The organism is Lonsdalea quercina subsp. quercina (genome assembly GCF_000688695.1).
GTDB lineage: Bacteria > Pseudomonadota > Gammaproteobacteria > Enterobacterales > Enterobacteriaceae > Lonsdalea > Lonsdalea quercina_D.
Map to the genome: position 1 here is coordinate 1 of NZ_JIBQ01000003.1, position 57,671 is coordinate 57,671.

Annotated in this window: 54 protein-coding genes, 1 other RNA gene, 2 pseudogenes and 1 riboswitch (1 of these 58 running past the window's edge); of the genes and pseudogenes, 23 read left to right on the top strand and 34 right to left on the bottom strand. The window is 54.1% G+C overall.

The annotated features are described in order from the left end of the window. Positions 1–120 precede the first annotated feature (120 nt). From SB13_RS16985 to smpB, 4 genes and pseudogenes are all read right to left on the bottom strand, one after another. A protein-coding gene (locus SB13_RS16985; protein ID WP_152545921.1) for an IS3 family transposase occupies positions 121–1,220 on the bottom strand; the annotation gives its coding sequence in 2 pieces (ribosomal slippage) (positions 121–965 and positions 965–1,220; 1,101 coding nt in all). A 136-nt stretch (positions 1,221–1,356) separates the two neighbouring features. Further along, positions 1,357–2,507, bottom strand: a pseudogene (locus SB13_RS01345) (integrase domain-containing protein). 192 nt (positions 2,508–2,699) lie between these two features. Beyond that, positions 2,700–3,063: a transfer-messenger RNA gene (ssrA, locus tag SB13_RS17110) on the bottom strand. Between the two features lie 49 nt (positions 3,064–3,112). After that, positions 3,113–3,595, bottom strand: coding sequence for an SsrA-binding protein SmpB (gene smpB, locus SB13_RS01350; RefSeq protein ID WP_026738632.1), 483 nt, complete (start codon positions 3,593–3,595; stop codon positions 3,113–3,115). Positions 3,596–3,749: 154 nt separating this feature from the next. Here smpB and SB13_RS01355 point away from each other — a divergent pair, with 154 nt between their 5' ends. Then, positions 3,750–4,184 (top strand): type II toxin-antitoxin system RatA family toxin, encoded by a 435-nt coding sequence (locus SB13_RS01355; RefSeq protein ID WP_026738633.1) that lies wholly within the window; start codon positions 3,750–3,752, stop codon positions 4,182–4,184. Between the two features lies 1 nt (position 4,185). Next, positions 4,186–4,467 carry an RnfH family protein gene (locus tag SB13_RS01360; RefSeq protein ID WP_394296360.1) on the top strand — a complete coding sequence of 94 codons (282 nt, stop codon included), beginning with the start codon at positions 4,186–4,188 and terminating at the stop codon, positions 4,465–4,467. A gap of 319 nt (positions 4,468–4,786) precedes the next feature. On the opposite strand, the gene bamE is transcribed toward SB13_RS01360, so the two are convergent. The 3 genes from bamE to nadK all read right to left on the bottom strand — a co-directional run bounded on the left by bamE (position 4,787) and on the right by nadK (position 7,862). After that, positions 4,787–5,125 carry an outer membrane protein assembly factor BamE gene (bamE, locus tag SB13_RS01365; RefSeq protein ID WP_026738635.1) on the bottom strand — a complete coding sequence of 113 codons (339 nt, stop codon included), beginning with the start codon at positions 5,123–5,125 and terminating at the stop codon, positions 4,787–4,789. 111 nt (positions 5,126–5,236) lie between these two features. Continuing rightward, on the bottom strand, positions 5,237–6,898 hold the full coding sequence (gene recN, locus SB13_RS01370; RefSeq protein ID WP_026738636.1) for a DNA repair protein RecN: 1,662 nt from the start codon (positions 6,896–6,898) through the stop codon (positions 5,237–5,239). Positions 6,899–6,983: 85 nt separating this feature from the next. Then, positions 6,984–7,862, bottom strand: coding sequence for an NAD(+) kinase (gene nadK, locus SB13_RS01375; protein ID WP_026738637.1), 879 nt, complete (start codon positions 7,860–7,862; stop codon positions 6,984–6,986). A 137-nt stretch (positions 7,863–7,999) separates the two neighbouring features. Between nadK and grpE the strand changes: the two genes are divergently transcribed. Further along, positions 8,000–8,572: a nucleotide exchange factor GrpE gene (grpE, locus tag SB13_RS01380; RefSeq protein WP_026738638.1), complete on the top strand. Its 573-nt coding sequence runs from the start codon at positions 8,000–8,002 to the stop codon at positions 8,570–8,572. Between the two features lie 329 nt (positions 8,573–8,901). Beyond that, entirely contained in the window at positions 8,902–10,140 is a 1,239-nt protein-coding gene (locus SB13_RS01385) for an Nramp family divalent metal transporter (protein ID WP_026738639.1), read from the top strand. Positions 10,141–10,181: 41 nt separating this feature from the next. Here the strand turns inward: SB13_RS01385 and SB13_RS01390 are convergent, their stop codons facing one another. Genes SB13_RS01390 through SB13_RS01400 form a run of 3 tightly spaced genes read right to left on the bottom strand, consistent with a single transcriptional unit; the run spans position 10,182 to position 13,455 of the window. Continuing rightward, positions 10,182–10,382 (bottom strand): tautomerase family protein, encoded by a 201-nt coding sequence (locus SB13_RS01390; RefSeq protein ID WP_026738640.1) that lies wholly within the window; start codon positions 10,380–10,382, stop codon positions 10,182–10,184. A gap of 43 nt (positions 10,383–10,425) precedes the next feature. Next, positions 10,426–12,261, bottom strand: a complete 1,836-nt coding sequence (locus SB13_RS01395; RefSeq protein ID WP_026738641.1) for an FAD/NAD(P)-binding protein — start codon at positions 12,259–12,261, stop codon at positions 10,426–10,428. A 3-nt stretch (positions 12,262–12,264) separates the two neighbouring features. Then, positions 12,265–13,455, bottom strand: a complete 1,191-nt coding sequence (locus tag SB13_RS01400) for an MFS transporter (protein WP_051616268.1) — start codon at positions 13,453–13,455, stop codon at positions 12,265–12,267. 112 nt (positions 13,456–13,567) lie between these two features. Between SB13_RS01400 and SB13_RS01405 the strand changes: the two genes are divergently transcribed. Both SB13_RS01405 and nudK read left to right on the top strand, forming a co-directional pair. Next, complete coding sequence (locus tag SB13_RS01405) at positions 13,568–14,452, top strand: LysR family transcriptional regulator (RefSeq protein WP_026738643.1); 885 nt, start codon at positions 13,568–13,570, stop codon at positions 14,450–14,452. A gap of 90 nt (positions 14,453–14,542) precedes the next feature. Beyond that, positions 14,543–15,124, top strand: a complete 582-nt coding sequence (gene nudK, locus SB13_RS01410) for a GDP-mannose pyrophosphatase NudK (RefSeq protein ID WP_026738644.1) — start codon at positions 14,543–14,545, stop codon at positions 15,122–15,124. 56 nt (positions 15,125–15,180) lie between these two features. On the opposite strand, the gene tal is transcribed toward nudK, so the two are convergent. From tal to hemF, 3 genes are all read right to left on the bottom strand, one after another. Continuing rightward, positions 15,181–16,131 (bottom strand): transaldolase, encoded by a 951-nt coding sequence (gene tal / locus SB13_RS01415; protein WP_026738645.1) that lies wholly within the window; start codon positions 16,129–16,131, stop codon positions 15,181–15,183. A gap of 172 nt (positions 16,132–16,303) precedes the next feature. Further along, entirely contained in the window at positions 16,304–16,756 is a 453-nt protein-coding gene (locus SB13_RS01420) for a YaiI/YqxD family protein (protein ID WP_026738646.1), read from the bottom strand. Beyond that, positions 16,756–17,691, bottom strand: coding sequence for an oxygen-dependent coproporphyrinogen oxidase (gene hemF / locus SB13_RS01425; RefSeq protein WP_026738647.1), 936 nt, complete (start codon positions 17,689–17,691; stop codon positions 16,756–16,758). The genes SB13_RS01420 and hemF overlap by 1 nt, the downstream gene beginning before the upstream one ends. A gap of 169 nt (positions 17,692–17,860) precedes the next feature. Between hemF and SB13_RS01430 the strand changes: the two genes are divergently transcribed. The 4 genes from SB13_RS01430 (at position 17,861) to cysM (ending at position 21,103) form a co-directional block, all read left to right on the top strand. After that, on the top strand, positions 17,861–18,286 hold the full coding sequence (locus SB13_RS01430; protein WP_026738648.1) for a GNAT family acetyltransferase: 426 nt from the start codon (positions 17,861–17,863) through the stop codon (positions 18,284–18,286). Between the two features lie 157 nt (positions 18,287–18,443). Then, positions 18,444–19,034 carry an RpoE-regulated lipoprotein gene (locus SB13_RS01435; RefSeq protein WP_152545772.1) on the top strand — a complete coding sequence of 197 codons (591 nt, stop codon included), beginning with the start codon at positions 18,444–18,446 and terminating at the stop codon, positions 19,032–19,034. A gap of 236 nt (positions 19,035–19,270) precedes the next feature. Continuing rightward, positions 19,271–20,170: a Dyp-type peroxidase gene (locus SB13_RS01440; protein ID WP_026738650.1), complete on the top strand. Its 900-nt coding sequence runs from the start codon at positions 19,271–19,273 to the stop codon at positions 20,168–20,170. A gap of 45 nt (positions 20,171–20,215) precedes the next feature. Continuing rightward, a complete protein-coding gene (cysM, locus tag SB13_RS01445; RefSeq protein WP_026738651.1) occupies positions 20,216–21,103 on the top strand; it encodes a cysteine synthase CysM in 888 nt (295 codons plus the stop codon). 18 nt (positions 21,104–21,121) lie between these two features. Here the strand turns inward: cysM and SB13_RS01450 are convergent, their stop codons facing one another. Continuing rightward, on the bottom strand, positions 21,122–23,098 hold the full coding sequence (locus tag SB13_RS01450) for a MacB family efflux pump subunit (protein WP_026738652.1): 1,977 nt from the start codon (positions 23,096–23,098) through the stop codon (positions 21,122–21,124). A 3-nt stretch (positions 23,099–23,101) separates the two neighbouring features. Next, on the bottom strand, positions 23,102–24,304 hold the full coding sequence (locus SB13_RS01455; protein WP_026738653.1) for an efflux RND transporter periplasmic adaptor subunit: 1,203 nt from the start codon (positions 24,302–24,304) through the stop codon (positions 23,102–23,104). Between the two features lie 184 nt (positions 24,305–24,488). On the opposite strand from SB13_RS01455, the gene SB13_RS01460 reads away from it, so the two are divergent. Both SB13_RS01460 and SB13_RS01465 read left to right on the top strand, forming a co-directional pair. Then, on the top strand, positions 24,489–25,169 hold the full coding sequence (locus tag SB13_RS01460) for a response regulator transcription factor (protein ID WP_026738654.1): 681 nt from the start codon (positions 24,489–24,491) through the stop codon (positions 25,167–25,169). Further along, positions 25,169–26,533, top strand: coding sequence for an ATP-binding protein (locus tag SB13_RS01465; RefSeq protein ID WP_200872283.1), 1,365 nt, complete (start codon positions 25,169–25,171; stop codon positions 26,531–26,533). Before SB13_RS01460 ends, SB13_RS01465 begins: the two co-directional genes overlap by 1 nt. 347 nt (positions 26,534–26,880) lie before the next feature. Here the strand turns inward: SB13_RS01465 and crr are convergent, their stop codons facing one another. From crr to cysZ, 5 genes are all read right to left on the bottom strand, one after another. After that, on the bottom strand, positions 26,881–27,390 hold the full coding sequence (crr, locus tag SB13_RS01470) for a PTS glucose transporter subunit IIA (protein ID WP_026738656.1): 510 nt from the start codon (positions 27,388–27,390) through the stop codon (positions 26,881–26,883). A 40-nt stretch (positions 27,391–27,430) separates the two neighbouring features. Further along, a complete protein-coding gene (ptsI, locus tag SB13_RS01475; RefSeq protein ID WP_026738657.1) occupies positions 27,431–29,158 on the bottom strand; it encodes a phosphoenolpyruvate-protein phosphotransferase PtsI in 1,728 nt (575 codons plus the stop codon). A 48-nt stretch (positions 29,159–29,206) separates the two neighbouring features. Beyond that, positions 29,207–29,464 (bottom strand): phosphocarrier protein Hpr, encoded by a 258-nt coding sequence (ptsH, locus tag SB13_RS01480; RefSeq protein ID WP_026738658.1) that lies wholly within the window; start codon positions 29,462–29,464, stop codon positions 29,207–29,209. A 425-nt stretch (positions 29,465–29,889) separates the two neighbouring features. Beyond that, positions 29,890–30,858, bottom strand: coding sequence for a cysteine synthase A (gene cysK, locus SB13_RS01485; RefSeq protein ID WP_026738659.1), 969 nt, complete (start codon positions 30,856–30,858; stop codon positions 29,890–29,892). A gap of 146 nt (positions 30,859–31,004) precedes the next feature. Next, positions 31,005–31,775, bottom strand: a complete 771-nt coding sequence (gene cysZ, locus SB13_RS01490) for a sulfate transporter CysZ (protein ID WP_026738660.1) — start codon at positions 31,773–31,775, stop codon at positions 31,005–31,007. Between the two features lie 223 nt (positions 31,776–31,998). On the opposite strand from cysZ, the gene zipA reads away from it, so the two are divergent. Next, positions 31,999–32,901, top strand: a complete 903-nt coding sequence (gene zipA, locus SB13_RS01495) for a cell division protein ZipA (RefSeq protein ID WP_152545786.1) — start codon at positions 31,999–32,001, stop codon at positions 32,899–32,901. 165 nt (positions 32,902–33,066) lie between these two features. Here the strand turns inward: zipA and ubiK are convergent, their stop codons facing one another. Then, a complete protein-coding gene (ubiK, locus tag SB13_RS01500) occupies positions 33,067–33,360 on the bottom strand; it encodes a ubiquinone biosynthesis accessory factor UbiK (RefSeq protein ID WP_026738662.1) in 294 nt (97 codons plus the stop codon). Between the two features lie 162 nt (positions 33,361–33,522). Beyond that, positions 33,523–33,689, top strand: a riboswitch (FMN riboswitch). Between the two features lie 128 nt (positions 33,690–33,817). On the opposite strand from ubiK, the gene ribB reads away from it, so the two are divergent. Beyond that, positions 33,818–34,471, top strand: coding sequence for a 3,4-dihydroxy-2-butanone-4-phosphate synthase (gene ribB / locus SB13_RS01505; RefSeq protein ID WP_026738663.1), 654 nt, complete (start codon positions 33,818–33,820; stop codon positions 34,469–34,471). A 49-nt stretch (positions 34,472–34,520) separates the two neighbouring features. Here the strand turns inward: ribB and tehB are convergent. Continuing rightward, a pseudogene (gene tehB, locus SB13_RS01510) lies at positions 34,521–35,384 on the bottom strand (SAM-dependent methyltransferase TehB). A gap of 249 nt (positions 35,385–35,633) precedes the next feature. Continuing rightward, positions 35,634–37,277 carry a class I fumarate hydratase FumA gene (gene fumA, locus SB13_RS01515; protein WP_026738664.1) on the bottom strand — a complete coding sequence of 548 codons (1,644 nt, stop codon included), beginning with the start codon at positions 37,275–37,277 and terminating at the stop codon, positions 35,634–35,636. Positions 37,278–37,813: 536 nt separating this feature from the next. On the opposite strand from fumA, the gene alkB reads away from it, so the two are divergent. After that, positions 37,814–38,470 carry a DNA oxidative demethylase AlkB gene (alkB, locus tag SB13_RS01520; protein WP_026738665.1) on the top strand — a complete coding sequence of 219 codons (657 nt, stop codon included), beginning with the start codon at positions 37,814–37,816 and terminating at the stop codon, positions 38,468–38,470. Between the two features lie 72 nt (positions 38,471–38,542). On the opposite strand, the gene ydfZ is transcribed toward alkB, so the two are convergent. From ydfZ to SB13_RS01545, 5 genes are all read right to left on the bottom strand, one after another. Then, positions 38,543–38,749, bottom strand: coding sequence for a putative selenium delivery protein YdfZ (ydfZ, locus tag SB13_RS01525; protein WP_026738666.1), 207 nt, complete (start codon positions 38,747–38,749; stop codon positions 38,543–38,545). Between the two features lie 178 nt (positions 38,750–38,927). Beyond that, on the bottom strand, positions 38,928–40,127 hold the full coding sequence (locus SB13_RS01530; protein ID WP_026738667.1) for a multidrug efflux MFS transporter: 1,200 nt from the start codon (positions 40,125–40,127) through the stop codon (positions 38,928–38,930). A 177-nt stretch (positions 40,128–40,304) separates the two neighbouring features. Continuing rightward, positions 40,305–41,147 carry an NADPH-dependent 7-cyano-7-deazaguanine reductase QueF gene (queF, locus tag SB13_RS01535; RefSeq protein ID WP_026738668.1) on the bottom strand — a complete coding sequence of 281 codons (843 nt, stop codon included), beginning with the start codon at positions 41,145–41,147 and terminating at the stop codon, positions 40,305–40,307. 4 nt (positions 41,148–41,151) lie between these two features. Beyond that, entirely contained in the window at positions 41,152–42,021 is an 870-nt protein-coding gene (locus SB13_RS01540; RefSeq protein WP_026738669.1) for a queuosine precursor transporter, read from the bottom strand. Continuing rightward, entirely contained in the window at positions 42,022–42,636 is a 615-nt protein-coding gene (locus tag SB13_RS01545) for a helix-turn-helix domain-containing protein (RefSeq protein WP_026738670.1), read from the bottom strand. It abuts the gene before it with no gap. A 685-nt stretch (positions 42,637–43,321) separates the two neighbouring features. On the opposite strand from SB13_RS01545, the gene SB13_RS01550 reads away from it, so the two are divergent. The 7 genes from SB13_RS01550 (at position 43,322) to def (ending at position 50,012) form a co-directional block, all read left to right on the top strand. Beyond that, positions 43,322–43,822, top strand: a complete 501-nt coding sequence (locus SB13_RS01550; RefSeq protein ID WP_026738671.1) for a TIGR00645 family protein — start codon at positions 43,322–43,324, stop codon at positions 43,820–43,822. Positions 43,823–44,036: 214 nt separating this feature from the next. After that, a complete protein-coding gene (locus SB13_RS01555) occupies positions 44,037–44,558 on the top strand; it encodes a gluconokinase (protein ID WP_026738672.1) in 522 nt (173 codons plus the stop codon). Between the two features lie 12 nt (positions 44,559–44,570). Continuing rightward, complete coding sequence (gene edd, locus SB13_RS01560) at positions 44,571–46,373, top strand: phosphogluconate dehydratase (protein ID WP_026738673.1); 1,803 nt, start codon at positions 44,571–44,573, stop codon at positions 46,371–46,373. Between the two features lie 135 nt (positions 46,374–46,508). Beyond that, on the top strand, positions 46,509–46,856 hold the full coding sequence (locus SB13_RS01565; protein WP_081821809.1) for an MliC family protein: 348 nt from the start codon (positions 46,509–46,511) through the stop codon (positions 46,854–46,856). Positions 46,857–47,060: 204 nt separating this feature from the next. Then, entirely contained in the window at positions 47,061–48,047 is a 987-nt protein-coding gene (locus SB13_RS01570; RefSeq protein ID WP_026738674.1) for a nickel/cobalt transporter, read from the top strand. 206 nt (positions 48,048–48,253) lie between these two features. Continuing rightward, on the top strand, positions 48,254–49,501 hold the full coding sequence (locus SB13_RS01575) for a DUF2075 domain-containing protein (RefSeq protein WP_036150011.1): 1,248 nt from the start codon (positions 48,254–48,256) through the stop codon (positions 49,499–49,501). Continuing rightward, positions 49,488–50,012 carry a peptide deformylase gene (gene def, locus SB13_RS01580; protein WP_026738675.1) on the top strand — a complete coding sequence of 175 codons (525 nt, stop codon included), beginning with the start codon at positions 49,488–49,490 and terminating at the stop codon, positions 50,010–50,012. Before SB13_RS01575 ends, def begins: the two co-directional genes overlap by 14 nt. Before the next feature lie 93 nt (positions 50,013–50,105). On the opposite strand, the gene SB13_RS01585 is transcribed toward def, so the two are convergent. The 6 genes from SB13_RS01585 to SB13_RS01610 form a co-directional block, all read right to left on the bottom strand. Next, entirely contained in the window at positions 50,106–51,383 is a 1,278-nt protein-coding gene (locus SB13_RS01585) for a histidine-type phosphatase (RefSeq protein WP_051616271.1), read from the bottom strand. Positions 51,384–51,404: 21 nt separating this feature from the next. Next, positions 51,405–52,088 carry an oligogalacturonate-specific porin KdgM family protein gene (locus tag SB13_RS01590; protein ID WP_026738676.1) on the bottom strand — a complete coding sequence of 228 codons (684 nt, stop codon included), beginning with the start codon at positions 52,086–52,088 and terminating at the stop codon, positions 51,405–51,407. 228 nt (positions 52,089–52,316) lie between these two features. Continuing rightward, complete coding sequence (locus SB13_RS01595; RefSeq protein WP_026738677.1) at positions 52,317–53,591, bottom strand: cytosine permease; 1,275 nt, start codon at positions 53,589–53,591, stop codon at positions 52,317–52,319. Between the two features lie 176 nt (positions 53,592–53,767). Then, complete coding sequence (locus tag SB13_RS01600; RefSeq protein WP_026738678.1) at positions 53,768–54,457, bottom strand: helix-turn-helix transcriptional regulator; 690 nt, start codon at positions 54,455–54,457, stop codon at positions 53,768–53,770. Between the two features lie 29 nt (positions 54,458–54,486). Then, on the bottom strand, positions 54,487–54,900 hold the full coding sequence (locus tag SB13_RS01605) for a GNAT family N-acetyltransferase (RefSeq protein ID WP_026738679.1): 414 nt from the start codon (positions 54,898–54,900) through the stop codon (positions 54,487–54,489). Between the two features lie 383 nt (positions 54,901–55,283). After that, positions 55,284–56,108 carry an alpha/beta fold hydrolase gene (locus SB13_RS01610; protein ID WP_026738680.1) on the bottom strand — a complete coding sequence of 275 codons (825 nt, stop codon included), beginning with the start codon at positions 56,106–56,108 and terminating at the stop codon, positions 55,284–55,286. Positions 56,109–56,395: 287 nt separating this feature from the next. Here SB13_RS01610 and SB13_RS01615 point away from each other — a divergent pair, with 287 nt between their 5' ends. Continuing rightward, positions 56,396–57,671: the 5' portion of an alpha-keto acid decarboxylase family protein gene (locus SB13_RS01615; protein ID WP_026738681.1), read on the top strand. The gene runs 386 nt beyond the window's last position; the window shows 1,276 of its 1,662 coding nt (coding positions 1–1,276); the start codon lies at positions 56,396–56,398; its stop codon lies beyond the right edge, outside the window.

Consider the following 57,671-nt stretch of genomic DNA (forward strand, 5'->3'; position numbering starts at 1 on the left):
AATCAATGCAGGCATAAACTAGAGATCTTTGTCTTTCTGACCTTGGCCCAAAATCAATGCAGGCATAAACTAGAGATCTTTGTCTTTCTGACCTTGGCCCAAAATCAATGCAGGCATAAACTAGAGATCTTTGTCTTTCTGAAGACTTCGAATGAATTCAGCCGGAGTCATGTCATTTAATGACGAATGCGTTCTCTCATGATTATATTCCCTGCGCCAGTTGTCGAGTTTGTCCTGTGCATCGTCCAGTGACAGAAACCAGTGAATGTTCAGGCATTCGTCCCGCAGACTACCGTTAAATGATTCGATAAACGGGTTATCTGTCGGTTTTCCGGGGCGGGAGAAGTCTAGGGTAACACCCTGATCGTACGCCCATTTATCCAGGTTTTTCGAAATAAACTCGCTGCCGTTATCCGTCTGAATACGTACCGGTAGGCGCTTATCCAGCACCCGCAGCGCCTCCATTACGCCGACCACATCTTCACCTTTCAGTGATTTCCCAGCATAGATCGCCAGGCACTCCCGACTAAAATTATCCACTACAGTCAGCATCCGGAAACGCCGCCCGTTAAACAGACTATCCGACACGAAATCCATACTCCAGCACTGATCGACGTGCGTCAGGGCCGGACGCTGTTGGCGACGTGCTGCACTGACATGCCTGCGAGGACGTTTTCTGCGCAGATTGAGACCTTCCAGGCAATAAATACGATGTGTTTTCTTATGGTTAACCCGCCAGCCCTCGCGTTGTAACTGGATATGAATACGTGGACAGCCATACCGTATCCGGGTTTCCGCTATCTCTCGGATGCGTTGGGTGATCGCCCGATCATCACGCCGGCTCTGCCAGTGGTAGACAGTTCTGCTCTGCATCAGCAGGCCGCATCCGCGGCGGACACTGATACGATAAGCTTCAAGCAGGAAATGCACCGCCTGGCGCTTCTGAGCCGGCCTCAGAACTTTCGCTTCAATACCTCCTGAAGCATCTCCTTGTCCAGGCTCAGATCTGCCACCAGCTTCTTCAGCCGCTGATTTTCATCCTCCAACTGCCGCAGACGTCGTAGTTCCGTCACGCCCAGCCCGCCGAATTTCTTCTTCCAATTGTAAAAAGTGGCCTCAGAAATCCCCATCTTTCTGCAGACTTCCCCGACGCGGGTGCCGGTTTCGGCTTGTTTCAGCGCAAACGCAATCTGTTCTTCGGTATAACGGGTCTTTTTCATGGCAATGAGCCTCTCTGGGTAATGGAAGAAAGACCGGATACTTCAGTTTAGACTGGCACTGTTTTCAGGGGGAAGGTCAGTTACCATAATCTCATTAATTAAGTGAGTATACTTTAGAACCCCACTAAGACATCAGTTATTTTCGATGCTCTAAGTAGTCAGAACGATTGTACGCACGCCTCATTTCCTTTCTATCACTATGGGCCAACGCGGCTTAAATTACATCAGGATTAAAACCCTTTTCATTCATAGCGGTACTGGCTATAGAACGCAAACCATGTGCAACAAGCTTCCCACCATAACCAATTCTCTTCAGCGCAGCGTTAGCCGTCTGGCTATTCATTGGCTGCTTTGGGTTATTCCTACTCAGAAAAACGTTCTCTCGATGAGCATTAATAGGCTTCATCACTTCGAGAATCTCTAATGCCTGAGTTGAGATAGGAACTATATGCTTTCGTTTAGCCTTCATCCTTTCGGCTGGAATAGTCCAGAGCTTTGCATAGAGATCGATCTCTGCTCATCGTGCTCAAGAAGCCTCTGAAGGGCGAACGAGGGTTAGGAGCTGCCATTCAATAAGGCAACGAGTCGGAACGGATAGGTTTTACACGATCAAAAAACGCATCAATTTGGGCAATTCTTCTGGTCAAAGCGTTGGCATGTTTTGCTTTTTAGGCTTTTCAAAAGTGATACTGACACCAAAAGCAGGATTAGCATCTATCAAACCGATGTTGACCGCATAAATCATGATCTCGTTGATGCGCTGAACTAGTCGGCGGACAGTTTCTAAAGCACCTCGCGCCTTGATGGGTTCCAAAGCTTCAATGAGTATTCTGGCTTTCAGCGCTTGAACAGGTATTTCGCCAATAGCGGGGAAAATATCCTTCTCCAAGGATCTCCAAATATCTTTCGCATAATCCTCTGTAACGCTTTTGCTTTTGAGCTTGAACCAATTTACGGCCACTACCGAGAAAATGCTATCAAGCTAAATTCGGCGTTGCTCGTTACTTCCTCTTGTTGCTTCTGTGGATCAATCCCTTGTGCAAGCAGCGACAAATACTGGTCACGCATTTGCCTTGCTACAGCCAGCGTTAGAGCAGGATAAGAGCCAAGACTGAGGTTTGTGCTATTGCTACTTGCTGGCCGCTGGTAGCGAAAACGCCACAACTTCTTACCAGATGTTTTGATGAGCAAGAAAAGGCTGTCACCATCATGCAGTGTGAAGTCTTTCTCTTGAGGCTTAGCTTTGCGGATTTCGTTATTGGTGAGGGGGCGTGTCATCCGCACCATGACTGGTTTCCGTCCATAATTGATACACGTTTTTAGTACACATTTCACGTGTATCAATTCGTGTACCGATCATCTCTGGATTCAGGCGGACCATCTCTGAAGGTTACAGACACAAAAAAGCCCGCAAGGCTTGTGCCATGCGGGCTCTTTAGACTTTATCGGATGACTCTGGTAATCATCGATTGAAGATTTTGGTGGAGCTGGGGGGATTTGAACCCCCGTCCGGAATTACTCTACCGTCGGTACTACATGCTTAGTCTAGTCTTTACATTCGCCTGGTAGCTGCGGACAGACACGCTACTAACAAACTAGCCTGATTAGATTTAACGCTTCAACCCCAGGCAAGGCATCCACGCGATCTCTTTTAGGTTTGACCTCTCTTGATCCCCGTCCTAAGAGCGGAGGCTAGGGAGAGAGGGCTATACGCAGGGTATTAAGCTGCTACAGCGTAGTTTTCGTCGTTTGCGACTATTTTTTTGCGGCTTTTTACGAGGCCAACCGCCCCTCGGCATGCACCTTGGGCTTTGCAAATCCCGTCGAATCCAGAATCAGCCCCAAGAAACTTTCGCTAGTATACCAGAACTTACCGCGCTTAAGCCACCGGCTTAGCGGTTTGCGTTCTTCATGATACGGGCTTTGTCTAATTTCCACTCACGTTCTTTGATATCGTCGCGCTTATCGTGATCTCGTTTACCTTTCGCTACGCCGATTTTGACTTTACTCCAGGCATTTTTCCAATACATCGACAGTGCGACAACGGTATAACCCTCGCGGCTGACTCGGCCGATGAGCGATTCTATCTCACGTCTGTTGAGTAACAGTTTGCGCGTGCGAGTGGGGTCGCATACAACGTGTGAAGACGCAACGTTGAGCGGTGTAATGGTGGCGCCAAAGAGAAAGGCTTCGCCGTCTCTTAAGGTCACATAGCTGTCGCTGATATTGGCTTTGCCCGCTCGCAGAGATTTGACTTCCCAACCTTGCAGTTCAAGGCCAGCTTCAAATTCTTCTTCGATGAAATACTCATGGCGAGCACGCTTGTTTTGCGCAATGGTAGCGGAACCAGGTTTGTACGCTTTTTTCTTTTTCATAGTGCCGTCATTATACTTGATGTCTAAGGGAATGAAATCCCCGCCAAAGTGTAGAGTGACATTGTGTTCTGCCTTGGGGCAACTTTCCCGGCGTTTTTATCTGAAGACCGAAAATGCTATTATTTTGCGCATTTTGTTACTCTTGGAAAATGGTATGCCCAAAATCAATCGCTCTGCGTTAGTCCCCTACAGTGCCGAGCAAATGTTTAAACTCGTTAACGATGTTCCTTCTTACCCTGCCTTTTTACCGGGATGTACAGGAAGCCGAGTTTTATCCACCTCTTCGGAGGAAATGACTGCGGCGGTTGATGTTTCCAAAGCTGGCATTAGTAAAACCTTTACAACTCGAAATACGCTGACAGATAACCAGTCTATATCAATGCAGCTGGTTGACGGCCCGTTTCGGCAATTAAAGGGCGATTGGCGGTTTACCCCGCTGAGTGAAGAGGCCTGTAAAGTTGAGCTCGACCTGGATTTTGAGTTTAAAAATGCGCTGATTGAACTGGCCTTCGGCAAAGTGTTTAAAGAGTTAGCGAATAATATGGTTCAGGCTTTCACTGAACGAGCCAAAGAGGTTTACAGTGCCTGAGATGCGGGTTGAGGTGGTTTACGCGCTGCCGGAGCGCCAGTTTCTTTGTTCGCTGGAGCTCCATGAGGGCAGTACAGTAGAGCAGGCAATCAAAGCGTCGGGTTTGCTGACATTGCGTCCCGAGATAGATCTCAATATCAATAAGATTGGTATTTTTAGCCGCCCGGCCAAACTGGATGAAACGCTGCAGGAAGGCGATCGCGTTGAAATCTATCGTCCCTTGATTGCCGATCCCAAAGAGTTGCGCCGACAAAGGGCAGAACACTCAAAAAGTAAACGCTAGACGACGTGGGCCAACGAACTAACGAACCTAAGTCCGTTGCCAGAAAAGTCCCCGTCAAAGGGAAAACAGAAAGGTAGCAGATTCACGAGGCGTAGAATCGAAGAAGCGACAGCCACCAACTTACTTAATCGTTATTCCCGACATCTACTGCGTCACGCACCCGTATGGACATACTGTGCGTATCTCGTTTAATCACGTGCCTGTATCGCACGCTTTCAGAATTCGGTTCGACCTGAAAAGCTTTTCCGTAGAGGAAGGCTTTTCAGGCGTCTTCGGCTTCACCCCAACATTCTTAAGCCTATCCGACAATACTCGCCGATCAGTTCAGTGCTGGCTTATTGTCGATGCTGGTCAGGATGCCCTGACTGTTAAAATTTAGCGTCAGAGTCTGCTGTTTCACTGCTTCATGTCCGGGCTGCTGGCGGAATACGTAGAACCACGTATCGCTACCAAACGGGTCCTGCAACATCGGTGTTCCCAGAGAATAAGCAACCTGTTGTTTTGTCATACCATTATGGATCTTGGCGACGTCAGCCGGAGCTAAGTAGTTCCCCTGATTGATATCCGGGCGATAAACCACCTTCTCCAGTGTGGAGCATCCGGCGGTCAACATAACAGCGACCACCGCGGCGATGACAGTCAGCGTTTTACAGCGCATAGTGAGTTCATTCCTTAAGGGCATAGGTTGCCGATGATAATAGACCTTGCCTGTCTTGAAAACCGGCAAGGCCCATGTAAGACCTCAGGAACCTGAAAAAGTTGAACGTTTTTATGCGGCCAGTAACTCTTTGGCATTCGCCAACGTATTCTTGGTCACGGCGCTACCCCCCAGCAGGCGGGCCAGCTCCTGAAGGCGAGCTCGTTTGCCGAGAGGCTCCATCAGGGTTTCAGTTTCTGCGCCGTCAGTCTGTTTGCTGACGAAGTAATGATGGTGCCCGCAACCGGCGACCTGAGGTAAATGGGTCACGCACATCACCTGCGTGGACTCACCCAGTTGGCGCAGCATTTTGCCTACGATCGCAGCGGTCGGGCCGCTAATCCCCACATCTACCTCATCAAAAATGAGTGCCGGCGTATCCATTTTCTGTGCGGTGATGACTTGCAGAATCAATGCGATGCGCGACAGCTCCCCGCCTGATGCGACCTTGGCCAATTGTTGGTGTGGCTGTCCTGGGTTGGTTGTGACGCGAAACTCGATTTGGTCGGCCCCCGTCATGTTGAGATGCTCGGTCGCAAAGGTGACGTGAATGGAGAAATGGCCGTGTGGCATTGCCAGTTCGCGCATGTTCTCTGTAATCAACTGGGAGAGCGCCTCCGCATGCTGGCAGCGACGAGTATGCAGCTGTTCAGCGGCATGCAACGCCTGCTGGTGATATTCGTGTACAGCCTGACTCAAGGTTTCATGATCGCTTTCCTGCTGGTCCAACAGCTGCTGCTCGTTCAGCAGTTGCTGATAAAACGTGGGTAGCTCTTCCGGCGGGACATGGTGTTTACGAGACAACGACAGCTGGCGGGATAGCCGCTGCTCCAGTTCATACAGGCGGACAGGATCAAGCTCCATGCGGTCGCTGTAATGACGCAACTCGTCGCTGGCTTCGCTGATCTGAATGTGGGCTTCGTCGAGTAAAGACAAAATGCCAGACAGTGATTCGTCCAGCCCAACCAGTTCGGTCAGCGTCTGACGAGCGCTGTGTAACATACCGAGCAGGTTTTGCTCTTCCCCTTCGCTGAGGATATGCAAGGTCTGTTGGCTCAGAGACTGCAACTGCCCGCTGTTGGCCAGACGTTTGTACTCGGCGTCGATCTGTTCGTATTCGCCGGCCTGGGGCGTAAATTCGTTCAGTTCTTTTAACTGGTACTGCAGCAGCTCGCGTCGGGCTTCTCGCTCAATCGCGGCCTGCTGGTGCTGAGCGAGCTCCCGGCAGCTATGGTGCCACTGACGGCAAGATTCTCGCATCGCAGACAGTAGCTGCGGTTCGTCCGCATAAGCGTCCAGCAGATACCGCTGATGTTCGGGTTTCAGCAGCAGCTGATGGGCGTGCTGACCGTGCAGTTGAATTAAGTGCTGACCCAATTCACGAAGTTGGGAAAGCGGCACGGCAGTTCCGTTGATGAACCCGCGAGATCGCCCATCAGCTCCGACTACCCGGCGGAGAAGACATTCGTTGCTGTCATCNAACTGGTTGTGTTCCAGCCACTCAAGTGCGGCTGGCGTATCAGCCAAAGAAAACCGTGCGCAGATGTCTGCGCGCGCCGCGCCGGGACGAACCATGCTGGCGTCGGCGCGATTCCCGAGGCAAAGGCCCAAGGCATCAATCGCGATGGATTTGCCCGCCCCGGTCTCTCCGGTAATGACGCTCATACCTGTCTGAAAATCAATCTCCAGTTCGCGCACGATAGCGAAGTTACTGATAGTGAGTTGAGCCAGCATGATGTTTTTCCTGTATGTAAAAACAAGTGTTAATGCATACAGTATAAACTGGTTTTTTATACAGTAAAGTAGTTAGGTTGACTTATTAAAATAATTTTTTCGACCAACCTAATTTACTGCTCAACGTATTGAAGTAATTGTAATTTTCAGGGTGGATAAGATTAAGATGGTGAGGACTGCGGCGAATTAAGACCTCTTCGCCTTCCTGAATAGGAAGCGCGATCTGGCTATCGCAACTGATCTCTAAGTCATTGGTAATCTGTGAGAATTTAAGTCTTATGGTGCTGTCGTTGCTGATGACGAGCGGCCGAGCGGACAGCGTATGAGGGAACATTGGCACCAGCGCGATAGCGTCCAGCGATGGGCTCAGGATCGGGCCGCCGCCGGAAAGGGAATAGGCGGTGGAGCCGGTGGGCGTTGAGATAATCAAGCCGTCCGAACGCTGTGAAAAGGCAAAACTGTCGTCGATGTAGACTTCAAACTCGATCATGTGGGCGACTTTGCCGGGATGAAGGACGACTTCGTTGATGGCGCTGCTGCTGCTGTTCATGTGGTTGGCCCGGCACACCTGAGCCTCCAGCATAAACCGACTTTCGCGAATATAGCGCCCGGCGAGGACGTCGCTCAGCTGTTGCTGGGCATGATCCGGGTCGAGATCGGTTAAAAAGCCGAGATTTCCTCGGTTGACGCCGATCACGCTGATGTCGTAGCGGGACAGCACCCGCGCGGCACCGAGCATGTTGCCGTCCCCGCCGACCACGACGGCGAGGTCGGCCTGCTGTCCAACTTCCGCCAGACTGCCGGTGACGGCCTCGGTGAGGTTCAGTTCCTGGGCTATTTGTTGCTCGAGGATAACGGAATATCCTTTACCGGTTAGCCACTTATAGAGCATTTCGTGTGTGGCCAGGGCGGAAGGATGCCGTGGATGACCGACAATACCGATGCAGTTAAATGTTTTATTCATTGGGCGGTTAATCCTTACGGGAAGAGGGCGTTCCGCGTTTTCAGCCGAGCAATATGTCAGGGTTCCCTTGAAACCCCCGTTTTGATCCCCATAATAAGCGAACAAGCGAGATGAATGCCAAAACCGCGGAGTATTTCATGAGTAGTAAAGAACAGAAGTCGCCGGACGAACAGGTTCAGGATCAAAAGAAAGCAGCAGACGCCTCTGTTGAGACGCCAGAAGCGGCTGATCCCCGAGATGAACGAATTGCCGAACTGGAAGCGCAACTAAGCGAATTACAGCAACGTGAGCGTGAAAGCGTGCTGCGTTCTCGCGCCGAGAGCGAGAATATTCGCCGCCGTGCGGAGCTGGACGTTGAAAAAGCGCACAAGTTTGCGCTGGAAAAATTTGCCGGTGAGATGTTGCCAGTGATCGACAATCTGGAACGTGCGCTGGAAACAGCAGACAAGTCCAACGATGCGCTGACAGCCATGATCGAAGGGGTCGAACTGACGCTGAAATCCCTGCTGTCTGTCGTGCGCAAGTTCGGCATCGAAGTGGTGGCGGATGTGAATGTCCCGTTCAACCCGGAAATTCATCAGGCGATGACAATGATGGAATCTGCCGATCACGAGCCTAATCAAGTGATGTTGGTCATGCAGAAAGGTTACACCCTGAACGGCCGTCTGCTGCGCCCGGCGATGGTTGCGGTATCAAAAGCTAAAGAGTAATTCTTCTGGCTTTGCTTCGGAGCAGGGGGATGTCTACCTGCTCCGAAGAGCACCTGCTTTTCCTCTTCCCCCTTTTTCTCTCCTCCAGCGTATTGCCTCGATGACATTTCCCGTCTGATTTATGCCAAACCGGTTTTTTTTCAGGCTGAAAGCATCACGTTGTTTATATTTTGTTAATATTAGTTTTCTGAAACGCATAGGGTTTTGTGTCGAAATAGATCATCATCTCTGCCTATCAGAATAATCATTTCTACCGATCTAAATGCACTTGATAATCATTCTCATATCTGTGAGAGTATAATTTCAGTATGTTTAGAAGGGTCAATTTTATGCCGGAGAGCCGCGTTATCACATCTGTCAGCCGTACATCTAGGAAGATCAAACTTTCCCTGATGGGGCCTGCGTTTATCGCGGCGATCGGCTATATCGATCCTGGTAACTTCGCGACCAATATTCAGGCCGGGGCATCTTACGGCTATCAGCTGCTGTGGGTGGTCGTATGGGCCAATCTCATGGCGATGCTGATTCAGCTGCTTTCAGCGAAGTTGGGGATTGCGACCGGTAAAAACCTCGCCGAGCATATTCGCGATCGCTTTCCGCGTCCTGCCGTTTGGGCCTATTGGGTTCAGGCGGAAATTATCGCTATGGCGACCGACCTGGCTGAGTTCATCGGCGCCGCTATCGGCTTCAAACTGCTGTTGGGCGTCTCTCTGCTGGAGGGCGCGGTGCTGACCGGTATCGCTACGTTCCTGATACTGATGTTGCAACAGCGCGGGCAAAAGCCGCTTGAGATGGTGATAGGCGGTCTGCTGCTGTTTGTCGCTGCCGCCTATATCGTCGAGCTGATATTTTCTCGTCCTGAGCTGGCGTCGATTGCGCGCGGCATGGCAATCCCGAGTCTTCCGACCTCCGACGCCGTGCTGCTGGCGGCAGGCGTACTGGGTGCGACTATCATGCCGCACGTCATTTATCTGCATTCGTCTCTGACGCAGCATAAGGGAGACAACACCCGCAGCGACCGCTATGCTTCGACGAAGTTTGATGTGGCCGTGGCCATGACCATCGCTGGATTCGTCAACCTCGCTATGATGGCGACAGCCGCAGCGGCGTTCCACTTTAGCGGCAACACCCACGTTGCGGATCTGGATCAGGCGTATTTAACGCTTAAACCCCTGTTGGGACAGGCAGCCGCGACGATATTCGGTCTCAGTCTGGTCATTGCGGGGCTGTCTTCTACGGTGGTGGGAACTCTGGCGGGGCAGGTCGTTATGCAGGGATTCGTCCGCTTTAGAATACCGCTGTGGCTGCGTAGAGCGGTGACCATGCTGCCATCTTTTATCGTCATCTTGTGCGGGATGGACCCTACGCGGGTGCTCGTCATGAGTCAGGTACTGCTGAGCTTCGGCATTGCGCTGGCGCTGGTTCCTTTGCTGTTATTCACCAACGATCGCGAACTCATGGGCGATTTGGTCAACAGCCGGTGGGTGAAATTGATTGGCTGGATCATCGTCGCCGTGGTGGTGACATTGAACCTCTATCTGTTGATAGGCAGCCTGTTTGGTCTTTAGTACAAACCGCGGCGCTTATTGCGCCGCGTCTTTACGAGTATTTATTTCCCTTTTCTCAATTCGGTGACGGGGACGCCGCCGATGCCCCAGTTATCCGTTTCAACCTCCTCAATCACCACGACGGTGGTGCTGGGATTCTTGTTTAAAACGTCCACCAACAATTTTGTCGCGCCTTCGATCAATTGCTTTTTCTGGTCAGCGGTCACGCCTTCCCGTGTCACTTTGATATTGACGTATGGCATAGTTTCCTCCGGTGCAGACCCGAAAATTATCCAGGTAATGGGACTACGAAAACACATTCGAATCATTCATGGAATAAAGTTGTTCCAACTGCTGATACATTTCGATGACGCATCTTCCTGCATCCTGCAGCGCGCGAGAGTTAACCTGCGGACGCGGCAGCACATAGGTATAGAAATTCGGTCCTTCAGCGAGGACTCCCAGCGCCCATAGTGATTTCTGCGCTTCTCCTTTGCTGGAGATTGGATGCTGATTGCGGTCGATATCTATCCCGCCGGGATGATAGCCCTGGTTGATGAAGGGGCGGATAATTCCCTGTGTGATGAGGTTGTGGATAAACGGCGAATCATCATGCAGCGCAGAGAAACTGTCGATCTTGGCTTTGACCAGCACATCGAATTCCGTTCGGCTGTTCGTATCGGCAAACGTGCTGTTAATCTCGAAACACCCCGAGTGGGCGTTGAGCATCAACGTTGACGCAGGTCCCCCCGCAACATTAACCACGCCCGCTTCCATTAGCGCCAGCAGTTCGCGATTACGCACTAACGGCGGCCCCACCGCGATGCGATTAAACACCGGCGCGTAGTGTTCTAACAGACGCTCATGAGATTCGCCCGTCAGCCCGCCGAAATCGATCGCATAGCGCAGAATGTCGCGCACATCTCGAATCACATCGGTGGCCGCTTTGACCGCGCCCTTTATATTGCCTTGCTCCGCAGCGTGGAGATCGTCAATCAGGTGCGTCATAAAGAACGCGGTGTAAGCCTGTAGGGAAGCGAATGACTTGCCCTGATGTGGATAAAACAGTGCGAGGATACGTTGACGATCCGCGGGATCTTCTTGATACGTCGCCGCATCCGGCCAGTGATTATCCAGAGTGCTGCGGTAGACGTAGCACATCTCCTTCACCAGCAGAGGCAGGATCTGTTTTTCAAAATCCAACTTCGACGATCCCGTGTCGGAGAGCGTCTGCTGACGAAGCTTGTCGATGACGGCGAGAGTGATGAACGCGGGATGGTACTGTCCACCGACGCCCTTTTGGTTACGGCCACGACTGCTAAACGGCAGCGCCTGACGGGAGAACAGGGCGATGGCGGGTTCGCGTCCACTGGGCGTGTAGCGCAGTCGGTCCCCCTCTTCTGTGAAAATGCCTCCTCGGCCATAGGTCAGTTGCGACAGCACATCGTAAGCGGTAAGCCCCATACCTTGAATCAGCACACGCGACTGGGGCGGTATTTCGTCCAGCATCGTGGTTGGATAAGGCGTGCTGAAATACTGGAGACGGGGATTTTGCGTGCGGTTGGCGGCCACGAATTGCAGCAGCACGTGATCGTCAATAGACAGCCTATTGTGCCCATGCCCGGTGGTGAGGAAAACAAAATCGGCTGTAACGCTCGTCCCGCCTTCCAGAGCAATCGTGGTTTTCCCGTTGTCCTGGAGGGTCATGTTGGTGGCACGGTACGGACGATGGCGGATCACGAGATCGTGCGGCAGCCCGTGGGTGATTTCGCGGTATCCCCAGGCAAGATATTCGCCCAGCAGACGACGGGGAAGGTAGTCGTTTTCCTGAATTTTAGTGCCATTCTTGTTTCGGTAGCCCTGCGCCCTGGCCCACTCACAAAAATTGAGCCCACGGCGGATGGGGCCGGTATTTTTGACCGACTCATCGCCAAAGAGCGTAATTTGGCTGGCGACGGTGTTGACCAGCAGGTGGTCGGGTTGTTGAGGACTGTGAGCGCCCGTGCCAATTTCATTGGGGTCAACGAGCAGGATTTCCATTCCTTCTGGGTGTGGTGAGTGGTCATAAAGCGTAATCAGCCGTTCAAGAATACTTAATCCTCTTGGACCTACGCCCAATATTGCAATAGTCGTTCGAGCCATAATTCATCTCCTTTGATTGATCGAACATTGACGATTTCCTGTTGTGAAATAACTCATTCCAGAGGCAATAAATAACGCGATGGCACCGCAGACAATGGCGGAGACGACGGCGTGCGGACCGGATTTCAACGCGCTGGTCAGCAAGGGGCCGGCAATTTGCCCGATGCCGTAAGTCAGGGTAACCAGACCAAGCAGATTGATATGTCGTGGAACGCGAATGCGTTTGGCTAACGGCATCACCAGTGACGTGGTGCCCATGAACGTGGCGCCGAACCCGATGCTGCTGAGGATCAACAGTACGGGTGAGTCGCTGACCAAGGTCAGCAGGACGCACGCTCCTTGCAGGAAAAGATTTGCCGTCAGACATTGCAGCGTCCCCCAACGACCCGCGGCCCATAGCCAAATGAAGCAGCCGGGAATGATGCCGAGACCGACCAGCGACCACAGGTGGCTGGCAAGCAGCGGGAATGCCAGTGTTTTGGCGATCAGGGGCAGATAGGTGGCGACGATGATGTAGCCGAAGCCGGCGAGTCCATACAGCAGCGCCAACTGCCACCAGAGAATGGTTTCCTGTTTGACCGGTGTGGGAGCGACGCGGGCTGACGCCGCAGCACGCCGTGGCGTCAGTAGCCAGATTCCCAGCAACAGCAGAGCGGACAGCAGGCCCGCGCCCCACCACAACGTCTCTGCGTCCAGCGCATAGCGCTGACCGGCGACGACATACTCATTCCCCATGATGATCCCCACGCCAACGCCCGCATATAGCGCAGCGATAGCTCCAAAGTCATGCGTGAGGCGCATGATGCTTAATGAGCCGAAAATCATCATGCCTGCGCTGGCGATACCGGCGGTGAAACGAATCAACAGCGTCAGGGTGAAATCATGAGTCAGGGCCATGGCGAACGTCAGCACCGCGGTGGCGATAGCGGCGGCAAACAGCGTCGCGCTGGTGTAAGCGGGGGGAATCAGGCGGCTGAAAGCAAACAGCAGGCTGCCAAACAGATACCCCGCATAGTTGGCGCTGGCAAGGTACGAGAGCTGGTCGAAGGTAAATAGTTTCTCGCTGAGCATGACGGGCAGCATGGGGGTGAAGAGAAAACGGCCGAGTCCCATTCCCAACGCCAAAATCGCCATGCCGAATAGCGCAGCGCTAATGGATGACGACAATTGCAGGGAATATCGCACATGATTCATTTTTCTCTTCCGTAGGTAGCAGGAATGGTGTTAGAGCTATCCTGACGGTTATTAGGATAAATAAAAGTGAATATTTATTAGCTAAATATTCATTTAAAGGGAGCGTACGATAATGAACAGCAATTCACTGCGTTTCTTCAAAGCCGTAGCTGAGACAGGCTCTGTCACAGAAGCGTCAAAGCGTTTGCACTGCGTTTCGTCAAATGTGACTACCCGGCTCAAGCGATTAGAAGCCAGCCTCAATGTCTGTCTGTTCAGGCGTGAGAAAAATCGTCTCCACATCACGCCAGAGGGCGAATATTTGCTGAGGTATGCCAAACAGATTCTGTCGTTGATGGACGAGGCGCAGCGAAATTTGCAGGCCCGGACGCCTTCCGGGCCGCTACGCCTCGGGTCATTGGAAACCACGGCGGCGATCCGCTTACCTTCCCTGTTGTCCTCATTCAGCCTCCAGATGCCGCTGGTCGATCTGAGTCTGGAAACCTATTCAACGTCTCAACTGGTTGAAAAAGTGCTGAACGGTCAATTAGATATCGCCTTTGTCGCTGACCATGGCCCTTTACCGTACGATCTGTTGGGCTGCATTCCCGTCTGGCGGGAGAAATTAGTCCTGGTCACGGCGAAGGATCACGCTGACGTCGTGACCGCCGACGACTTACAGGTCACCAAACCCTTGGCGTTTGCACGAGGCAGCTACTACCGCTCCCGCTTCGAACAGTGGATTAGCCAGCAAAATCTGGCTGGCGCAGGGCTGCAGGAGTTTGGATCTTTTCAGGCCATTCTCGGCTGCGTCGCGTCAGGAATGGGGATTTCTCTCCTCCCTGAGAGCGTGGTCAGGCGCTACGCGCAGAGCTTTGCTGTCCGTGGCCACGCTATCGACCCTGCGATTGGTGAAATCGATACGCTGATGATTTGGCTCAAGAGCCGAGCGTCGGGCAGGGGCTCTTCCGCATTCAGGCAATTTGTGGTCAATAACGGTTCGGTGCATGATGAGTGACTCGGCGTCGTCTGGTCGATATGGCCCGGCGACCCTGCTCATCAGAATATCCTGATGTTGATTGACACGATTTGAGACCGAGGACCTTTCATGACGTCATCGATTACCATCGTTAAAAAGAAACTGCTGTCCGACCAATGGTTTGTGCTGAATAAGTATGTTTATGACCTGAAAAGGAAAAACGGCGGAACCGTTCGGCAGGTTCGCGAGGTTTATGACCGGGGAAATGGGGCAACGATTCTGTTGTACAACCGGGAACGCGGCAACGTGGTTCTGACGCGTCAGTTTCGGTTGCCGACATACCTGAACGGCAATGAGAGCGGCATGCTGCTGGAAGCCTGTGCGGGGATGCTGGACGATCACTCTCCTGAAACCTGTGTACGAAACGAAGCCATAGAAGAGACCGGCTACGTCGTCAGAGACGTCGAAAAATTGTTTGAAGCCTATATGTCGCCGGGGGGCATGACTGAGATCATCCACTTCTTCGCCGCGCAGTACGACGACTCCTTGCGTGAAAACAGCGGAGGCGGGATTGACGATGAGGATATCGAAGTGGTCGAACTGCCTTTTACCGAGGCGGTCGCCATGATGAAAGACGGGCGAATCAAAGACGCCAAGACCATCATGCTCTTACAATACGCCCAGATACAGGGGTGGTTTAGTCAGTCGTAGTGGATTGACTGTCAGGGCGGGGCGGTGAAATTCGCCCCGCAACCTCTCTTTTCCTGTTACAACTGTGCGGCCAGCAGGTCTTCAAGCTTCTGCTGATCGGCGGCGAACAGACGTATCCCTTCCGCCAGTTTCTCTACCGCCATGGCGTCCTGATTGTGCAGCCAGCGGAATTCGGCTTCGGAAAGCGGCGAGGCCTGGTAGAGCCCTTCCGTTGCCGGACTTAGCTTGCGCTCCACCGGCGCGTCGCTGTTTTTCAGCTGCTCCAGCAGATGCGGAGAGAGGGTCAGTCGGTCGCAGCCAGCCAGCGCAAGCACCTGTTCAACCTTGCGGAAGCTGGCGCCCATGATGACGGTCTCATAGCGATGCTGCTTGTAGTAGTCATAGATGCGTTTGACGGACTGTACGCCGGGATCCTGCTCCGCAGAATAGTCCGCGTTAGGCTCCCGAGCCTGATACCAGTCGTAGATGCGGCCGACGAACGGTGAGATCAGATACACGCCTGCTTCCGCACAGGCCCGCGCCTGCGCAAACGAGAACAGCAGCGTCAGGTTGCAGTTAATCCCTTCCTTTTCCAGCGCTTCGGCGGCCTGAATGCCTTCCCAGGTTGCCGCCAGTTTGATCAGAATACGTGAGCGCGGAATGTCCTTGCGTTCATACAGTCCGATCAGCTTGCGGGCCTTGGTGACGCACATACCCCGGTCAAATGACAGGCGCGCGTCCACTTCGGTGGAGATCCGCCCCGGTATGCTTTTCAGCACTTCGGCGCCAATGTTGACGGCCAACTGGTCGCTGGCGTTAATCAGCTGTGTTTCGCGCGATCCGCCCTGCTGGCGGGCATAGTCCAGCGCGTCGGTAAACAGTGACTGATAGGAGGGCAGGCTGGCGGCTTTCAGGATCAGCGAAGGATTGGTCGTGGCATCCTGCGGCGCGAAATGCCGGATTGAGTCGATATCGCCGCTGTCAGCCACCACGACGGTGAACTGTTTAAGGGCATCGAGTTGGTTCATGCATGACTCCTGGGATAAGAAACGGATCGACGAAAACTCAGGGTAGTAATCACATACCCTGCATCAGTGCCGGACAGAATGACATGCGGTTTTTCTGATTACTGTGATGGAGGAAGATAATAAGACAATCGATCGACCCGATCGCAGAGACGCGATCGGGGGAGAAGGGCGGTTAGCGGGGCTGTCGTTGCAGCCACTGATCCAGTTGATTGGCGAACTGCTGGCGGTCGCGCTGGCTCAATGCGTTGGGGCCGCCGGTCTGAATGCCGCTGGAACGCAGGGTATCCATGAAATCGCGCAGTGTGAGTCGCTCGCGGATGGTGTCCGGTGTGTAGCGTTCCCCGCGAGGGTTTAGCGCCTCGCCCTGTTTTTCCAGCACTTCGGAGGCCAGTGGGATATCGCTGGTGATCACCAAATCGCCGGGCGTGACGCGGCGGACGATTTCGTTATCCGCCACGTCGAAGCCTGCCGCGACGCGCAGCGTGCGCAGATAGGGGGAGGTTGGCACTTTCAGCGGTTGATTCGCGACGAAGGTGACGGTGGTCGCCGTGCGTTCTGCCGCACGATACAGGACTTCCTTGATCACGACCGGACACGCGTCGGCATCGACCCAGATAACGGCCATCAGCGATCCTCCTCGTTCTCTTTGGGCGCCAGCCAGTCGCGCGGCGGCAGAAAGTCCCGATACAGCGCGGCTTCCGGGCTGTCCGACGCCGGGGCGTACTGATATTCCCAGCGAACCAACGGCGGCATCGACATCAGAATGGATTCTGTCCGCCCGCCGCTCTGCAGGCCGAACAGCGTGCCGCGGTCCCACACCAGGTTGAACTCCACATAGCGCCCGCGGCGATAAAGCTGGAATTCGCGCTCCCGTTCGCCCCAGGGCAGATCTTTACGGCGTTGCACAATCGGCAAGTAAGCCTCTGCAAACCCTCTGCCGACGGCCTGCATAAATGCGAAGCTGGTGGCGAAATCCGGCGTATTCAGGTCGTCGAAGAACAGGCCGCCAATGCCCCGTGCTTCGTTGCGATGTTTCAGGAAGAAGTACTCGTCGCACCAAGCTTTGTAGCGCGGGTAGATGTCTTCGCCGAAGGGCTGACAGAGGTCGTGCGCCGTTTGATGCCAATGAACCGCATCTTCTTCAAAGCCGTAGAACGGCGTCAGGTCGAAGCCGCCGCCGAACCACCACACCGGCGTTTCGCCCTCTTTTTCGGCAATAAAGAAGCGCACGTTGGCATGGCTGGTAGGCACATACGGATTGAGCGGATGGATGACCAGCGAGACGCCCATGGCCTGAAAACTGCGTCCGGCCAGCTCCGGCCGATGAACGCTGGCGGAAGGCGGCAGAGACGCGCCTGAAACGTGGGAAAAGTTGACCCCGGCTTGCTCAAAGACCTGCCCCTGGCGCAGGACCCGACTTCGTCCGCCGCCGCCGGTTGCGTATTCCCAGGCGTCTTCCCTGAAGGTTTCGGCACCGTCCATCTGTTCCAGCTGTTGGCAGAGGGTGTCCTGCAACGAGAGCAGAAAACGTTTAATCGCGTCGATATCGGGAGAACTCATCGTGATCCTTTTGGCATCTGTGGCAAAGCCGTCAGTATAACGAGATTTCCGCGTCGATAAATGCCGTCGTGGCGATGAGGCGGCGACGGCAATTTACGGTTGCGTCTGACGGGAATCACGCGATAATCAGAACTTACCTCATTTACTTACCGATAATGGGTCGTTACCGATGGACATCCGCATATTCAGGCAAGATGACTTTGAAGAAGTGATCACTCTTTGGGATCGTTGTGACCTCCTGCGCCCGTGGAACGATCCGGAAATGGATATCGAACGTAAGATGAATCATGACCCGGATCTGTTTCTGGTGGCGGAAGTCAGCGGAGAGATCGTCGGCTCGGTGATGGGCGGTTATGATGGTCACCGTGGTTCGGCCTACTATTTGGGCGTTCATCCCGACTTTCGCGGGCGCGGTATCGCCAATGCGCTGGTCAGCCGGCTGGAGAAGAAACTGATTGCGCGCGGCTGTCCGAAAATCAACCTAATGGTGCGCGAAGATAACGATGCGGTGATCGGCATGTACGAGAAACTGGATTATCAGACCGCAGACTGCATCACGCTGGGCAAGCGCCTGATAGAAGATCAGGAGTATTAACCGCGGGATGATGTGCTGGCGCGGCATGCTATCCCCCACAAATTCGGTCTGACGGCGGTATTCCCCCGCAACGATTTTTACGGCACTTTCTGCTCACAGAAGACTCCAATAGCCATCTGCATGCAGGCAGGTGCCGTTTTTTGTTAAGGAGTTGGTTGTGATAACTGTTCGACCGCTATATTTGGCTCTTCCGCTGCTGCTGACCGGCTGCGGCACGCTTTCCCATTTTTCCTTGTCCAGCCTGTCGCCAATGAACTGGTTCGGTTCTTCGTTGACGGTCTCAGAGACGGGCGTCGGCGGTATCACCGCGGGAACGTCGATGTCTGAAGCCGAGCTTGATCGCGCCTTGGACGGAAATTACCGGCTGCGCGGCGGAATGGCGACGCATAACGGTAAGCTGGTGGCGTTCTATGAAGCGCTGAAGGACGACCAGGTGAAAGTGACGATCAACGGTGAGCCGAAGCGTCACGTCAGTCAGGTGGATGTCATGGACGCGTCGGCCGCCAGCGTCTGGGGCGTTAAAATCGGTGACGAATTCAGCTCGCTTTACAGCAAGGCGTTTGAGGCTTGCCAGCTGGGACAGGGCGACAGCGCTCGCGACGTGGAGTGTGTCGCGCCGCAGAGCAAGCATGTGAGCTATCTGTTCACCGGTAGCTGGAGCGGTCCGGACGGACTCATGCCGCCTGACGATATTCTGCAGCATTGGAAGGTCAGCAAAATCATCTGGCACGCCCAGCCGCGCAGCTGATCCCCGCATCGGGCATGGGCGCTGTCGCCCATGCTGTTTCTCATTTTTCAATCTATTCGCCGGTTATTTCCCGCATTACCTTTCTCTCTTTCTCTCTCAGCCGCGTTGCGGCCTGGGAGACATTTTGCGTTGAAGCAAAGCAAAATGAGTATTGCATCCGGTATCATAAGCGCGCTGGGTATTTTCGGAGCAGGCTCGACGATACAACATACTGAATAATAAGAGGAATGAGAGTGATGACACCAATTCAAAGCGGTATTTTGCTGGAGCATCGCCGTTTTGCCATTTATATGGAAGCCAGAGTTCAGGGAGAATTTGATGCCATCCGGCAGGGATGCAAGAAATTTTGTCAGTCTCTGAATGAGTTACAGCAGCAGTTTCCTGAGGCCGGTCTGGGCGCGACGCTCGCCTTTGGTCACGATGTATGGCGCGAGCTGGATTGTGATGGCAGCGCCGCCGAACTGAAGCCGTTTACGCCGCTCGGGAAAGGGCTGGCGCCGGCGACGCAGCGAGATATGTTGATCCATATCCAGTCGCTGCGTCATGACGTGAACTTCAGTCTGGCTCAGGCGGCGATGGTTGCCTTTGGCAGCGCCATTCACGTCGAAGAAGAAACCCATGGCTTCCGCTGGGTGGAAGACCGGGACCTGAGCGGCTTTGTCGATGGCACCGAAAATCCACAGGGCGAAGATCGCCATCGTGTCGCCATTATCCCCGACGGACAGCCGGGCGCGGGCGGCAGCTACGTTTTTGTACAGCGCTGGGAGCATAACCTGCGTCAGCTTCAGCGTATGAGTACGGAAAAACAGGAACAGATGATCGGTCGCACCAAGCAGGACAACGAAGAGCTGCCGTCCGACCGCCGTCCTGAGACTTCTCACCTTAGCCGTGTCGATCTCAAAGAAGACGGCAAAGGTCTGAAAATTTTGCGCCAGAGCCTGCCTTACGGCACCGCCAGCGGTAAAAAAGGGCTCTATTTCATGGCTTATTGCTCTCGCTTGCACAATATCGAACAGCAGTTGCTAAGTATGTTCGGCGACCGGGACGGAAAGCGGGACGAGATGTTGCGCTTTACCCGCGCCGTGAGCGGAAGCTACTATTTCGCTCCATCGCTGACGTGGTTACAGGCGTTGTAACGGCCGAAACGAGACGATCCGGACAGAGAAAGGTAGGCAGGGGACGTGAAGACAGACGCGCTTGAACACTGCATCGGTAATACGCCGCTGGTGAAATTACAGCGATTGGCTCGCCACACGGATAGCGAGATCTGGGTTAAGCTGGAAGGACAGAACCCGGCGGGGTCGATCAAGGATCGCGCCGCTTACGGCATGATCTGTCAGGCGGAGCAGCGGGGGACAATCACCCCCGGCGACACGCTGATCGAAGCGACCAGCGGCAACACTGGGATCGCGTTGGCGATGGTCGCGGCGTTGAAGGGATACCGCCTGCGGCTGCTGATGCCGGAAAACATGAGTCTGGAGCGTCAGGCCGCCATGCGTGCCTACGGCGCGGAACTGCGGCTGGTGAGCGCGGAAGAAGGAATGGAAGGCGCGCGCGACATGGCGCGCCGCATGGCGCAAGCGGGCGAGGGTTACGTGCTTGACCAGTTCAACAACCCGGACAATGCGCACGCCCATTTCGTCGGCACCGGCCCGGAAATCTGGCGTCAAACGGCGGGTCGTCTGACCCACTTCGTATCCTGTATGGGCACCACCGGCACGATCACCGGCGTTAGCCGTTATCTGAAAAGTCAGCGTGACGCTATCTGCACCGTCGGACTGCAACCGCAGGCCGGCAGTCAGATCCCGGGGATTCGACGTTGGTCGCCCGGCTATATGCCGGGGATTTACGAGCCGACGCTGGTCGACCGCGTTCTGGACGTTTCTCAGGAGGAGGCCGAGTCCACCACGCGCTTGCTGGCGCAGCAGGAAGGTCTGTTGTGCGGCGTAAGTTCAGGCGGTGCAGTGGCAGGCGCCCTGAAGATCGCCGCCGCTGAGCCGGGAAGCCATATCGTCGCGATTGTGTGCGACCGCGGCGATCGTTATCTCTCGACCGGCGTCTTTAACTGACCGCCGTTTCACCTTCGGCTATTCCCTTTCCAACGCGTAGATAGGCTGCATGTTGGCGGCGCGTCGGGCGGGAAAGAAGCCGAAAATCACGCCAATCAGGCTGGAGCAGACGAANGCAGCGACGATCGATGCGGGCGAATACACGAGAGAGAAGCTGCTGACCAGCAGGCCGAATACCCAGCCGCCCAGCATCGAGACCGCGACGCCCAACAGCCCGCCACACAGGCAGACCAGCACCGCTTCAATCAAAAATTGCTGCATAATATCGCTGGTACGCCCCCCCACCGCCATCCGCACGCCGATTTCGCGCGTTCGCTCCGTGACTGAAACCAGCATGATATTCATCACGCCAATCCCGCCGACAATCAGTGAAATCACCGCAATCAGCGACACCAGCAGCGTCAGGGTGGCGCTGGTTTGCTGGATGGTTTGCCGGATGCTGTCGGTATTCATCACGAAGAAGTCTTTATTGCCGTGCTGGCGCGTCAGTACTTCCGTGATGCCCTGCTCCGCCACGCTCAGATCGATATTGTCTTTAACGCGAACCGTGATGCTGCGCAGATAGGACTGTCCGACCAGTCGCCACATCGCGGTCGTGTAAGGGACCCAGACATTCAGGTTTTCGTCACTCCCGAAGCCACTCTGCTGGCGGGTCGCTACGCCAATAATCCGGCAGGGCAGCGTGCCGAGCAGAATGACCTGTCCCAGTGGATCTTCCCCATGAGCGAACAGCTTATCGCGCGTGTTCTGGTCGATAACCACTTCTTGCGCCAGCGTGTCGATACTGCGGGAGGGGAAGGATACCCCTTCCGAGAGGGTATAGCCGCGCACGGTGAAAAACTGTTCGCCGACGCCGTTCACGGTGGAGGAAACCGACACATTGCGATAGCGCAGCGTTACGCTGGAGGAGAGCAGGGGAGTGATGCTGTGGACGTAAGGCTGTTCCGACAGCGGTTTGATGTCGCTGGCCCTCAGCGTTTGGATCGCGCCTGACCGCATATCGCCAAAGTCTTTGCCGGGAAAAATTTCCAGCGTGCTGGTCCCCATCGCGTTGATGCTATCCAGCACCTGCTGCTGAGTGCCTTTCCCCAGCGCCACGACCGACACCACCGACGCGATGCCGATGATGATGCCCAGCATGGTCAGAAAGGTACGCATTCTCTGTGCGTTCATTGCACGCAGCGCCATTTTGAACGCGTTGATAAAGCGGCCACACCACTGGGACATCGTGGGTCTGGCGGACAGAACGGGGCCCTGAGCCACGGTCACAGGCGGGCGAGAGGAAGGGGCAGCCTCGCTTGGCGCGGTGTCATGATGGTGGTCGCCGATGATTTCACCGTCACGGATCTCAATAATGCGCTCCGCCTGCCGAGCTACCTGCATATCGTGTGTGACGATGATGATGGTCTGCCCCTGCCGGTGCAGCTCCTTCAGGATCGCCAGCACTTCATTTCCACTGGTGCTATCGAGCGCGCCGGTGGGTTCGTCCGCCAGAATGACGTTGCCGCCGTTCATCAGGGCGCGGGCAATGCTGACACGCTGCTGCTGACCACCGGAAAGCTGGTTAGGCGAGTAGTTCAGACGTTCTTCCAGCCCCAGTCGGGTCAGTAGCGCGAGCGAGCGTTGCTGGCGTTCATGGCGTGCTTTACCGGCATAAATGGCCGGGATCTCCACGTTGTCTTGTACCGTCAGGTCGCTCAGCAAATGATAACGCTGAAAAATAAAGCCGAAGTGTTCCCGCCTCAGCGCGGCCAGACTGTCGTTATCCAGCGTCAGCGTGGACGTTCCCGCCACGAGGTAGTCGCCCTCACTGGGTTTGTCCAGACAGCCGAGGATGTTCATCAGGGTGGATTTTCCCGAGCCTGACGCCCCGACGATGGCGACCATCTCACCCGATTGGATCGTCAGATTGATGTCTTTCAGGACGTCGACGGTCTTCTCTCCGTTGGCAAAACGGCGAAAGACATGGCGCAGGTGCAACAACGGTGTCGTCATGGCTCAGAACCCCATCGGCGGCCTGCCCGGACGGCTGCCGGTCGTGCCGCCCTGTTGGCTGACAATCACCTGTTCGCCGGCGTTGACGCCGGCGGTGAGCTGGACGAAGACGTTGTCGCTGATGCCTGTCGTCNCCCGTCGTGACTGGATGTCTCCTTTGGCGTCGACCACCTGCACGGATGTCTTTCCGTTGTCGTTATGCAGCGCGGTCATCGGGACAACCAGCGCGTTCTTGACGGTATCCAGCAGGATGTAGACCTGTGCCGTCATCGAGATTCGCAGGGTTTCTTCGGGGTTGTCGACATCGAACAGGCCGTTGTAGTACACCGCGGTGGTGGAGGAAGTCGAGCTGCTACTGCTGCTGGCGCTACTGCTGCCGGTAGCCGTGGTATCGGAACTCAGCGATTCTGGCGCCGGTTCGATGGCGCGTAGCGTAGCCTGATAGCGTTTATCCGGATCGCCGAGAATGGTGAACCAGACCGACATGCCGGGTTTGACCTTGATGACATCCGCCTCAGAGATCTGTGCTTCGATCGTCATGGTCTTCAGGTTCGCCACTTTCGTGATGGTGGGCGTGCTCTGCGCGGCATTCACCGTTTGTCCCTCTTCGACCGGGATGGCGACGATGGTGCCGTCGATAGGAGAGAGGATGCGGGTATAGCCTAAATTGACCTGCGCGGTGCTGACGGCAATCTGAGCCTGGATGATTTGCGCGTCCAGCGCGGCGATCTCGGCCTGTGTCGCGTCTAGCGTCGCCTTGGCGCTGTCATAATCCGCTTGCGCGCCGACGCCTTTCCGCATCAGCATTTCCTGACGCTGCCAACCGATCTGATTATTTTTCAGCACCGCCAGTTTGGCCGCACGCTGTGCCTGCACATTTTTCAGCGCAGCCTGGCTATCTTTGAATGCGTTCTGCTGAGTCAGGTCGTCGATTTCGGCCAGCAACTGGCCTTTGGTGACCTTGTCGCCCAATGATATCGGCAGCGTCTTAATTTGTCCTGAGGCCTGCGCCCCTACGCTGACCAGCTTTTGCGCTTCAATCGTGCCGTCGGCCAGCACGGTTTTTTCCAGATCCCGAATGGCGACAGGGGTAGTAATATAGTTAACTTTGCTTTCTGGACGCAGCAAATAAAGCGAGAGCAGGGCAAGAAGAATAGCGAACAGTATAATTAAAATTAAGCGGACGGGCCGTAAACGGAATTTCATCAAAACTTCAGTGTCCTTAGTAAGGCCGAAGACATAAAGCATAGTAAAGACACCAATTTACTCTATTTATCGAAAGCCCCACGTCATAATTGTCTAAATAGAAAGTAAGTATTCTGTAAATACAGCTGCGTAAGATACTGGCACACTTGAGAATAGGTTTCATACGAACATACGGGAACAAAAGATGAAAATTTTACTGGTAGATGATGATGCCGAGCTGGGAAGTATGCTGTGCGAATACCTGACGGCCGAAGGGTTCAACGCCGAACAGGTGCTGACCGGTCAAGAGGGTGTTGACGGGGCTATGTCCAATCAGTACACCGCCATGATTCTGGACATCATGCTGCCGGACATGAGTGGGATCGATGTGTTGCGTCAGGTCAGGCGGAGTCAGCAGTTGCCGATCATCATGCTGACGGCGAAAGGCGACAACATCGATCGCGTTATCGGCTTGGAAATGGGCGCGGATGATTATGTTCCCAAACCCTGCTACCCCCGGGAGCTGGTGGCGCGACTGCGCGCGGTATTGCGTCGTTACGAAGATAAACCGGAAAAAACCAGTGAGACTGGGACGGTCACGTATGGCGAACTAATGCTTAATACCTCTACCCGCAACAGCGAATGGCGCGGCGAGTCGTTCGATCTCACGGCTTCCGAGTTCAATCTGCTCGAGCTGTTGATGCGCTCACCTGACCGAGTGGTGACGAAAGATGAGCTGTCGGAGAAATGCCTGGGGCGCCGACGCGAAGCGTACGACCGCAGCGTAGACGTTCACATCAGCAATATTCGGCAGAAACTGAGCGCGTTGGAAGGCAGCAAGTTGACCATTGAGACCGTGCGCAGCGTCGGCTACCGGATTCGATAATGATGCAGGGAAGACTTTTCTGGAAGATCCTGGTTGGCCTATGGCTGACGCTGATCGTGATTTCGCAACTGCTGTGGGTGGGTATTTCCTTTTATGGCGATCGCGATGTTCCTCCTGAAATCAGGCTGGGGCGGCACGTCATCTCGTTACAGATGACGCTGGCATCCCAGGCTTTGCAGCGCGGCGGGCTCTCTGCGCTGGATGAGGAGATGTCGAGCTGGCCGGAAAGTGAACGGCACTATCTTACGGTCTCCACGCAGAATACGTCGGATACCGTACAGCCGCAGGATGACGATGGTGAACCTCTGCTGCCTGACGATATGGTTGAAGGCAATAACCTTGCCAGGCCCGTACAGCAGGTCACCGGTCCAGATGACGAACATTATCTGCTGCGATTCGACATCGATAAGCTAAGACAAGAGTTCCGGTTTGGGCCTCCGGCGTTGCAGCGATTTTTGCACATTCCCGGTCCTATCCTGTGGATTGGCGCCATCAGTGGGCTGCTGTTCAGCGCGATGATGGCCTGGAACCTTGCACGGCCGCTTAACCAGCTGCGGGCGGGTTTTGGTCAGGTCGCGCAAGGCAATCTTTCCGTGCGGCTGCCGCCGGCGATGCGTCGACGCCATGATGAGATCAGCGATGTGGCGCGAGATTTCGACTCGATGGTGGAGCGTCTGGACGTGCTGGTCAGTGCGCGGGAGGAACTGCTGCACGATGTTTCTCATGAACTCCGATCGCCGCTGGCACGTCTGCAGTTAGCCATCGGGTTGGCCCGGCAAAACGACAGTCACGTGGAAAGCTGCTTACAGCGCATCGAACGCGAGGCGGAGCGGATGGACAAGATGATAGGCGAGCTGCTGACCTTGTCGCGCACCGATAACGCGGAGATCAACCCGGAGGTTAACGAGGAGTATTTCGACCTGCTGGGGCTGGTAAACGCGGTGGTGAATGATGCCAGGTATGAAGCGCAGGTGCCGGGTGTTGAGATCAATCTCAACGCTGGTGACTACGAGGACTACACCCTTAAGGGCGTATCGGAGCTGATGCGTCGCGCGCTGGATAACATTATCAGAAATGCGCTCCGCTTTTCTGCTATGGGTCAGGAGGTCACCGTGACCTTGAGGAAAAGCGAACGTGAGTGGGTTATCGACGTCGCTGATAACGGTCCCGGAGTCGAAAAGAGTAAACTTTCCAGTATCTTCGACCCGTTTATTCGTATCGATTCTCCCCAATCCGGCAAAGGTTACGGACTGGGGCTGGCCATTGCCCGTAAAGCCGTGTTGGCGCACGGCGGACGTATTGAAGCGATGAATCGGGAACCCAAAGGGTTACTGATTCGCATCAGCCTGCCACGCTGGAAATAGGGGCGTTCTGCCTCTCTTCGCGGCATTTCGCCGCCGGTATGGCCATCGGCCCTCCGCTTGCAGTGGAGGCCGATTCTCCCTTCCATCGCCTCTTTGAAACGCAATACTTTTGCCTTCCGCTGTGCCCATTTATCTCCGTCGTCATCACTCCCCTTGCTATGAACTTGATGCACTGCGCCAGCAGGGCGCCAGACGTCTCGTACAGGCGGACAAGCCACGTTTGCTGGCGGAGCTTGGTGCGGAGGCATGATTGAGTACGGATGAGCGAGGTGCGACGCTGGCGGAGATAGGTGACGGGCAATAAAAAACGGCGCCTAAGCGCCGTTGATGTACAAACCGAGTCGTTGTTATTTTTTGATGCGAATAACCGGCGTTTCGCCGACGACAACAGAACCACTCAGTTTGGTCAGCTCTTTGATTTCATCCATATTGGAGATCACAACGGGCGTCAGTGTAGATTTGGCTTTTTCTTCCAGCAGCGGCAGATCGAATTCGATGATCGTGTCGCCTTTCTTGACGCGTTGACCTTCTTCAGCGATGCGTTTGAAGCCTTCGCCTTTCAGTTCAACGGTATCAATACCGAAGTGAACGAACAGCTCGATGCCGCTGTCGGATTCAATGGAAAAAGCATGGTTGGTTTCGAAAATTTTACCGATGGTGCCATCTACCGGAGCAACCAGTTTGTTCCCGTTCGGTTTGATAGCAATACCGTCACCGACGATTTTTTCGGCGAAAACAACATCAGGCACATCTTCAATGTTTACGATCTCGCCAGACAACGGGGCGATGATCTCAATGCTGCCGGTATCTTTTTTATCATCAGAAACCAGAGACTTCAGTTTATCGAACAAACCCATGATTCTCTCCTAAGCTTTAATATTGGGCCAGCATGGCGGATCAGCAAAGCGTCTTTTCTTTAATGAACCGGTTTACCAGATTGCTTAACTCTTCCGCCGTCGGTTGGGCTAATGCCTGTTCCGCCAGCGCCTTCGCATCGCCGTAATTGGCATTACGGATGATTTTCTTGATACGAGGGATTGAGATGGCACTCATGCTGAATTCATCCAGACCCATTCCCAATAACAGTAGTGTAGCACGTTCGTCACCGGCGAGCTCACCACACATCCCTGTCCATTTGCCTTCTGCGTGAGAGGCGTCAATCACTTGCTTGATCAGGGTTAATACTGCCGGGGACATCGGATTGTAGAGATGAGAAATCAGCTCATTACCGCGATCTACAGCCAGAGTATACTGGGTTAAGTCGTTTGTCCCAATACTGAAGAAGTCCACTTCCTTGGCCAGATGATGGGCGATCGTGGCTGCTGCCGGTGTTTCCACCATGACGCCGACCTCGATGGTTTCATCAAAGGCTTTACCTTCTTCTTTCAGCTGCGCTTTCAGCATTTCCAGTTCAGCTTTCAGCGTACGCACTTCCTCGACGGAAATAATCATCGGGAACATGATACGCAGTTTGCCGAAGGCGGAAGCACGCAGGATAGCGCGGAGCTGTGAATGCAGAATTTCTTTACGGTCCAGACAGATACGGATCGCGCGCCAGCCCAGGAACGGGTTGTCTTCTTTCGGCAGGTTCATGTACGGCAGATCTTTATCGCCGCCGATGTCCATCGTACGAACGATGACTGCTTGAGCGCCCATCGCTTCCGCAACGGCTTTGTATGCCTGGAACTGTTCTTCTTCAGTCGGCAGCGCATCACGATCCATAAACAGGAATTCGGTACGGTACAGACCCACGCCTTCCGCGCCGTTACGCTCAGCGCCCGCGACGTCGCGCACGGTACCGATGTTGGAGCAGACTTCAACCTGATGTCCATCCAGCGTGACCGCTGGCAGATCTTTCAGTTTAGCAAGCTCTTGTTTTTCTGAGATGAACTGCTGCTGAACTTCTTTCAGCTTATCGATGATGTCCTGGCTCGGATTCTGGTAAATGGTGTTGTTCACGCCGTCCAGAATCAGGAAATCACCGGTTTTAACCTGTTGGGTCGCATCTGAGGTACCCACAATGGCCGGCAGTTCCAGAGAACGCGCCATGATGGAGGTGTGAGATGTACGGCCGCCGATATCGGTGATGAAACCCAGCACCTTTTTCAGATTTAACTGAGCGGTTTCAGACGGGGTCAGGTCGTTGGCAACCAGAATCACCTCATCCTGAATATCGCCCAAATCGACAATATTCATGCCGAGAATGTTTTTCAGCAGGCGCTTGCCGATGTCACGCATGTCGGCAGCGCGCTCCTTCAGGTATTCGTCATCCAGTTCTTCCAATGCCTTGGCCTGGTTTTCAATAACAGAAGAAGCCGCCGCGTCTGCAGATGCGTGGTCATCTTTAATCAGGGATATGATTTCCTGCTCGAACTCTTCATCTTCCAGCAGCATGATGTGACCTTCGAAAATAGCTTCTTTCTCGGGCCCCAGTGTTTCCGCTGCTTTGTTTTTGATCGCTTCCAACTGCTGTGAGGCTTTCGCCCGGCCAGCCAGAAAACGCTCGACTTCCTGATCGACCTGTTCCGCAGTGATTTTTTTCCGGTTGATGACGATCTCATCGTCTTTCAGTAACAGCGCCTTACCAAAAGCAATCCCGGGTGATACTAATATACCTGAAATCATAACCCTACCTTACTTAATACTGATGTGCACTAAAGAGACCGGCTGCTGTTACTCAAGCTCAGCCATCAGTTTAACCAGATGTTCAACGGCTTTTTGTTCGTCTTCGCCTTCAGCGGAGATCGTCACCACTGTGCCCTGAGTCAAGCCGAGGGTCTGTAATTTGAACAGGCTCTTAGCGCTGGCGCTTTTACCGTTAGAGTTGACGGTGATGTCAGAAACGAAGCCTTTAGCTTCTTTAACAAACTGAGCAGCGGGACGGGTGTGGAGGCCATTCGGCGCGGTAATAGTTACTTCTTGCTGGAACATTCGGTTTTCCCCAACTTATTGGATTAGATAAATGTTGTGGAACTAAAGTCTAGTTTATCGACTGAACTTTAGCCTGTTTGGTTAACTCCCTGCGCATGTTACAGGGGCAGGCCGGGATGCGGCAAGGAACGCCTAAACGTTACCTTGAATACAATATCAGTAAACCACCCTGAGAGTTCAACCATCGTCACACAGGTGAATCAGAATACCGTTTGGAGACTCGACTCGCGTTGCGCTCAATCATGAAATTTTCAGAGGGTGAAGACAGATATTAATTTCACGCATCAAAATAATTGTCCGGTTAAATACTAAACCTAGGCTGGAAATGCAATCCACTACACCTGCAAACTTTGACGTGGCCCACAAAAAAGCACCCCGAAGAGTGCTTTTTGTAACATGCCGATTACTTATCCGTGGCTTGTCTGTTACTGCTGAAGCTCTTGCTCGGTGAACAGATCGGCGAACAAAGCGGTACTCAAATAGCGCTCGCCGGAAGAGGGCAGAATGACCACAATAGTTTTGTCTTTAAAGGCGTCTTCTTTCAGCAGGTTAAGTGCCGCGGCAACGGCTGCGCCCGACGAAATTCCCGCCAGAATGCCTTCTTCTTCCATCAGGCGACGTGCGTTGCTGATGGCATCTTCATTACTGACACGTTCAACGCGGTCCACCAGTTTCAAATCCAGGTTTTCTGGAATGAAGCCTGCGCCAATCCCCTGAATCTTGTGGGGACCGGGCTTGATCTCTTCGCCCGCGAGGGCTTGAGTGATGACAGGAGAGTCTACGGGTTCAACCGCGACAGTCGTGATAGCTTTGCCCTGGGTATTTTTAATGTAGCGACTGACGCCCGTTAATGTACCGCCTGTGCCGACGCCCGCAATGAATACATCGACTTCGCCGTCTGTATCTTCCCAGATTTCCGGCCCGGTGGTTTTTTCATGAATTTCCGGATTGGCTGGGTTGCTGAACTGCTGCAGCAGCAGGTAACGCTGAGGATCGCTGGCGACGATTTCTTCGGCTTTGGCGATAGCGCCTTTCATGCCTTTCGCGCCTTCGGTCAGTACCAGGTTAGCTCCAAGCGCTTTCAACAGTTTACGGCGTTCGATGCTCATGGTTTCAGGCATCGTCAGCGTTAATTTGTAACCTCGGGCGGCGGCCACGTAGGCCAAAGCGATACCAGTGTTGCCGCTGGTCGGTTCGACCAGTTCTACGCCGGGCTTCAGAACGCCGCGTTTTTCGGCATCCCAAATCAGGTTGGAACCGATACGGCATTTAACGCTAAAACTTGGGTTGCGAGACTCCACCTTAGCGAGGATGCGTCCATTACCTATGCGATTCAGCCGAACCAGCGGCGTATGGCCGATTGTGAAAGAATTGTCTTCGTAGATCTTGCTCATAGCCCGTCCTTTAAATAGCTGTATGTAATTTTTGTGAACGCTAGAGAGAATACCTTTTCAACACTTTCAGTGAAGTAAGCAATCGCTATATCGTTATGTTTTTAGGAAATATATTTTCATCATTTCCCGGCCCGAGTCAGCGAGGTTTATTTGGCTTTCAACACGTTGGATAAATGCTGGTAACGATCTACCCATAGCGCTGTTGCGCCGCATACGGCGACGGGCATGATGATCAGGTTCAGCACCGGAACGATCGTGCACAGATTGACCAGGGCGCCGAACTGCAGATTGCTCATTTTATGCTGTCGCAAAGTCTGGCGCATGACCGGGAAACTGACCTTATGATTATCGAACGGGTAGTCGCAATACTGCACCGCCAGCATCCAGGCGCTGAAGATAAACCAGAGGACTGGAGCGACCGTTTGACCAATGCCCGGTACGAAATAGAGTAAAAACAGCACCAGCGCTCGAGGTAAATAATAGCCAAGTTTCTGTACTTCACGTCGCATGATTCGCGGCGTGTCTTTAGCGATGCCCCATATACCGCTGTCCGGCAGAGCGACGCCGGTCAACCGTGCTTCTAACTGCTCAGCCAGCAGGCCATTGAACGGCGCCGCGATGAAATTGGTCAACGTGCTGAAAAAGTAGCTAAAGACCAACAGGATGGATATGACCGCTAGAGGCCAGAGCAGATAGCTGAGCCACTGCAGCCAATTAGGAATATGGCTCATCAGTTGAGGAATCCAACTGTTTAGTTGCTGGAACAGCCACCAGAAGGCGCCGCCCATCAGCAAAATATTGACCAGCATCGGCAAGACGACGAATCGGCGGATTCCCGGCAGCGAGAGCAACTGCCAGCCTCTCACGAAATAGTGGAAACCGCTGCGTAGGTTCTGACGTTCTTGGGCGTAAGGCATACTCTTGTTCTCATTGTTCCTTGAAGATGGCGGCATCATATCGGGACGATATTGTGCTGGCTAGCCCGCTTTTGCATGAAAAAACAGCAAAAAAGTGCGCACTTATCATCTTTATTGTCATAAACTGTCGGCCAGACTTGCACTTGTGTACACGGGCAAATACAGTTAGTGATATATGTATATGCCATAGTGGCAATGTATTGGAATAACTGGGATAGCAATGATGCAGGACTTGCGTCTGATATTAATCGTTGTTGGCGCGATCGCTATTATAGCACTGCTGCTGCACGGCTTGTGGACCAGCCGTAAAGAGCGTTCGTCCCTTTTTCGCGATCGTCCTGTGAAGCGTTTGAAGCAGGATCCGGAAGAAACGCCGTTCGAGGCGCTGGATGAAGGCGTTGGAGAAGTACGGGTCAAACCCGTGCGTCCGCCAAAAAGTACGCCCCCTGCGACTCGTCCGCCAGCGAGCGCTTCAGGGCGCGCCGTGGACGATCCTCCGTTGACGTCTCATGAACCGACATCATCTTCAGCAAATTATGATCCGCTGTTGGGTGAAACGGATTCTGCGGAGCAGTCTCGAATCGATGAGGCCGAGCGTGAGCTTGCGGCAGACACGCATTCCGATTCGGAAACGGTGGCGGAGCGTGAAGCCAAAATGGCAAGCCTGCAGGAAGCGCAAGAAGAAGCGGCTCCCGCTAATGACGCGCCGGCGGCGAAAGAAGCGGTATTGGTGGTTCATGTCGCGGCACACCAAGGTGGCGTCATCGGCGGAGAACTGTTGCTGCAAAGCGTTCTTCAGTCGGGTTTCCAGTTCGGTGAGATGAATATTTTCCATCGCCATGTTAATCCAGCTGGCGGCGGTCCGGTGCTGTTCAGCCTGGCCAATATGGTGAAACCGGGTTCTTTCAATCCTGACGATATGTCGGAATTTTCGACGCCGGGCGTGTCCATCTTCATGATGGTGCCGTCTTATGGTGACGCTGGCCAGAATTTCAAACTCATGCTGCAATCCGCGCAGCGCATCGCCGATGATGTCGGTGGCGTGGTGCTAGACGATGAGCGCAGAATGATGACGCCGCAAAAGGTCGAAGTCTATAAATCACGTATCCGCGAAGTGCTCAACTAACCGTTCAGTATTATCGTGTTCTCCAGCGATACACAGTAAAAAGCCTCCGCTAGCGGAGGCTTTTTCTTTAGGCTTNAATTCGCTTAAGTTGCATGACAACCCGTTTTCAGCATTGAAGCACATGAATGCCCAACCCGCTTCTCCCTAAGCGACGGTGGTGAACCGTTATTCTTGCGCTTGCGTTGCCGGCGGCTCAGCTTTGGGGTCTGTGGTTGAGGCTGCCTTGGCTTCCAACTCGTCCAGTCGTTGTTCCAGTCGCGTCAGTTTTTCACGCGTGCGCAGTAGAACCTGTGTTTGAACGTCAAATTCTTCCCGGTTGACGAGATCCAGACGGGATAGCTGCGACTGCAGAACCTGACGAATCTTTTTTTCCATATCTTCGCCGAGTTCACGAATCCCTTTGGGCATGGATTCGTGCATCTGACGGGCGATTTGCTCTATCTTTTTAGGGTCAATCATGATGATTTTCCTGATGGGTTAGACGGAAAAAGTGCTGCTGTTAGCTAAGTGTAATGCCTGCCTGGCATTGTATAAACCTAAACTGCGCCAGCGTAGCGGTTATTGATGATGAGAGCCCTTATACCCGTTGCCCCTGCAAATCGTTAGCGTTATAGTAAACCCGCTTATTCTCAGGGCGGGGCGCAATTCCCCACCGGCGGTAAACCAGTCCATACACGGTATGAGGTTGGAAGCCCGCGAGCGCTCAGACTGTTTTACTAGGTTTGAGGTCAGCAGATCCGGTGAAATTCCGGGGCCGACGGTTAAAGTCCGGATGGGAGAGAGTAACGGTATCCGTCAGGCTGAGCCTGCCCGCGTTATTTTTTTAGCATTGATCGCATTTCTATGCCGTCAATGCCACTCCTCAAGTTAGCCCTGATTCTGGTAATCCATAGAAAATAGTGAGGGGTTTTTTACCATGAATCAGACTTTGCTTTCTCAATTTGGTACACCGACCGAGCGTGTTGAACGCGCGCTTGAAGCGCTGCGTCAGGGACGTGGCGTCATGGTGCTGGACGATGAAAATCGTGAAAACGAAGGCGATATGATTTTTTCCGCCGAACATATGACCGTCCAGCAGATGGCGCTGACTATTCGCCACGGCAGTGGGATTGTTTGTCTGTGCCTGACCGAAGAGCGTAGACAAAAACTGGAATTGCCGATGATGGTCGAGCATAACTCCAGCCATTATCAAACGGCCTTTACGGTGACCATCGAAGCGGCTGAAGGCGTGACGACCGGCGTGTCCGCCGCAGATCGGCTGACTACCGTTCGTGCCGCTACCGCCGATGATGCCCGCGCCAGCGATCTGAATCGTCCTGGGCATGTTTTCCCTCTGCGTGCGCAGCCCGGCGGCGTACTGGTCCGTGGTGGCCACACAGAAGCGACGGTCGATCTGATGACGCTTGCTGGTCTGAAGCCGTTTGGGGTGCTGTGCGAACTGACGAATGACGACGGTTCCATGGCGCGTGCGCCAGAGGTGATCGCCTTTGGGCAGCAGCACGATATGCCGGTCCTGACGATCGAGGATCTGGTGGCTTACCGCAAGGCGGTTGAACTGAAAGCCAGCTAATCGTGCTACCGATTTGTGCTCTATGCCGGGGCGAGTCCCCGGCTGTATTCTAACTGGGTTTACGCGCCAACAGCGTGGCGAAACGCAGTTTGATACGCTTCCCCTCCACATCCGTTTTATGCAACTCTCCGATATCCTGATTGTATTTCACCACCTCCCACGCCTCGTAATAGCGGCGCAGCTCGTCCTCTTGGAACGTAAATGAAAAGGGCAGCGGGCAGGGATAATCCTCGGTCGACATCGCCGCGACAATTAGGTTGTACCCCCCGGCGCGGGTCTGTTGCTGCATATTCTGGATAATGGCCGGTATGCGGGAACGATCGAGGAACATAAATACAACGGTAGACAAAATCATGTCGTAGGCGTCATCAATGTCGGCGAGATTGATATCATGCTCTCGTGCCCGAATTTCCTCGAGATGCTCTTGCGCGATGATCTCGTTCAATGCGCGAATACTTTCAGAACTTTTATCCCATGCGGTGACATTCCAGCCTTTCTGATGAAGGTAAAGTGTATTACGTCCGCGGCCGCAGCCGAGATCCAATGCCTTGCCGCTATCAAGATTACGCAGGGCATCAACCACCTCTGAGTGCGTGCGAGTCAGGCCATACTTCTGATGGAAATAATCGTCAGGTCTACAGTAAAAACTCAGTTGACAGAGCATGTCGTCGGAGCAGGCCTCAACGCGATAGCGTTGCTACGGTTCGATATAAGGGGACGAGAGCTGTGGGGAAATACGGTGTGTCGAGATGGCCTCATCGTGTTCCGAGAGTATCGTCAGCGTTAACTCTCCTTGTAATACCGCCAGTCTGGTCCAGGTGCCATCCTGCGCGTTGTATTCATCTTGGAGAGCCGTTAGTAGTGTTTCGCAATCCCATACCGGCAGCTGTTTGTAGCACATCAATGTATTCATAATTATCTCAATAGCATAGCGAAAGCAATTTCATCATTGTATCGGCTGGATGCGTCGGAAACCATGAAGTTGCTTTTTAAATGCATCAATTAATTGAGCGGTAGGTAAGGGTGTGATGAGAGAGCGTGACAGACAAACGAGGAAGGGGGATGAGGCAGGGGAAAGGTGCAACCGGTAAATAATCGGGGGGAAGCCTATCGCTTCCGCCCCGGAGTGCCTGACCTGTATGAGCGTCAGGATAACGTGCTATCAGCCGCAGCGATTACAGGCTTTAGCCTGAATCTGCTGGAAGAAATCGTTGCCCTTGTCATCTACCAGGATGAATGCCGGGAAGTCCTCAACCTCGATTTTCCAGATCGCTTCCATACCCAGCTCAGGATATTCGACACAGGTCAGACTCTTAATGCTGTTCTGCGCCAGGATCGCGGCAGGACCGCCGATACTGCCGAGGTAGAAACCGCCGTGTTTCTTACACGCGTCGGTCACCTGCTGGCTGCGGTTGCCCTTTGCCAGCATGATCTTGCTGCCACCGTGGGACTGCAGCAGATCAACGTAGGAGTCCATACGACCCGCAGTAGTCGGCCCCAAAGAGCCGGAGGCGTACCCCGTCGGCGTTTTGGCCGGACCTGCATAGTAAATCGGATGGTCTTTGACGTACTGAGGCAGGCCTTCGCCATTGTCGATACGCTCTTTCAGCTTCGCATGGGCAATGTCGCGTCCCACGATGATGGTGCCGCTCAGGGACAGACGAGTAGAGACCGGATACTGAGAAAGCTCGGTGAGGATATCATCCATCGGACGGTTGAGGTCGATGCGGACTGCCTCGCCTTCGCCAGCCTGACGCAGATGTTCCGGAATGTATTTGCCGGGATTCTGCTCCAGCTGTTCCAGCCAGATGCCGTCACGGTTGATTTTGCCTTTGATGTTGCGGTCGGCGGAGCACGATACACCCATGCCGACTGGGCATGATGCGCCGTGGCGCGGCAGGCGGATGACACGAATATCGTGCGCGAAATATTTACCGCCGAATTGTGCGCCCAGGCCCAGATTACGGGCTTCTTCCAACAGTTCCTGCTCCAGCGCCGTGTCACGGAAAGCCTGACCGTGTTCGTTACCTTCGGTCGGTAACTCATCGTAGTAGTGCGTTGAGGCCAACTTGACGGTTTTCAGGGTGGTTTCCGCCGAGGTGCCGCCGACGACGAAAGCAATGTGGTACGGCGGGCAAGCCGCGGTGCCCAGCGTGCGCATTTTTTCCACCAGGAAGTTTTTCAGTTTTCCTGGGGTCAGCAGCGCTTTGGTTTCCTGATACAGATACGTTTTATTGGCAGAACCGCCACCTTTGGTGACGAACAGGAATTTGTACTCTTCGCCTTCCGTGCTGTAGAGGTCAATCTGGGCGGGGAGGTTAGTCCCGGTGTTGACCTCTTTATACATATCCAACGGTGCGTTCTGCGAGTAGCGCAGGTTGTCTTCGATGAAGGTGTTATAGACGCCGTGCGACAGCGCTTCCGCATCGTTAACGCCGGTCCAGACGTTCTGGCCTTTCTTGCCGACGATGATGGCGGTTCCGGTATCCTGACAGGTTGGCAAAATGCCCTTAGCGGCGATCTCTGAGTTGCGCAGGAATTGCAGCGCAACATATTTGTCGTTTTCACTCGCTTCCGGATCGCTCAGAATGTCGGCGACCTGCTGCTGGTGGTCGGGACGCAGCATGAACGAAGCATCGTGGAAGGCTTGCTGAGCAAGCAGCGTCAGTCCTTCCGGTGCGATTTTCAACATGTCCTGACCGTCGAACTGCGTTACGGAAACATAGTCTCTGGAGAGCAAGCGATACTCGGTTTTATCTTTACCGAGGGGAAAAGGCTCTTGGTAATGAAAAGTTTTATTCGACATTGGTTTCTCACTTAAGGCCGTATAGTTTATGAATTCGTTCAGTTTTATCGCCCTGGCGGCGTGTTTTGCGCAGTCTTTATCATTAGGGCGGTGCGTTTCGTGCTGCGACAAAAGTAATAGACGCTACAATGTTATGGTTTTATTTCCACGAGTGCTACGTATGAGGGGCACATTATTATTAATCTCCGTCATGTTTTCATGGAAAATAGCGATAGGCTTGTTTCATACGGTGAGAATTCAGTCTGATGCGCGTTATTGAATAATATTTAAGTTAATTAATTTTCTTAATTTAAATAAATTAAGAGAGATAAAACGAGCGTCAAAAAATATCTCTGCGCACGCTGGTTATGCATTTTCATTATTACTCTTCCACCCATGTCCCTCATTTGTATTCCATAAAATCCGCATAATGGGCCTCTCCCGGTTTTTGAAACACGCCTTTTGCGTCAGCGTCTACGCTTGATTTCAAACGTGTCTCTGTTTGTACTCGGAAGATCGGGCAGAGCAACGCCCCCTTCACTCAGAGAGNAACACCTATGAACTTCGATCTGTTTGCCGATGAGCAACCCGAGCGCCGTACGGAGATTCTCGCGCCGGGAGCCGTAGTGATGCGCGGCTATGTCTGGGACGAGGCTGATACGTTATTAAACGACATCAAGCGGGTGAGTGATTCAGCGCCTTTTCGGCACCTGACAACACCGGGCGGATATGGCATGTCCGTGGCCATGAGCAACTGCGGGCCATTGGGGTGGGTGAGTGATGAGCGAGGTTATCGTTACGACGCGTACGATCCGCTTTCCGGCCGCCCCTGGCCCGAGATGCCGCCTCTCTTCCATCAGTTGGCGACGGCCGCGGCGGGAGAGGCCGGCTTTCCGGGATTTCGGCCCGATGCCTGCCTGATCAATCGCTATTCGTTGGGAGCGCGTCTGTCACTTCATCAGGATAAGGATGAACGCGATCTTGAGCAGCCTATCGTTTCGTTTTCACTGGGGTTAAATGCCATTTTTCTCTTTGGGGGGAGGGAACGCAGCGATCCATGTCAGCGCGTACTGCTTTCACATGGCGATGCGGTAGTTTGGGGCGGGGAATCTCGGTTGTTTTACCATGGGATTCAGCCGCTGAAGCCGGGACCTTTACCAAGCGGTATGCCGGGAGAATATCGGTTCAACATGACGTTTCGCAAGGTTCGCTAAAGCATAGAAGAGCGCATGGCGCGGGTCAGCGGATACAGGCATCGGGCGTCGGATGCGCCCGATGCGGAGAGATCAGGCACGCCCCAGGCGCATCAGTTCTTCCGGTGCAAAGAAGCCATTCAGGCCTTTCAGCTCGACGCATTTGGCCTTACGCACTTCTTCACGTTTTAGTTTTTCCGCATGAATAGCGGTGACGGTACCTACGGTGCGGGAGCCATCCTGCATGACTCGGCAACCGATGCTGAGCGGGTTTCTGTATCGGTCATACGCTGTGTACATTTTTTGCCTCCAAAGCTTTGACGACATACCACCCGACCGATCCTACTGCTCAGCAATGCAATAAACCATGGTATTAGTATGGTTATAATTAATGACTCTATAAATCAAGGGGCTTGTGACAGGGGGCGCTAAAAACAACAGAACGAAACGCACAGATGCACGTTCGTTCCGTTGGCCGTCAAGACGTCGCGTTTTTGGGCAGGCGCTTAAAGCTGAAGATCAATTGAACCGCGTTGATGATGATGAGCAGCGATGTCACCAAAAAGACCCAGCGGTATCCCAACGTGGCAGAAATACCGGAGCCGAGCAGGGGACCGACGACATTCCCCAGATACATGCAGGACTGGTTATACCCGAAGATGCGCCCGGTCACCTGCTGACTGCTGTATTTCACCAGAAGGGCCTGAACGGCGGGCAACAATGCGCCGTCGGCAAAGCCCAAGATAAAACGCAGGATCCCCAATTGGGNCGCGCTTTGAATGGTCGACATCAGGAAAAACAGCAATGCGCTGAACAGTAGCGCGACGATGAGAATTCGCTGCGAACCAATGCGGTCGCCGAGTTTGCCCAGCCGGGGGGCGGACATCAACGCCGACACGCCGGGAACCGCGGCAATGACCCCGCTGATAAAGGCGATGTTCTCGATGTCGGGAGACAGCTCGCGGATGAACAGCGTCAGTATCGGGCCTATCGAGCCATTGGCCATCTGTATCATCATGGTGGTGATGCAGAGGCTGACGATCAGCATGGGATAGGGCAGCGACGCGAAGACGGCCTTACCGGACAGCCGGTCGGCTTTGCTGACTTTGACGAAATTCTCTTTAATCGCGAACAGCGTAATCAGGAAAGAGATAAATAGTAGGCCGGACGTCACGAAAAATACCGTTCGCAGCCCTAGGTGGTCCGCCATGAATCCCCCCAGCATGGGCCCTATCAGCACGCCGGATACCTGCCCGGTGGAGAGCGTACCCAGCGCCCAACCGCTCCGGGCGCGGGGCACCTGAGAGGCGATGAGCGCCATAGCGTTGGGGATATAGCCGGAAGTCAGTCCCATTAAGGCGCGAAGTAGGAACAGATGCCAGACGCTGGTCGCCATCCCTTGTAACCCCATGACGATCGACATCCCAAGCGCGGCTCGCAACAGCATTAGCCTGCGCCCTTTTCGGTCGGCCAGACTGCCCCAAAGGGGGGCGACGATGGCTGAAATCATGAAGGATGAACTGAAAATCAGCCCAGACCATAGATTGAGAGACGCATGATCGCGCACGCCGAGCTGCTCGATATACAGCGGCAGGAACGGCAGGATCTGGCTCATGGCCATGCCGGTAAAAAAGCACCCTACCCAAGCGGAGAATAGGTTAAGTTTCCATTTTTCCATAAGGTCAGGACATGAAGTTACTTAGACTGTGAACAATGAGTATGGCTGTTTTAACTGCATCGTGAAATGGTTTTTGTATATCAAAGGATAACGAGTGGGCAGAAAAAAGAGGAACTAAGGGGAGTCGAAGGGAGAAGATTACGCCGCCTTTCCGGATAGAACAGGCGGCGTGGAGCCCTACTGGCGAACCAATCGCCCTACCGCGTGGCTGTCTTCGAAGTTACTGCGGAAAGGATTGATATCCAGACCGCCGCGTCGCGTATAGCGCGCGAAAACCGTCAGCTTTTGCGGTTGGCAGTAGCGCTGAATGTCGTTGAAGATACGCTCGACGCACTGCTCATGGAACTCATTGTGCTGGCGGAACGAAATCAGATAGCGCAACAGGCATTCCGGGTCGATTTTTCTGCCTTCATATTTAATCACCACGCTACCCCAGTCCGGCTGGTAGGTCACCAGACAGTTGGATTTGAGCAGGTTGGAGCTCAGCGTCTCGCTGACCATCGGCGCGTTTTCGGAAACGGCGTATTTCAGATACTCCGGGTTGAAGGAGTAGTCGTTTACTTCGATATCCAGGTCGTCGATAACGGTGCCAGGCAGGTCGTCGATGTGTGCCGGATAGCCGGTCAGTCCGGGATAAATATTGACTTTAACCTGGCCTTGCGCAGCGGCCGAGAGGTCGGTCACCAGCGTGGACAACAGGGTTTCAATATCGCGCATACGAGTCTGGTTGAAGCTGTTGAGATAAAGCTTGAATGACTTGGATTCGATCAGGTTGACAGAAGAGGCCGGAACCTGAAATTCGGCAATCCCCACCATTGGCTTGCCTTTCTTGTTGAGCCACGACAGCTCAAAGGCCGTCCACAGGTCATAGCCCGTGAAAGGGAGCTCGGCGTCGGTCAGGCCGACCAGCTCGCGCCCATTGGCGCGAGGCAGCGCTTCCAGCAGTTCCGGATCGTATTGGTCGGGGTAGCTGGAGCGAACGCCAAGATGAGTGATTTTATCTTTTTCCGTGATATGCATAAGATCATTTCCTTGCCGGAGCGGCGTTGATATAGCTTCTGAACAGTTTCCGCGTGCCGTAAATCGGGCCGACGCCCAGCACTGCATAAACGACTTTAATCATGAATTGAGACAGAATCATGGTTTTGATGACGTCAAAACTCAGCACATTATAGAACGCCACGGTACAGAAAATAACGCTGTCTACGGCCGATGCGGTAATCGTACTGGTGATGACGCGAATGAACAGATAGCGCGACTTCGTCATGATTTTGATTTTATAGAGAACGTAGGCGTTTACGTTTTCAGAAACCAGATAGGCAAGCGAAGACGCCACCAGCACCGCCATGATGCTGTGCACGATACCGTTATAAGTATGGTCGTACTCCCACTGCGGCAATCCTGGGATCAGGCTCGTCACCCACAGGCCAAGGACGAACGCGAGGTTGGCGAAAAAGGTGATAAGGATCGTTCGCCTCGCCAACTTCAGTCCGTAAAATTCATTGAGGATATCCACCAAAATAAACGTAATGGGATAGACGAAAACGGCGGGCGGCACCACCATGTTTAGCGCGGGCACGAAGACCGGTTTCACCCCGGCAATGGTCGAGAAAATGTAAATAACGCTCAGCGCGATACTGATGAGCAGATAGGCGTGCCAGGAACGATCGTTGCGGTCGCTGATGTCGTAGACGGTTGTGATGTCTCTGCTGTTGTAGAGCTTTTTGTATAGGGCATTAAGCTCGTGGCGGCTGAAATCATCAGAGATTTCGTTATCCACGAGTTCTTTTAAATCCATGCTGATAGTTTTGCCTGTCGCCAGCACCATGATGTTGGCTGACAATTCGCCGCTATGGTTAAATCCCAGTAGTTTAAACTTTCTGTTGGATTCCATTTACAGTCTTTCCTCTATGATATAGCCCAGCAGTACTATATTGCTGGGTCTTTTCCTTTCAATTGAGATGTTTCCCTCTGGTGGCTGAATAATAAAACCTTCAGCCTGCGAATAGCACAGTAAGGGGGTGTTAACTACCAGGGCTGGTGGACGTTTAATAATAATGACATCGTTCGGTGAAAATTGGTTACTAATAGTAGACTCAACTCTCATCGCTAGAATATTTGATTCTTCTCCGAAGAAATAGGTCAGCGGATATTGAATGGCTAACTGACCTATTTTCTTATCTTGTGACGCTAATAAATCAGACTGAGGAATAATAGGGATCGCGGCTGGATTTTTATTACCTTCGTAGGAAAGGGTATTATTAAGCTGTTCGATCTTTTCCAGATCGTAATCTTCTATTTCTTCACACGACAGGCCGAAAAAATCGGAAATACGATTCACGGTTGATTGCTGTACGTTATTCACGCGGCCATCGAGGATTTTGTAGATAGTCGTGCGGGTCACACCGGTGCGGTTTGAAAATGACGCTTTCGTTTCCCCACGCGTCCGCATCAAATATTCAATATTCTTGATGATGTTGGTTTTACGTTGAGCATTCGTTGTTTTCATAGACATCCTTTACGCAATAACACCTCTTACCCGTTTATCTTACGCTAAAACAGCGTTTGTCCGCATCCAGAGGGGCGTAATTTCTTGTCGAATTCGGNGGTTAAATCATCATACGAAAATCTTCACCAACACACTATCCCTGCCATTATTATTGGCCTATCGAAAAGTGAACACTAAAGTTAGTTTTACGTCAACTTATCTGTTGACTAAAGGTTTTTTGCTGCGTTACTGTTTAAAGAGCTCTGATGGATATACACGGTGCATGCTGTTGTTATGTCTTATGGCAGTCATTATTGATTAAAAAATTATTGCCGTGATTTTCTTATTGGAGCCAGAGTCATTCTAATTCCAACACCAGGGAACTTAGGTAGGAATGAATGAAGAAAGTATCATTCAAGATCCATTGACCCGAAATAATTAGCTGTGGCAATTATATTGCCGCGCTGTCTTAACATCGGACAGCGCGGCAACATGATTATTCGGCTCACGTCGCTTATTCTCGCCATGCACCCTCTTTTCCCCGTCAGCCTCTGTCCAGCCCAAGTCCGATGTGGATACCAGCTGTACGTCGCTCTTTGATGATCCATGGGGCGCCTAACAAGCGCACATTCGTTCACAAGGAAGTAACACCGAAACGCGAATTTTCGCTATCATGCATCCTTTCTACCTGCGACAGATGAGTACTATGGAACGTTTTCTTGAGAATACGATGTACGCCGCCCGGTGGCTGTTGGCGCCGGTTTATCTTGGTTTATCGCTGGGGCTGCTGGCGCTGACCATCAAGTTTTTTCAGGAGATCTGGCATGTTCTGCCCAATATTTTTTCCGTGGCGGAATCTGAGCTGGTCCTGACGCTGCTGTCGCTGGTGGATATGACACTGGTGGGTGGTTTACTGGTCATGGTGATGTTTTCGGGCTACGAAAACTTCGTCTCGGCTCTCGATATCGACGAGGGTAAAGAGAAGCTGAACTGGCTGGGCAAGATGGACTCCGGTTCGCTGAAAAACAAAGTGGCGGCTTCCATCGTCGCCATCTCTTCCATCCATTTACTGCGTGTATTTATGGATGCCCGCAATGTCGCCGACAACAAGCTGATGTGGTACGTCATCATCCATCTTACTTTTGTGTTGTCTGCCTTCGTCATGGGCTATCTGGACCAGCTGTCGCGTCGAGATAAAGACCACTAACGTCTGGTGCGCTATTCGTTGCCCGTCATGTTAGCGATTACCCACAGAATCAGGCGCGTTGGCTCCGGCGAACCGCCTCTGTGGCGTGCGGTCCCTCTCCAGGTCATTTTGAGCGTTTTGTCACAACTCTATATTGTTACCGGTAACATGTTACCGGTAACGGTGCTACGATTATTGACATAACCGTTTTTATTCCATGGGTGGAGAGAGAAGTATGGCGGGTCAAAGTTTTATTCTGATGGGCGTGTCCAGCACGGGTAAATCATCCGTCGGCGAGGCGCTGGCGAGGGCTATCGGCGCCAAGTTTATCGACGGTGACGATTTGCACCCGCGCAACAATATCCTGAAAATGGCGGGGGGAGACCCGCTAAACGACGATGACCGGGCACCATGGCTGGAGCGCATCCGCGATGCGGCATTCAGCCTTGAACGAAAAAATGAGACCGGCGTCATTGTCTGTTCAGCCCTGAAAAAGCAATACCGTGATCAAATTCGCTCGGGCAACGAGCATGTCACCTTTATCCATCTTTCCGGCTCCTTTGAACTGGTTCTGGCCCGCATGATGGCGCGCGAAGGCCACTTTATGCCTGCGGCGCTGCTCAAGAGCCAGTTCGACACATTGGAAGTGCCGGGAAACGACGAACCCGATGTCGTCACGGTCAGTATTGATGGCAGTTTTGATGACGTGGTGAAACGCTGCGTCATGGCGGTACGTGGGAGAGCGTGCCGTGCTTAAACGGAGGAATGAATGAATAACAATAAAGTCATTGAGCAAGTCACACGTCGTATACTAGAGCGCAGTGAAGCCTCTCGCAGCCGCTATCTGGCTAAAACGGAAGCCCAGGCGGCGCAAGGCAAAACCCGCAGCCACCTGTCCTGCGGCAATCTGGCGCATACGGTAGCCGCCTGTCCATCCAGTCAGAAAGGCACGATTCTGGATTTTACCCGCGTCAATGTTGGCATTATTACCGCTTATAACGACATGTTGAGCGCCCATCAGCCTTACGGCACCTATCCCGACACGATGAAAAAAACGCTGGCCGAACTGGGCCATAGTGCGCAGATTGCCGGCGGTGTCCCGGCGATGTGCGATGGCGTGACTCAGGGGCAGGACGGGATGGATCTGTCGCTGTTCTCGCGCGACCTGATCGCTCAGGCGACAGCGGTTTCGCTAAGCCACAACACCTTTGATGCGACGCTGCTGCTGGGCATCTGCGACAAAATCGCGCCCGGACAGCTGATTGGCGCGCTGTCGTTCGGCCACCTGCCTTCCGCTTTCGTGCCGTCCGGCCCGATGTCGGCCGGCATCAGCAACGATGAGAAAGTGAAAGTGCGCCAGCAGTATGCGGCGGGTGAGGTGGGCAAGGCGGCGTTGCAGGACATGGAGTGCAACGCGTATCACTCGCCGGGCACCTGCACGTTCTACGGCACGGCCAACACCAACCAGCTGGTCTTTGAAGCGATGGGGCTGATGCTGCCCGGTTCTTCTTTCGTCGCGCCGAACGATCCACTGCGGTCGGCCCTGACCGAAAAAATCACCGCGCATATCGTCACTCAGGCCGACAACGGCACTCAATATCGACCGCTGTCGCGCGTGGTGGATGAAAAATCCATTGTTAACGGTCTGGTCGCCTTGCTGGCCTCCGGCGGAAGTACCAACCACTCTATCCATCTGGTGGCGGTCGCGGCGGCGGCAGGATATGTCCTGACCTGGGACGACATCGAAGAGCTGTCTCAGGTCGTGCCGCTGTTGGCGAAAATGTATCCGAATGGTCCGGCCGACATCAATGAATTCCAGCAGGCGGGCGGTGTGCCGACGCTGATGAAAGCGCTGGCGGATCGCGGTCTGCTGAACATGGACGCCACGCCGGTCTACGGCAGTATGGAAGACTATCTATCCACGCCGCGTCTGCAGAATGGCAAGTTGGTTTTCGAGCCTGCGGCCGACTCCTCCAATCCGAATGTCATCTCTTTGCCCGGCACCCAGTTCAGCGAACAGGGCGGCCTGAAAGTGCTGGATGGCAACCTGGGGCGCGGCGTCATCAAAGTCAGCGCCGTCGCGCCGGAATACCGCTTCATCGAAGCCCCGGCACGCGTCTTTGAATCTCAGCACGACGTGGAGAAGGCTTACCATGCCGGCGAGTTTACGCAAGACGCCGTAATTGTGGTGCGGCATAACGGCCCCGCCGCCAACGGCATGCCGGAGCTGCATAAGTTGATGCCGATAATGGGCAACCTCATGAAGTCCGGACTGCGGGTCGCGCTGGTGACGGACGGACGTCTGTCCGGCGCATCCGGCAAAGTGCCTGCGGTGATCCACCTTTCGCCGGAAGCACAACGCGGCGGTCCGCTGTGTCGGATCAACGACGGCGACGTCATTCGTGTGGATGCGCAGGCCGGTCGTATCGACGTTCAGACCGATCTTTCCGCGCGTCCGGAAACACATCCGGAGCTGGCGCCTGAGCATCTGGGGTCCGGTCGTGAGCTGTTCTCGGCGTTCCGCCAGATGGTATCCAGCGCCGAACAGGGCGCGTCCATCTTTAGCTTCTAACGCCTTCGCCGCGCACGGCGGTGTGCGGTAGCCCGGTCGGGTGACGTGGGGCCGTCAGGTCCTTTCGTCATCCGGCCTTTTTTGTGCGTATTTTCTGGGAATGGCTATATTTTTTGCAGGCTTCCTAAGGAATTTATGATGAAAAAATCAATGATTTTTGCTCTATTCGGCGGCATGGCGTTAACCGCCTGCCATTCCAACGATCCCGCTGAGTTCATGGTGCCCGGCAATGAAAAGATGGAAGTATCGAAACAGTTGTACGTCTGTGACGATGGTTCAAAGCTCGGGGTGATGTACTACAACAATGAGCCCAACTATGCCGCGCTGGTCAATATTCCGGATAAAGGCAAAATTTTGATGGTTGACGTGCCTGCGGCCAGTGGTTCCCGCTATGTCGGCAACGTCTACGAATGGTGGACCAAGGGCGATAACGGTACGTTGAAGCAGGTCATCGAAAATAAAACTATTGAGTGCCATCAGTAAAACCTCCCCCGGCGATGAACCGCTCTCCTCGCCGGGGCGCTATCCCGCCACGCTTTGCTGCTTCTCATCTCGGCTTTCCCGACTATCACGTCACAGCGCGCTTATCGGACGGGAGTCACGGCCGTTTGGTTGACTGCGGCGTGATTTCTCGCGGCGATCGGCTTATCATCCCGTCTGAACACATGCAGGCGAAGGCTGATAAGGATGTCAGGAAAACAACGGGTTATATGCGGTATTGCCGCACTTCTTTTTATCGCCTTGATTGGGGCTGTCGTGCGCTATTGGCCCGATTTTCTCTCCGTGATGTTGGCAATACAGATCGACCTCCACCGCTATCTGGTGGGATACCTGCTTCAGCTTCAACGTGGAGACCCGCATCTGGGCTATGGGGTATGGCTGCTGGTCGCCAGCTTCATCTACGGCGTATTGCACGCCATCGGCCCCGGACACGGCAAATTCATCATCACGACCTACCTCAGCGTCTCCCATGAGACGGCCTCTTCCGCCAGAATTCTCGCCTTTCTGGGTGCGATGACGCAGGGCCTTGCGGCAATTCTGTTGGTCTATCTGCTGGTGGTGTTTCTGAACGTCTCGATGGGCGATTTGAGCCTAAGCCGCTGGTATATGGAAAAAATCAGCGCGCTCTACATCGGGGCGTTCGCCGTCGTGTTGATGGTCAGAGCCGTACGCGCGGGCCGAACTCGCCCGGCCATCCGCCGTTGTACGCCGGTGGTCGCCGGTGCGTCGGGGGTACTGGCGCAGCCTCGTGCGAAACTGGCTGTCGAGCCCGCGGCCTGCTGCGGACACCATGCCGTAAACCCGGCGGCCGTGCCACGCGATCTGTCGTCCGCGCTGGCGATGATTGCCGCTATCGGCATTCGGCCATGCACCGGCGCGATAATGATTCTTGCGTTCGCCAACGCGGTCGGCTGCTTTAACTGGGGCGTTGCCGCCGTCATGGCGATGGCGCTGGGAACGGCGTTGGCGATCTGCGCGCTGGCAACGTGGGTGATCCATTCGCGCGACCGGGCATCGTCTTTGTTCCAGCGTGCGCGCCACCCTGTGTTCGCCTCGCTGCGTCCTTGGCTGTTGGCGGCTTCGGGACTGCTCCTGTTCCTGTTCGCCCTTCTGCTGTTCTCCTCCACCTTGCCAGCGAACGCGCTGGGCGATGCGCTCAACAACGGCTGTTGAGCGCAAACGCCGATGAAAGGCCAGGAATGAGAACGGGGCGGGGGACGTATCCAAGGTTGTCACCCCAGAGGCCGCATGTTTTCATTAGGCGTCAACGGCGGCAGAACTTTGTTTCTTTAGGAAGCGAAGCAACGTCGGCGACGGGCGCTCCTCTGCCGCTTTTCGCGTGGTGGAAGAGCCGACTCACTCTCAGATAATCCAATGCCATGTCTCAGATGAACCAGGCGAGTTTTAAGCTCTCGCCAGAAAAAACGCTGTCGGATGAGCAGTTGGCGCTCAAACAGCGAGTGGAAGCCTTTCTGTGCCAGCATCGTCACGCCGCTCAGGCGTGTTTCGTTATTCAGGGGGCGGCGGGCACCGGCAAAAGCGTGTTCCTGCATGCGCTGTTCGCCGATTTGCAGCGTGACGCGCGTCAGCGGCCGGATCATCCGCTGTACGGCAGCGAAAACGTCTTGCTCGTCAACCATCCCGAAATGCTCAAAGCCTATAAAAATGCGTCGGACACGCAGGCCGCACTCCGTAAAAAAGACTATGAGCGCCCGACGACGTTCATTAACCGCATGCGCAAACGTGAAGCCAAGGCGGATATCGTGCTGGTGGACGAGGCCCACTTGCTGCTGACGCGCAGCGATCGCTACAACCACTTTTTTCAGGACAATCATCTGGAAGAGATTTTGCGCCTCGCCCGCTGCGTGGTGCTGATTTTCGATGAGCAGCAGGTGCTGAAATCCAAAAGCCTGTGGCGAGAAGGCGATCTTGAGCGGTTAATTGCCCGCGGGCCGCATGAGGTCTGCCTGCTGCAGCACCAGTTCCGAATGAAGGCCGCGACGTCGATGCAGCGCTGGATTAACCACTTCTGTCGGCGACAACTGTCGCCCTTGCCGGTAGCGGCGCCCGGCGAGCCGATGTTTGAGCTGAAGATCTTCGACGATGCGCAGGCCATGTATACGGCGATCCGGCGGCGCAACGCCGACAGCGGATTGTCGCGGATGCTGTCGACCTATGATTACCCCTATCGGCTGGACGGACAGGATCACTTTATTGAAGAGGGCGCCTTCCGGCTACGCTGGGATCGCTCGAAGCCGAACGAGCGCCTGCCTTGGGCGGAGCGGGAAGACACTATCGACGAAGTGGGCTCGGTATACACGGTGCAGGGTTTTGACCTCAACTACGTCGGGCTGATTCTGGGGCCGTCGGTATCGTGGGACGCCGAGCGCAGTCAAATCCTCATCGACCCGGCCCGTTATGAGGACGGCGCGGCGTTTCAAGGGACCGGACGTCTTGACGACGCCGAAGCGGTGAAAGTCCGTATCATGCTCAATGCCATCAACGTGCTGATGACCCGCGCGATTGATGGACTCTATATTTACGCTCACGACGCAGGACTGCGTCGCCAGCTGCTTCACTTACAGGATGAGGCGGCAAACCACGGAGAGAACGATGTCTGCAAATGAATTGGTGTGGATTGACGATCCGCGCATGAAAATGGTGTCCCGGCACGTCGAGGTCATTGATGACTCCGTCAACGCGCTGGTGGAACGGATGTTCGCCCTGGTCGAGAGTATGAACGATTCGGGTCTGGCGGCGATCCAGTTGGGGATCCCGCAGCGCATCGTGGTGATTGACATGGACGACGAACAGGGGACGCGTCAGCGTTTGGCGTTGATTAACCCGGAGGTGGTGGAACGCTCACAGGAAACGACCTCGCATCTCGAACTGTGTTCCTCTATCCCGCAGCATCCGTTGCCTGCGGAGCGGGCCAAGCGCGTGCGCGTGGCGTATACCGATCGGGACGGCAATCCACAGTCGTTGGAAGCGGGGGGAGCGCTGGCCGTGTGTCTCCAGCATGAAATCGATCATCTCGACGGATTGTCGTTGATCGATAACCTGTCCGATCTGAAACGTAACCGCATTCGAACCCAACTGGCGAAGCTGCGTCGCAAGCTCGCGCCGCGCGGCGAATAGCGAGGTTGCCGAGTCTATTCCCGTGTTGCCGTATCAGCGACCGCCGGGATGAATATCCCCCGGGCGCAGAACACGCCCGAGGGAGCGCGGGATCTAGTGGAACAAAGGCTGTGGGGAGGTCACGCCCGGGACCTCAGCGCGCGTCATCTTCTGAACGATGTCGTCCAGCGGGCAGAGCCAGCCGACGGCTGTTTGTTGGCAGTGGCTGTCGTGGTACTCCTCGATCAGCGGCGGCGCCTCTGACGTCAGCGGGCTGAGATGGCGCCACTGGTCCAGCGACATGGCGCTAAACGTCAGGCGCACGTAGCGCTCGCCGCTGCGGGTATCGCGATAGCGTTCGAATGCCAGACTGCCTCCCGGCGGGATATCGTTACGCGGATATTCTCCCAACGTCCAGTTCATCTGCAGCATGGTCTGGATTTGCGCGATATTGGTGTCATGGCCGACGAACATCACCAGCGGCGCTTGCAGGCCGCGGTTTTCCGGGGCGGACGCCGTGGTGCCGGCCGTGAGCGCCGCCACCAGCTGAGACATCAGCAGCGTACCGCCGTGTCGCGCCAGCTCCGGGGTATCGCTGACCAAATCGTATTTAGCCGCGTGCAGCGCCATCAGCGCCGACACCTCGCGCGCATTACGGGCATGGCCGAAAGCAACCTGGGACAGCGGCAGTCCTTCGCTGTACTGCAGCCGGATGGTTTCGCCTATCGTCGACCCCGGCGACAGCGGGCCTTTGAGCGATACGCCGTGCTCTTTTTCCACCAGCTTCCACGGCGCGTTCAGGAACTCGCAGGACGACGGCGTATCGGCGCAGACCGCCGCGCGCAGCAGTGTGATGGCGGGCTGATAGCGTTTATTCAGCTCCTCTGCGCTGCCCGTCCGAGCCGTGACCTGCTGTTTGACCGTCTCTTTGTCCGGCTGGCTCAGGCCCATATCCACGCTTTGAAACAGCGGATCGCGCTTTTCNCGCGTGCTTCCCGCCGCGAGTCCGCAGCCCGGAAACATCCCGTCCAGGAGCGCTTGCGCCGTGGCGCGGGTTCTTTGCAACGGACTGGACCAGGCAAACACCTGTTCCGGCGTCGGGCAGCCCGCGCCGATGGGCAGACCTGCCGCTCGCCAGCGGGCGATCTGATAGGCGCCCTGATGGATAATCCCGGCGTAACCGTGACCAGAGAGATGACCGTCTTGTACCGTCCATTCGGGCCACGTTTTACCGGTCGCTTTGTTCAAGGCGTCGGTGTTCGTCTGCGGACGGACGCCGTGGCGGCTCAGGGTGACGACATTTTCCAGCGTGAATGGCGCCTCAGGCGCGGCCATCAAAGGAAAAGCGGTGACCAGCGCCAGCGTGGCGGCGCCCAGTTTGAACATTGTCATAGCGGATAGCGAACCTCATGATTAAAACGTGTATTTAAATCCGGTAGCGTAAGTCGTTTGCCGTTTATCGCTGCTTTTAGAAACGGATTCGTTGGTGACCTCAAGGACATATTGCCAGTGGGTCAGGAATTTGATTTTCATTTCGACCTGATGTTCATAGTCGGTATCACGTTTAGCGAAAATAGGCTGGTCGCTAAAATAACGAGAGTATTTATAAGATAGCGTCGCGCGGCTGAATTTATATTTTGCCCCGGCATCAATACGGTGTGTATATTTGGTCGGTTTATCGTCGTAGTCGGTTATTTCGTAGCGATAACGCGTCGCAAGGGCAATATTATCAACCACAAACCATTCCGCGCTCAAAGACGGTTTCCAGGTCTGCTTTTCATCGTAAATGCTGGTGGTTATGCCGGGCGTCAATGTCAGGGAAGGGGAAACCGTAAACGCATAATCGACGCCTAACTCCGTTTTATCTTTTCGTAAGTGGTTAAAGGCCTTGCCTGCCGAGCCATCCGATGACTCGCGTGGATAGGTCTCCCACTCCGCGGACAGCCCCAGTCCATGACTGAAGCGGTGTTCAATACCGAATTTATCGCTGTGGGTACGGGAGACATCGCTGAATTCATGTTTCCAGAAAAGAGAAACCGCCTGAGATTGAAAAGACAATACGCATAAAGGGATGAATAAAAAATGACGTAATAACATTTATAATCGCCGTTTGTGCTAAAAGTGCTGCGAATATAGGGACGCTACATGACAAAAAAATGAAAATGATTTGTCGGCGAGACGATGAGATTGAATTTTATTAAATAAGAGAGAAGTCAATATGCGCCTATAAAATAAAATGCTTTTTATCTCATGGTCATTAGAGTGTCATTCTGCCGACGGCGTGACGTTATTTTCACCGTCGGCAAAATGGGATGGCCATCATGCCTAGGGCAGACGCGTCGTCTTTTTCAGTACGATGTAAAGTACGCTGGCGACGACGAGCGAATTAAAGGCGGGAATGCCCCACTCAACGTTCAGGCCCACGACACTGCCGATGATGCTGGCGATGATGGCGGCCCAACCGATCGCGGGGGTGTTGGCCGCATCCGGCAACTGACCCGCCTTGCGGCTGGCGTCCAACAGCGTTCTATGGCTGCGCAGCAGGTAATAGTCCACCAACATAACCCCGATAATCGGCGGAAAAACCACGCCTAACAGCGTCAGGAAATCGACAAACCGGTCCAGAATGCCGAGCACCGACAGCAGCGTGCCGATCAGACCAATGACCAGCGTGATCGACATGTAGCTGAGCTTTTTACCGGTAATGCCTTCAATTGCGTTGGCTAATCCCAGCGATGAGGAGTAGAGATTGATATCGTTGATTCTCAACGTGGAGAATACGACGGCGATTAGCCCGATGCCCCCGGCCATCTGCGACATAATGGTGACGACATCCGCCGTGTTCAGCGCTCTTGCGATCAGGATAGCGAGACCGTTTACGATGAATTCGCCGACGATAATCGACATCAGGGTCATCCAGAACACGTGGCGGCCTTTCTGCGAATAGCGGGTCATATCCGGCGTAATCAGGCTGGCGACGATGCAGCCGCCGACGACCATGGTGGCCCCGGCGCTGATGGAGACGGACTTGGACGGGATGGAGTCTATCAGAGCGTAGAACGAGTGGCCCGCCAGCGTTTGCGTCGAAATGTAGGCGACGATACCGATAAACAGCGGGACGGCGATGCGAGCGGTATAGCGCAGAGCTCTGAAGCCGAAGGCGACCAGCAGGGTCAGCGCCACGCCCGACAGCGTGGCGGAGCCGGCGAAGCCCAGCTTGTCGTTAAGCGCATAGTTGAGCGCTCGCGCGAACACCGCGTTTTGTACGCCGAACCAGCCGAGCAGGCTGATGGCGATCACCACGCCCATCAGCACGGCGCCAAGTCGGCCAAATCCGCACCATCGCGCCAGCAGGCTGCCGGACAGTCCCTCCATCATGCCCGCATAGCCCAGACCGACGGTCACGATGCCGAAAATAAGGCTGCCGATGGCGATGGCGGTGAATGCCTGACTAAGCGTCATCGAATGCCCCAGCACGGCGCCCAGCATGAACTGATCCAGGGCGGTCAGCATGCCGATGTGCACCAGCGCGATATTGAAAAAAGGCAGCCTCGCGGAGAGGGGAACCCGGCTAACCGGGTAATCGTCTAATTTTTCCATGTTTTCCAGAGTCCTTGTGGTTAATCGCCTATTCCTGCAGGCGCGGCCGGTTTTAATGCCAGCTGACAGCCAGCGCGATTCCCGGTCGTCGGGCGGACGAGAGGTCACCTTGCGCCCCGAGACAATAGGGAATCTCTCGGGATGGATCGGTGAATTCGCCCGGCGTGGTCACCGCGCTAAATATATTGAATGCCTTTCACCAGCAGGGTGGGCGGTATGTATTTATCCAGCCCTGTGTGATAACAAAACGCTTTAAATTGATGCAGTGAATGCACGTCGGCTTTTTGGTAAATGCTATATATTCTGTTTTCGACGGTTTTATAGGCAAGGTTGGTTTTTTGGGCGATCTCCTTTCCCGAAAAGCCCTGCAAAATCAGAAAAATCATTTCCAGCTCCGAGGGCGTAAATAAACTGTTTTCGACGCGGGTAATCAGCGTAGAGGGCGCTTTCTTATCGATATAAACCAGCGGGGAGAGCGTCGTCAGCGGTTTGGCGTTCCACATGGTGCCGATACAGCGTTTTCGGACATCGAAGATAGGGATTTTTTCACTGACGAACGGCGAGAGAAAAGGGTCGCCGTTCCAATAGTGCGTTTCAATGACGGCGACGCTTTTCTTACTNTGCTCCGTTCGTCTGTCGTGCTCGATGAAGTCCTCCGACATCTCCGCCCATTCGGCGGGGAATTCGGCGTCCAGTTTTCCTTCGAACTCGAATTTGGCGGGCGTATTGGTATACGCCAGGGCGGCTTTGTTCATATAAATATGCCGCGATGCCAGATCTTTGATTCCCCAGGGTTCGTGCAATGCTTCCATCACGGTAATCAGACCGCCGATATAACGGCTGATGTCTTCTGTGTCCTGTGGCATCCTGGCCTCCTTTCAAGACGATTGATAACTTACTGAAACTCCTTGCGGAGATAATGACGCGTGAAACGGTGAGCGTAACCCGCGAGGTGGCCGTACTCTTGATATCCGAGCTTCTCGTAAAATCCCTTGGCCTGAAAACTGAAGGTGTCGACATACGCCATATGGCAACCGCGTTTTTGCGCTTCCGCCTCGGCCTGCTGCATCATTTGGCGGCCTAAACCGGCATGCCGATACGGTTCGCCGACCCACAGAAATTTAATTTCCAGCGCTCCCCACCAGGTGCTCGCAACCAGACCTGCAATAATTTCATTATTATCATTAGTGAAAGTTAAAAATAGCGGGTGAATATCACCTTCCTGAAATTTTTTATTATGTTGCAATAAACTTTGAATGACAAATTCCTCATCCTGAGGATTGGGGGTGTCGGTAATATTTAACTTCATTATTTTTATGCTCCTGATTTTTATAAATCTTATGTCGCATCCAGGCGAATATTAATCTTTAACATAAATCGTTTTTTGAGACAAGGGAGGTTTTTACTCCTTCATCACTAGGTGGCATTAGTTAGTATATTCCGAGTTTGTGCAAGAAAATTGAGGCCTTGAATACACTTATAGTGAAACTATTAGTCGCATCCTCTTTGTCATCACCAGGGAAATATATTCTTATTGGATGGGAAAGTAATGATGAGTGGGAATAAATTTCGGCGTATCTATTATTAATGATAAAAATAAGCGATTGTATATAGTGAATTTATAATATTTAAAGACACTTGATTCATGAGAAAACGAGCCTCGCGGACGGAGGCTCGGATAAGTAAGGACTGTTAGTCCACCGACCGAATAAACTCCAGCAGATCCTGATTCAACCGATCCCGGTGCGTCTGAGTGATAGCATGTGGCGCACCTTCATAGACCTTGAGTTGGGCATTTTTGATCATCGCTGCGGCCACTTTGCCCGTCGATTCGAACGGCACGACCTGGTCGGCATCGCCGTGGATGACCAGCGCTGGCACGTTGATGCTGTGCATATCCGGGCGAAAGTCCGTTTCAGAGAACGCCGTGACGCAGTCGAGCGTACTTTTCAGAGAGGCCATCAGCGCGATATTCAGCGTTTGCGTCAGCACGCCCTCAGAGACCTGCATCCCTTTATTAAGACCGTAAAACGGCGTCGCGAAATCGCTGATAAACTGCGCACGGTCTTGCATAATCCCTTCGCGGATGCCGTCGATAACCTGTTGCTCCACCCCATTCGGATAGTCAGCGGACTTCATCAGCTTCGGTGTCACTGCGCTGAGCAACGCTACGGCCTTGACGCGATGAGAGCCGTGGCGCTGGATGTAGCGGGCAACGTCGCCGCCGCCCATCGAAAAACCGATCAGCGTAATCTCGTCCAACTGCAAGTGTTCGATCAATTCGTGAATATCATCGGCCAGCGTATCGTAGTGATAGCCATTCCACGGCTGGTCGGAACGCCCGAAACCGCGGCGGTCAAAGGCGATAGCGCGGAAGCCGTGCTCGGCGAAAAAATGCAGCTGGCTGTCCCACATATCGGCATCCAGCGGCCAGCCGTGGCTGAACAACAGCGGCTTACCTTTTCCCCAATCCTTGTAATACAGCTGAGTACCGTCTTTCGTTCTGAATGTGCTCATGCGTAATACCTCTGATAGGTAGCGAATGTGAAGATGAATGCGTACTCCCGGCTCGCTCGGTGCCGGTTCGGGCGACGCAGACGCTACTTCTCAGCTTAGCAGGATATCCTTATTTGACAGGCCGCTGGGCGTTGGGCGCGGCTTATTCGGCGAAAACAAAGAATGAAATAGCTCAGAGGCACGATTGTCGTCACGATGTGAGCGAGCGGCGCATTTGCGGTGTTTTACAGGAAGAGAGGCACACGCTTTACTCAAAGAGGACATCTGAATTTAGGGAGGAATACAAGATGAAAATGACGATAGGCGCATTCGTGCTGGCGCAACTGAAAGCCTTATCCATTCGAACGGTGTTTGGCGTTCCCGGCGATTATAATCTTGAGTTATTGGAGTTGATTGAGCACGACGCTCAGATCGATTTCGTCGGGAGTTGCAATGAGCTTAATGCGGGATATGCAGCGGACGGATACGCCCGCATTCACGGCGTTTCCGCGTTGGTGGCCACGTATGGCGTCGGCGATTTGGCGGTACTGTCGGCGATTGCCGGGGCGTATGCGGAATCGGTGCCGATTATTTTACTGACTGGCGCGCCGCCTTTATATGCCAGAGAGTATCGGATTTTGCTGCATCACTCACTGGCGGACGGTCAGCTTGACCACGACATGATCTGTTTTCGTCAATTCACCGCCGACCAACTCCTCATCACGCCTGAAAACGCAGCGCAGTCCATTCCCCGGGTCATATCCCGCGCCTGGGTTGAAAAGAAACCGGTCTACTTGCAGTTGCCTTCGGATATTAGCGATGTGGAAATCGAGGTCCCGGATTCGCCCTACGACTATGTGATGCCGCAGAGTGACGTACGCCGATTGCAGATGGCCGCCGACGCGTTGTCCCGTCGCCTTCAACATTCCGAAAGACCGGTGATGCTGGTTGATCATGCGGTGGCACGCTTTGGTCTGTCCGAAAGGCTGTGCGCATTTGCCCGACGCTTTTCTATTCCCATCGTTTCGATGTCCACGGCTAAAGGGGTTATTCCGGAAAACGACCCGCTGTGGCTGGGGAGCTATAACGGCGACTTATCTCGCCCGGACGTGCTTCGTCGACTGGAGGAGACGGATTGCACGCTGTCTTTCGGCGTAAAACCTATCGATCTCAACACCAACTTTTTCTACACGTCGCCGCTGTTCAAAGAGGTCATCCATATCGCGCCCTATTCTCTGACGATGGAAGCGGACTTTTATCCCGCCGTGGCGACGGGGGATCTGCTGCGCGCCGTCATGCTGGCGCTTCCGGAGCGGACGAGCGAGCGACCTGTGGTGGGGGCGCCCACGGTGGTCAGCGAAGCAGCCTGGGGACAGCAGGCCTTCTGGCAGCGCATACAGACCTTCATTCAGCCGGATGACGTTGTGGTCGTGGATATCGGCACCAGCAACGCGGGCGTGATGGGGCTGTCGCTGCCGGATGGCGTCACGGTGGTGGGGCAGCCGCTATGGGGAGCCATTGGTTATTCATTACCGGCCTTGCTGGGCACGATGCTGGCGGCGCCGCAGCGCCGGCATGTGTTGT

Coding starts and splice junctions, on each gene's coding strand:
- smpB (WP_026738632.1), bottom strand. CDS start 3,595: ATGAAAAAGAAAAAAGCGTACAAACCTGGTTCCGCTACCATTGCGCAA.
- SB13_RS01355 (WP_026738633.1), top strand. CDS start 3,750: ATGCCCAAAATCAATCGCTCTGCGTTAGTCCCCTACAGTGCCGAGCAA.
- SB13_RS01360 (WP_394296360.1), top strand. CDS start 4,186: ATGCGGGTTGAGGTGGTTTACGCGCTGCCGGAGCGCCAGTTTCTTTGT.
- bamE (WP_026738635.1), bottom strand. CDS start 5,125: ATGCGCTGTAAAACGCTGACTGTCATCGCCGCGGTGGTCGCTGTTATG.
- nadK (WP_026738637.1), bottom strand. CDS start 7,862: ATGAATAAAACATTTAACTGCATCGGTATTGTCGGTCATCCACGGCAT.
- grpE (WP_026738638.1), top strand. CDS start 8,000: ATGAGTAGTAAAGAACAGAAGTCGCCGGACGAACAGGTTCAGGATCAA.
- SB13_RS01385 (WP_026738639.1), top strand. CDS start 8,902: ATGCCGGAGAGCCGCGTTATCACATCTGTCAGCCGTACATCTAGGAAG.
- SB13_RS01390 (WP_026738640.1), bottom strand. CDS start 10,382: ATGCCATACGTCAATATCAAAGTGACACGGGAAGGCGTGACCGCTGAC.
- SB13_RS01395 (WP_026738641.1), bottom strand. CDS start 12,261: ATGGCTCGAACGACTATTGCAATATTGGGCGTAGGTCCAAGAGGATTA.
- SB13_RS01400 (WP_051616268.1), bottom strand. CDS start 13,455: ATGAATCATGTGCGATATTCCCTGCAATTGTCGTCATCCATTAGCGCT.
- SB13_RS01405 (WP_026738643.1), top strand. CDS start 13,568: ATGAACAGCAATTCACTGCGTTTCTTCAAAGCCGTAGCTGAGACAGGC.
- nudK (WP_026738644.1), top strand. CDS start 14,543: ATGACGTCATCGATTACCATCGTTAAAAAGAAACTGCTGTCCGACCAA.
- tal (WP_026738645.1), bottom strand. CDS start 16,131: ATGAACCAACTCGATGCCCTTAAACAGTTCACCGTCGTGGTGGCTGAC.
- SB13_RS01420 (WP_026738646.1), bottom strand. CDS start 16,756: ATGGCCGTTATCTGGGTCGATGCCGACGCGTGTCCGGTCGTGATCAAG.
- hemF (WP_026738647.1), bottom strand. CDS start 17,691: ATGAGTTCTCCCGATATCGACGCGATTAAACGTTTTCTGCTCTCGTTG.
- SB13_RS01430 (WP_026738648.1), top strand. CDS start 17,861: ATGGACATCCGCATATTCAGGCAAGATGACTTTGAAGAAGTGATCACT.
- SB13_RS01440 (WP_026738650.1), top strand. CDS start 19,271: ATGACACCAATTCAAAGCGGTATTTTGCTGGAGCATCGCCGTTTTGCC.
- SB13_RS01460 (WP_026738654.1), top strand. CDS start 24,489: ATGAAAATTTTACTGGTAGATGATGATGCCGAGCTGGGAAGTATGCTG.
- SB13_RS01465 (WP_200872283.1), top strand. CDS start 25,169: ATGATGCAGGGAAGACTTTTCTGGAAGATCCTGGTTGGCCTATGGCTG.
- crr (WP_026738656.1), bottom strand. CDS start 27,390: ATGGGTTTGTTCGATAAACTGAAGTCTCTGGTTTCTGATGATAAAAAA.
- ptsI (WP_026738657.1), bottom strand. CDS start 29,158: ATGATTTCAGGTATATTAGTATCACCCGGGATTGCTTTTGGTAAGGCG.
- ptsH (WP_026738658.1), bottom strand. CDS start 29,464: ATGTTCCAGCAAGAAGTAACTATTACCGCGCCGAATGGCCTCCACACC.
- cysK (WP_026738659.1), bottom strand. CDS start 30,858: ATGAGCAAGATCTACGAAGACAATTCTTTCACAATCGGCCATACGCCG.
- cysZ (WP_026738660.1), bottom strand. CDS start 31,775: ATGCCTTACGCCCAAGAACGTCAGAACCTACGCAGCGGTTTCCACTAT.
- zipA (WP_152545786.1), top strand. CDS start 31,999: ATGCAGGACTTGCGTCTGATATTAATCGTTGTTGGCGCGATCGCTATT.
- ubiK (WP_026738662.1), bottom strand. CDS start 33,360: ATGATTGACCCTAAAAAGATAGAGCAAATCGCCCGTCAGATGCACGAA.
- ribB (WP_026738663.1), top strand. CDS start 33,818: ATGAATCAGACTTTGCTTTCTCAATTTGGTACACCGACCGAGCGTGTT.
- fumA (WP_026738664.1), bottom strand. CDS start 37,277: ATGTCGAATAAAACTTTTCATTACCAAGAGCCTTTTCCCCTCGGTAAA.
- alkB (WP_026738665.1), top strand. CDS start 37,814: ATGAACTTCGATCTGTTTGCCGATGAGCAACCCGAGCGCCGTACGGAG.
- ydfZ (WP_026738666.1), bottom strand. CDS start 38,749: ATGTACACAGCGTATGACCGATACAGAAACCCGCTCAGCATCGGTTGC.
- queF (WP_026738668.1), bottom strand. CDS start 41,147: ATGCATATCACGGAAAAAGATAAAATCACTCATCTTGGCGTTCGCTCC.
- SB13_RS01540 (WP_026738669.1), bottom strand. CDS start 42,021: ATGGAATCCAACAGAAAGTTTAAACTACTGGGATTTAACCATAGCGGC.
- SB13_RS01545 (WP_026738670.1), bottom strand. CDS start 42,636: ATGAAAACAACGAATGCTCAACGTAAAACCAACATCATCAAGAATATT.
- SB13_RS01550 (WP_026738671.1), top strand. CDS start 43,322: ATGGAACGTTTTCTTGAGAATACGATGTACGCCGCCCGGTGGCTGTTG.
- SB13_RS01555 (WP_026738672.1), top strand. CDS start 44,037: ATGGCGGGTCAAAGTTTTATTCTGATGGGCGTGTCCAGCACGGGTAAA.
- edd (WP_026738673.1), top strand. CDS start 44,571: ATGAATAACAATAAAGTCATTGAGCAAGTCACACGTCGTATACTAGAG.
- SB13_RS01565 (WP_081821809.1), top strand. CDS start 46,509: ATGATGAAAAAATCAATGATTTTTGCTCTATTCGGCGGCATGGCGTTA.
- SB13_RS01570 (WP_026738674.1), top strand. CDS start 47,061: ATGTCAGGAAAACAACGGGTTATATGCGGTATTGCCGCACTTCTTTTT.
- SB13_RS01575 (WP_036150011.1), top strand. CDS start 48,254: ATGTCTCAGATGAACCAGGCGAGTTTTAAGCTCTCGCCAGAAAAAACG.
- def (WP_026738675.1), top strand. CDS start 49,488: ATGTCTGCAAATGAATTGGTGTGGATTGACGATCCGCGCATGAAAATG.
- SB13_RS01590 (WP_026738676.1), bottom strand. CDS start 52,088: ATGTTATTACGTCATTTTTTATTCATCCCTTTATGCGTATTGTCTTTT.
- SB13_RS01595 (WP_026738677.1), bottom strand. CDS start 53,591: ATGGAAAAATTAGACGATTACCCGGTTAGCCGGGTTCCCCTCTCCGCG.
- SB13_RS01605 (WP_026738679.1), bottom strand. CDS start 54,900: ATGAAGTTAAATATTACCGACACCCCCAATCCTCAGGATGAGGAATTT.
- SB13_RS01610 (WP_026738680.1), bottom strand. CDS start 56,108: ATGAGCACATTCAGAACGAAAGACGGTACTCAGCTGTATTACAAGGAT.